35 protein-coding genes (1 of these 35 cut by a window edge) are annotated in these 47,403 nt (G+C 60.2%); 11 read left to right on the top strand and 24 right to left on the bottom strand.

Annotation, left to right across the window (positions count from 1 at the left end; genetic code table 11):
- Window positions 1–247: 247 nt before the first annotated feature.
- From rimI to DVJ77_RS05505, 3 genes are read right to left on the bottom strand one after another with little or no spacing between them, the layout of a single operon-like run.
- Entirely contained in the window at window positions 248–718 is a 471-nt protein-coding gene (gene rimI, locus DVJ77_RS05515) for a ribosomal protein S18-alanine N-acetyltransferase (RefSeq protein WP_114844469.1), read from the bottom strand.
- A gap of 4 nt (window positions 719–722) precedes the next feature.
- Complete coding sequence (locus DVJ77_RS05510) at window positions 723–1,196, bottom strand: hypothetical protein (protein ID WP_114844740.1); 474 nt, start codon at window positions 1,194–1,196, stop codon at window positions 723–725.
- A complete protein-coding gene (locus tag DVJ77_RS05505; protein WP_114844468.1) occupies window positions 1,196–1,972 on the bottom strand; it encodes a CDP-alcohol phosphatidyltransferase family protein in 777 nt (258 codons plus the stop codon). Before DVJ77_RS05505 ends, DVJ77_RS05510 begins: the two co-directional genes overlap by 1 nt.
- A 109-nt stretch (window positions 1,973–2,081) precedes the next feature.
- Here DVJ77_RS05505 and DVJ77_RS05500 point away from each other — a divergent pair, with 109 nt between their 5' ends.
- The 3 genes from DVJ77_RS05500 to DVJ77_RS05490 all read left to right on the top strand — a co-directional run bounded on the left by DVJ77_RS05500 (window position 2,082) and on the right by DVJ77_RS05490 (window position 4,958).
- Window positions 2,082–2,498, top strand: a complete 417-nt coding sequence (locus tag DVJ77_RS05500; protein WP_114844467.1) for a DUF4124 domain-containing protein — start codon at window positions 2,082–2,084, stop codon at window positions 2,496–2,498.
- A gap of 135 nt (window positions 2,499–2,633) precedes the next feature.
- Window positions 2,634–4,331, top strand: a complete 1,698-nt coding sequence (locus DVJ77_RS05495) for a proline--tRNA ligase (protein ID WP_114844466.1) — start codon at window positions 2,634–2,636, stop codon at window positions 4,329–4,331.
- A gap of 306 nt (window positions 4,332–4,637) precedes the next feature.
- Window positions 4,638–4,958, top strand: coding sequence for an H-NS histone family protein (locus DVJ77_RS05490; RefSeq protein WP_114844739.1), 321 nt, complete (start codon window positions 4,638–4,640; stop codon window positions 4,956–4,958).
- 171 nt (window positions 4,959–5,129) lie between these two features.
- Here DVJ77_RS05490 and DVJ77_RS05485 read toward each other — a convergent pair whose 3' ends face one another.
- The 5 genes from DVJ77_RS05485 to DVJ77_RS05465 all read right to left on the bottom strand — a co-directional run bounded on the left by DVJ77_RS05485 (window position 5,130) and on the right by DVJ77_RS05465 (window position 10,431).
- Window positions 5,130–6,389, bottom strand: a complete 1,260-nt coding sequence (locus DVJ77_RS05485; RefSeq protein WP_114844465.1) for a threonine/serine exporter family protein — start codon at window positions 6,387–6,389, stop codon at window positions 5,130–5,132.
- 130 nt (window positions 6,390–6,519) lie between these two features.
- Complete coding sequence (locus tag DVJ77_RS05480) at window positions 6,520–6,894, bottom strand: hypothetical protein (RefSeq protein WP_114844464.1); 375 nt, start codon at window positions 6,892–6,894, stop codon at window positions 6,520–6,522.
- Complete coding sequence (locus DVJ77_RS05475) at window positions 6,891–7,337, bottom strand: NfeD family protein (RefSeq protein WP_114844463.1); 447 nt, start codon at window positions 7,335–7,337, stop codon at window positions 6,891–6,893. Before DVJ77_RS05475 ends, DVJ77_RS05480 begins: the two co-directional genes overlap by 4 nt.
- Window positions 7,338–7,407: 70 nt before the next feature.
- Window positions 7,408–8,367 carry an SPFH domain-containing protein gene (locus tag DVJ77_RS05470; protein ID WP_114844738.1) on the bottom strand — a complete coding sequence of 320 codons (960 nt, stop codon included), beginning with the start codon at window positions 8,365–8,367 and terminating at the stop codon, window positions 7,408–7,410.
- Window positions 8,368–8,790: 423 nt separating this feature from the next.
- Window positions 8,791–10,431 (bottom strand): alpha-glucosidase family protein, encoded by a 1,641-nt coding sequence (locus tag DVJ77_RS05465; protein ID WP_114844462.1) that lies wholly within the window; start codon window positions 10,429–10,431, stop codon window positions 8,791–8,793.
- 437 nt (window positions 10,432–10,868) lie between these two features.
- Here DVJ77_RS05465 and DVJ77_RS05460 point away from each other — a divergent pair, with 437 nt between their 5' ends.
- From DVJ77_RS05460 to DVJ77_RS05430, 7 genes are all read left to right on the top strand, one after another.
- On the top strand, window positions 10,869–13,733 hold the full coding sequence (locus DVJ77_RS05460; protein WP_162791376.1) for a TonB-dependent receptor: 2,865 nt from the start codon (window positions 10,869–10,871) through the stop codon (window positions 13,731–13,733).
- 140 nt (window positions 13,734–13,873) lie between these two features.
- Window positions 13,874–15,487, top strand: a complete 1,614-nt coding sequence (locus DVJ77_RS05455; RefSeq protein ID WP_114844460.1) for an alpha-amylase family glycosyl hydrolase — start codon at window positions 13,874–13,876, stop codon at window positions 15,485–15,487.
- A gap of 56 nt (window positions 15,488–15,543) precedes the next feature.
- Window positions 15,544–17,880, top strand: coding sequence for a TIM-barrel domain-containing protein (locus tag DVJ77_RS05450; protein WP_318530901.1), 2,337 nt, complete (start codon window positions 15,544–15,546; stop codon window positions 17,878–17,880).
- Window positions 17,881–17,935: 55 nt separating this feature from the next.
- Window positions 17,936–19,948 carry a glycoside hydrolase family 13 protein gene (locus DVJ77_RS05445; RefSeq protein WP_114844459.1) on the top strand — a complete coding sequence of 671 codons (2,013 nt, stop codon included), beginning with the start codon at window positions 17,936–17,938 and terminating at the stop codon, window positions 19,946–19,948.
- A 156-nt stretch (window positions 19,949–20,104) separates the two neighbouring features.
- On the top strand, window positions 20,105–22,312 hold the full coding sequence (locus DVJ77_RS05440; protein WP_114844736.1) for a glucosidase family protein: 2,208 nt from the start codon (window positions 20,105–20,107) through the stop codon (window positions 22,310–22,312).
- Window positions 22,309–23,844, top strand: coding sequence for an MFS transporter (locus DVJ77_RS05435; RefSeq protein WP_114844458.1), 1,536 nt, complete (start codon window positions 22,309–22,311; stop codon window positions 23,842–23,844). The genes DVJ77_RS05440 and DVJ77_RS05435 overlap by 4 nt, the downstream gene beginning before the upstream one ends.
- Entirely contained in the window at window positions 23,841–25,526 is a 1,686-nt protein-coding gene (locus DVJ77_RS05430; protein ID WP_114844457.1) for an alpha-amylase family glycosyl hydrolase, read from the top strand. The genes DVJ77_RS05435 and DVJ77_RS05430 overlap by 4 nt, the downstream gene beginning before the upstream one ends.
- A gap of 9 nt (window positions 25,527–25,535) precedes the next feature.
- Here the strand turns inward: DVJ77_RS05430 and DVJ77_RS05425 are convergent, their stop codons facing one another.
- Window positions 25,536–26,144: a DNA-3-methyladenine glycosylase gene (locus DVJ77_RS05425; RefSeq protein WP_225427831.1), complete on the bottom strand. Its 609-nt coding sequence runs from the start codon at window positions 26,142–26,144 to the stop codon at window positions 25,536–25,538.
- A 327-nt stretch (window positions 26,145–26,471) separates the two neighbouring features.
- On the opposite strand from DVJ77_RS05425, the gene DVJ77_RS05420 reads away from it, so the two are divergent.
- Window positions 26,472–27,476: an MBL fold metallo-hydrolase gene (locus DVJ77_RS05420; RefSeq protein ID WP_114844456.1), complete on the top strand. Its 1,005-nt coding sequence runs from the start codon at window positions 26,472–26,474 to the stop codon at window positions 27,474–27,476.
- 41 nt (window positions 27,477–27,517) lie between these two features.
- Here the strand turns inward: DVJ77_RS05420 and DVJ77_RS21035 are convergent, their stop codons facing one another.
- The 15 genes from DVJ77_RS21035 to DVJ77_RS05350 form a co-directional block, all read right to left on the bottom strand.
- Window positions 27,518–27,805, bottom strand: a complete 288-nt coding sequence (locus tag DVJ77_RS21035; RefSeq protein WP_162791375.1) for a hypothetical protein — start codon at window positions 27,803–27,805, stop codon at window positions 27,518–27,520.
- Between the two features lie 269 nt (window positions 27,806–28,074).
- A complete protein-coding gene (locus DVJ77_RS05415) occupies window positions 28,075–30,486 on the bottom strand; it encodes a TonB-dependent siderophore receptor (RefSeq protein ID WP_225427830.1) in 2,412 nt (803 codons plus the stop codon).
- A gap of 143 nt (window positions 30,487–30,629) precedes the next feature.
- Window positions 30,630–31,646 carry a FecR family protein gene (locus DVJ77_RS05410; RefSeq protein ID WP_225427829.1) on the bottom strand — a complete coding sequence of 339 codons (1,017 nt, stop codon included), beginning with the start codon at window positions 31,644–31,646 and terminating at the stop codon, window positions 30,630–30,632.
- Window positions 31,643–32,158, bottom strand: coding sequence for an RNA polymerase sigma factor (locus tag DVJ77_RS05405; RefSeq protein ID WP_114844732.1), 516 nt, complete (start codon window positions 32,156–32,158; stop codon window positions 31,643–31,645). Before DVJ77_RS05405 ends, DVJ77_RS05410 begins: the two co-directional genes overlap by 4 nt.
- 29 nt (window positions 32,159–32,187) lie before the next feature.
- Window positions 32,188–33,324 carry a VirK/YbjX family protein gene (locus DVJ77_RS05400; protein ID WP_162791374.1) on the bottom strand — a complete coding sequence of 379 codons (1,137 nt, stop codon included), beginning with the start codon at window positions 33,322–33,324 and terminating at the stop codon, window positions 32,188–32,190.
- A 150-nt stretch (window positions 33,325–33,474) separates the two neighbouring features.
- Window positions 33,475–34,509, bottom strand: a complete 1,035-nt coding sequence (locus DVJ77_RS05395) for a LacI family DNA-binding transcriptional regulator (RefSeq protein ID WP_191983664.1) — start codon at window positions 34,507–34,509, stop codon at window positions 33,475–33,477.
- A gap of 773 nt (window positions 34,510–35,282) precedes the next feature.
- Window positions 35,283–36,671, bottom strand: a complete 1,389-nt coding sequence (locus DVJ77_RS05390; RefSeq protein ID WP_114844454.1) for a sensor histidine kinase — start codon at window positions 36,669–36,671, stop codon at window positions 35,283–35,285.
- Between the two features lie 184 nt (window positions 36,672–36,855).
- Window positions 36,856–38,196, bottom strand: a complete 1,341-nt coding sequence (locus tag DVJ77_RS05385; protein ID WP_114844453.1) for a sigma-54-dependent transcriptional regulator — start codon at window positions 38,194–38,196, stop codon at window positions 36,856–36,858.
- A gap of 249 nt (window positions 38,197–38,445) precedes the next feature.
- Window positions 38,446–40,263, bottom strand: a complete 1,818-nt coding sequence (locus DVJ77_RS05380) for a DUF885 domain-containing protein (RefSeq protein WP_114844730.1) — start codon at window positions 40,261–40,263, stop codon at window positions 38,446–38,448.
- 143 nt (window positions 40,264–40,406) lie between these two features.
- Window positions 40,407–41,621 (bottom strand): ABC transporter permease, encoded by a 1,215-nt coding sequence (locus DVJ77_RS05375; RefSeq protein ID WP_114844452.1) that lies wholly within the window; start codon window positions 41,619–41,621, stop codon window positions 40,407–40,409.
- Window positions 41,622–41,633: 12 nt separating this feature from the next.
- Window positions 41,634–42,956 (bottom strand): ABC transporter permease, encoded by a 1,323-nt coding sequence (locus DVJ77_RS05370; RefSeq protein ID WP_114844451.1) that lies wholly within the window; start codon window positions 42,954–42,956, stop codon window positions 41,634–41,636.
- Window positions 42,957–43,038: 82 nt separating this feature from the next.
- The gene (locus tag DVJ77_RS05365) at window positions 43,039–44,292 is read right to left on the bottom strand and encodes an ABC transporter permease (protein WP_114844450.1); all 1,254 of its coding nucleotides are present in this window, start codon (window positions 44,290–44,292) and stop codon (window positions 43,039–43,041) included.
- A gap of 14 nt (window positions 44,293–44,306) precedes the next feature.
- A complete protein-coding gene (locus DVJ77_RS05360) occupies window positions 44,307–45,623 on the bottom strand; it encodes an ABC transporter permease (RefSeq protein ID WP_114844449.1) in 1,317 nt (438 codons plus the stop codon).
- Between the two features lie 124 nt (window positions 45,624–45,747).
- Entirely contained in the window at window positions 45,748–46,971 is a 1,224-nt protein-coding gene (locus DVJ77_RS05355) for an ABC transporter permease (protein WP_114844448.1), read from the bottom strand.
- A gap of 8 nt (window positions 46,972–46,979) precedes the next feature.
- Window positions 46,980–47,403 carry the final stretch of an ABC transporter permease gene (locus tag DVJ77_RS05350; RefSeq protein WP_114844447.1) on the bottom strand. It continues 884 nt past the right edge of the window, so only the last 424 of its 1,308 coding nucleotides appear in the window; its start codon lies off the right edge, out of view; the stop codon is at window positions 46,980–46,982.

Here is a 47,403-nt window from a genome sequence, read left to right as displayed (position 1 = left end):
GCACTGTCGAAAAGCCCGGCCGACCCTCACGCACTCGCAGGGCAGGATGCCCGTAGAGCGCTGCATGGGGGTGCTCTTTCTTTTGGTTACTTTTCTTTACTCCGGGCATCCATGCCCTTCGCCCTTCGGGCCAGCTTCGCTGTTCGCACCCGCTCCTGCGGGTGCGTGAGCAAGCAAAGAAAAGTGACTCGACCACCGGCAGGTGGCCGAAAACGCCGCAGGCGAACCAGCTCGCCAAGCCTCCCAACTACGACGCCAACAACTCCAACGCCATCACAATAGCGTCCTCGCGCCCCTGCTTCGCCGGATAATAATTCGGCCGCCGCCCAATCTCATTAAACCCCACCGACTCATACAACACCTTCGCCACCGGATTAGACGGCCGCACTTCCAAAAACACCCGCTCGGCGCCATTCCAGCGTGCGATATCGAGCAAACGGCGCAGCAAATGCCGCCCCAACCCCTGCCCACGGTACGCCTGGCCGATGCATAGATTCAGTACATGAGCCTCATCGGCGGCGGCCGAGAGAATGCCGTAGCCGGCGATGACATCGTCCACACACAGCACCCAACACGGATGGCCCGCTTTCAGGCAATCGCTGAAAATGCCGGGCGTCCAAGGGAAATCGTATGAATCGGCTTCCATGGCGCAAACCGCGGGTAGATCCTCGCGGCGCATGGCGCGTACCTGGGTTTGCGGGCGGGCAACGGCGACCACGCGGTTAGCTTCCCGTCACCGCCAGCGCACGGCGCAAACTGCGCAGCGCGCTCCACAAACGTCGCTTGCCCGCCGCTGTGGTCAATACCTCGGCCGGCTCATCGGCAAGCACAATATGCGCACGATTAAGCACCTCGGCCGATAATTCGCGGCCCAACGCATGCGCTTGCGATTGACCGAATACGAGATAAGCCCGCGCCTCGGGCACCGTCGCCAGACGTCCCTCGGCAACCTCGATCCGCGCAGCCCTGGCCAGTGACGGTCCATAGGCGCATAGCGCGCGACCCAGCAAATCGAGCGATCGCGGCGACCCGCCGGCCGGCAGCAACACCACACAATCACCCGGTGACACCGTCATTGCCGAAACTACCGCAGCCGCAGGCTGCTCGGTGGCGACATGGCGACGGACCCAAGGCGTGACACCCAGGGCGCGAAGCAAGCGCGCTCTATGCGTCGTGCCGGCGACCGCCTGCTGCATCATCCATTACCTCGACGGCGGCGACGCGTGGCCAGACCCCATAAGGTCATCACCGGCCCGGACAGCATGTACAGCACCGATACCGCGAGCAACACCCACGGCGGGGCGACAAAGAACGGCACCAGCACCAATACCGCCACAATCATCCACAGAAACGGCACCCGATCGCGCTCGCCCATCGGCAGCGATTTGAAGCTGTAATAGCGAAAACGGCTGACCATCAGCAAACCGACGATCACCGCGACCACCGGCATGACGAAACAGAATTCCTCACCGGTGGCGCCGGCCTTGTCCCAACTCCAGACGAAGGACATGCACACTGCAGCGGCGGCGGGACTGGCCAAACCCTGGAAATAGCGCTTGTCGATCACCGCGACCTGGGTATTGAAGCGAGCCAGGCGCAATGCGGCACAGGCCGCGTAGATAAAAGCCGCCGCCCAGCCGATCTTGCCCCAGGTAGGGCCGTAGTCCTTCAGGCTGGATAGCGACCAGGTGTACATCACCAGCGAAGGCGCCAGGCCAAAGCTAATCAGGTCGGACAAAGAGTCGTATTGCACTCCGAATTCGGTCTGCGTCCCGGTAAGCCGGGCCACACGGCCATCCATGCCGTCGAGCACGGCAGCAATGAATACGGCAATCGCCGCCTCGCTATAGCTGCCGCCTATGCTGGCGACAATGGCGTAAAAGCCGGCAAACATGGCGCCGGTGGTAAACAGGTTGGGCAGCAGGTAAATCCCCCGGTGCCGCGGCGTGCGAACTGGCGTGCTATCGCTCATGAATCAATCCGTGACGGGATGCGCGAAGTGTAAACCATTAGGCGCTTGAGTCCGGTTACCCAGCAGGTGTTAACTACTCCACCGCCTTTTCGCTTATCGGAGAAACCCCATGCGTCGTCCGCTGATCGCCGTCGCGCTGCTTCTGCTGGCGCCCCTGGCCAACGCCCAGTTCTACAAATGGACCGATAGCAGCGGCACCGTGCATTACTCGCAAGAGGCCCCTCCGGCCGGCACCCGCCACCAGCAAGTGAAAATTACCGGCAGCACCACTGCATTAGCGACACCGGCCGAGCCCGCCGAGCAGCCCTCCGCAGCCAGTACGGCGCCTGCCACCCACCCGATGGCCGACACGCCCGAAAACCGCAATAAGCTTTGCGCCACGCTGCAAGCCAACCTGGACATGCTCAAGGGCAACGACCCATTGGTAACCCAGGACGGCAAGCAGCAGAAGCTGATGGACACTGCCGGGCGCAAACAACAAAAAGCCACCGCCGAAGCGCAATACCAGCAGTTTTGTGCGAGATAAGCACTGATTGACCACCCCCCTGATGCGGCCCGCTCAAGTGAATGGGCCGCAGCGGGCGGGAAAAGCGACGCACGCAAAAAAGCTCGCTCTGTCTATTGGCTATAATCGGCGTCTTTACACGCCGGATTCAGCCACATGCGCCTCAGCCAATTCCACTTGGCCACCGTCAAGGAAGTTCCTGCCGACGCCGAAATCACCAGCCACCGGCTGATGTTGCGTGCGGGTATGGTCCGCAAGCTCGCCTCCGGCCTCTATACCTGGAGCCCGCTTGGTTTGCGGGTGTTGCGCAAGGTCGAAGCCGTGGTGCGCGAAGAAATGAACCGCGCCGGCGCCATCGAAATGCTGATGCCATCGATCCAGCCCAAAGAACTGTGGGAAGAAACCGGACGCTGGGAGAAATTCGGCAACCAGTTGCTAAAGATCAAAGACCGTAAAGAGCAAGAGTTCTGCTACGGCCCTACCCATGAAGAAGTCATTACCGATTTCGCGCGCAACGAGCTGAAAAGCTATAAGCAGTTGCCGATCAATTTCTATCAGATCCAGACCAAATTCCGCGATGAAATACGCCCGCGCTTCGGCGTGATGCGCGCACGCGAGTTTCTGATGAAGGATGCCTACTCCTTCCACCTCACACCGGAATCGCTAAACGAAACCTACGAGGTCATGTACCAGGCGTACTCCCGCATCTTTACCCGGCTTGGCTTGAAATTTCGTGCCGTGCAAGCCGACACCGGCGCCATCGGCGGTAACGCCAGCCACGAATTTCAGGTATTGGCCGATTCGGGCGAAGACGCCATCGCCTTTTCGGACGGTTCCGATTACGCCGCGAATATCGAAAAGGCCGAAGCGCTCGCGCCCGCCACCGCACGGCCTGCCCCGGCAGCGGCTTTGCAGCGCATCGACACGCCACGGGTGCGCACCGTCGAGGACACGACCGCACACTTCGGCACCACCCCCGATCGCATACTCAAGACCGTAATGGTTCGCGGCGTAAACGGCCTGGTGGCGCTGTGCCTGCGTGGCGATCACGAGATCAACGAAATCAAAGCCGGCAAACTGGCCGAACTTCCAGGCGATTCAGTGCTTGCCAGCGAAGAGGAAATTCTCGCCGCTACCGGCACGCGTCCGGGCTTTATCGGCCCGGTCGGCCTGCCCGACTCCATTCCGGTCATCGTCGATCGCAGCGCGGCCGTACTGGCCGATTTCATCTGCGGCGGCAATGCCAACGACACCCATTACAGCGGCGCCAACTGGGAGCGCGACGCGCGCATCACCCGCGTCGAAGATCTGCGCAAAGTGGTTGCGGGCGACCTCTCACCGGACGGCCAGGGCGTTTTGCATATCGCGCGCGGTATCGAAGTGGGCCATGTATTCCAGCTCGGCCAGAAATACGCCGAGGCATTGAAAGCCACCGTGCCGGACGACCAGGGCAAACCTCAGGTGATGTACATGGGCTGCTACGGTATCGGCGTAAGCCGCATCGTCGCCGCTGCCATTGAGCAGCGTCACGACGAAGCCGGCATGATCTGGCCCGAACCGATGGCACCATGGCGTATCGCGGTTTGTATTATCAACCAGAGAAACATACCGGCCGTTACCGAAGCCGCCGAAGCCTTATATCAGCAACTATCCGAACGCGGTATCGAAACCGTACTCGACGATCGCGGCCTGCGTCCCGGCTCCATGTTCGCCGATATGGAATTGATCGGCATTCCGCATCGTGTCGTGGTGAGTGAACGCGGCCTGGCTGCAGGCACTTTGGAATATCGCGCGCGCGATCAGGCTGAAAATCGCACTATCACCATCGATGAGCTCTGGGCCTTACTCGGTTAACCAGAGCCGTTAAACCATCGATATTCAGCAAAAGAAAATGGCCGCGCAATGCGGCCATTGCCTCCCGTAATCGCCCGATGAATATGCCATCGCCGGCCCCGGATTCATCGAATAACGATACCCCTGCCGACCCGATCCGGGCACACGGGAACTATTACTATCGATCCGTTGTATATCAAGGACTTTGCATTCAAGGAAAAGATCGGTAAGAATAACTTCCGCAATACAGCGGTATTCACCCACAATAATTACATTGCAACGCAGCAGTGGAAGAACATTTTGTTGAACTCACCCGGGAGTCCACACATGGCAGTCGATATCAAAAACCTAAATCACAAGCAGCTCAATGAGCTCATCAGCAAGGCACAGCTCCGTCAAGAAGACATCCGCAAGGAGAGCGTCGGCAAGCTGCGCGAGAAGATCCACGCGCTGGTCAAAGCCGAAGGCTTTACCCTTGAAGACATTTTCGGTCGCGGCAAAGCCACCCGTAAGTCCGGTGGCACGGTTCCGCCGAAATACCGCAATCCAGCCGATCCGGCGCAGACCTGGTCCGGTCGCGGCAAGCGTCCGCACTGGTTCAACAATGCATTGAAGGCTGGTAAGAAAGAGAAAGATCTGCTGATCTGATCTTTTCAGGCCAGGTCTCGCGGGCTTACTCCTGCGGACAATGTGGCTGAGTAAAGCGCCGGCTATATGCCGGCGTTTTCATGTCCCGCCTCATATCCGAATGTCATGTTACAGACCACTGCGACCGCAGCGGCTCAAACAGGATCGGTCACGGAACATGTTACTTATCTGTTACAACGAGCGGCGTGGCGCAATCAGCAAATCACCAAACATTAGCCCGGCCACCAGCGAAACCAGCAAGGTAATCAATAGCAACCCGGTATCCATTCCCAGTGTGGTATCGCGATCCAATAAATAAGACACACTGCGAAAGCCGACACTGCCCGGCACCAGCAAAATGATGCCGGGTTCGCGTATTACCGCACCCGGACGATGCGCGAAACGCGCGTAGCCATTGGCCAATGCACTTAACAGCAAACCGCCGAGAAATACGCCAAATGGCGCTTTTGGCAATGAGCCGGAAATAGCGCCGCCCCAGCGCGTTGCCAGATAGCCGAGTACTACGGCCGCCATCACGATTAACCAGTCGCGGCGGGCTGCTCGAAATAAGATCGCGAAAGCAAAAGCGCCCAGCAATAATGCCACGTTATCCATCCACGCCGGCAATGGCGCCATGGCTAAATCACGCGCTTGAATACCGGCCGCCTCGCATAATTGAGTTGCAGCCACAGTACCAAACGTTAGTTTAAGTAACGTCGATACCGCTCCTCCCATACGCGCCATGCCGGCGACCAGATGCTGGCTGGTGATCTCACGCACCGCTGTCGTCAATGCCATGCCGGGCAGCAAGACGATCAGGCCGGCCAATATCACCGACTTAATCGCCAATGGCACTACAAAAGCACTGACCATAATCGCCACGGTGGTGGCGACCATGGCGCTGATAGCCTCGCTGGCCACTGCCAAGCGCGGGCGTGTCGCGGATAGCACGGTAAAACTGCCAATGATTAAGCCGATGACACTCGCCGTAATCAGATCGGCCCAGCCGCTATGCAGCAACAAAGCCACCACGCTGGCGGCGGCCAGACCGTAGCTGGCTATCGCGGCGGCCTGGGCTCGCCATGTGTCGGGCCGGCCTAAAGCACGCAGCAGGCGAAACCCTTCGCGTAGATCCAGCTCACCGCTAATGACCCGATCGGCGATGGTATCCGCCTCGCACAGCCGCGCCAGATTGATCTCGCCCGGTGGCAACCGCATCACCTGGGTTACCTGCGCGATGCCATCTTCGCCCTGGGCCTGATCGGTGAACGAAATGATGACCGCGGTGGGGCTGGACCAGACATCGGCCGAGAGTCCGATGCGTTGCGCCGCTCCAGCCACCGCCATTTCCAGGCGCGGTGCCGCCGTGCCGTATTGATGCAGGCGGCGCGTCAGTTCAAGCAGAAATGCCAGGCGGGTATTGAGCGCGGCGGTAGCGAACCGATTACTCATGCTGTTCCCGCATCAAGGCACACGGAGGCAACCGGCAGTGGTACAGGGCAGAAACACGGTCTGGAAGAGGATGCATTCATGCGGCCATTCTTACCCACAAAATACGCACAGCCCAGATGCCCGTTCACTCTCATATGAAACTCATATGGCAACTCCCGCGCTCGCCACTAAGCCACGACACGAGGGCGCACAGCAGCAAGACCAAGAGTACCGATGACACGCACCAACGCCACAAACGCGATCGGTGCCGCGCAAACCAGGCAGGCATCGAGGCCAACACGGCAGCAACCGCCAGGCCAAGCAGTGGCAACTGCCAGATATAGAGGCTGCCGATGACCAGCAGAAACAAACTCCAACTCAGAGGATCATCGCCGTAGGATCCTGGGCAAATCGGCACATACCAGCCGACCAGCGCCCCATACACCAGCACCAGCAGCCACACCGATACCAACAAGAATCGCCCAAACCAACGCAGTAAGCGCGCCCCTCCCGATGGCTGCGTCATGCGGCGCGCACTTTCAGCGTCGTGCCTTCGACCGCAATCACCTCGACCGTGCTGCCCAGCGGCAAGTCCGGCCCGCTGACCAGCCATTGACCATCGCCTACTCGCGCCCTGCCACGACCGTTGACGATCGCCTCGATCAGCACATAACGCTGACCGATCAATTGCTCTCCACGACGATTGAGCCGCGCGTCACCCGGCTCACTGCGTTGCAGCTTGGGCCGCAGCCAGTACCAATAAGCCACGCAAGACAGAAACGCCAGCACGACAAAAAGCATCGCCTGCGCCAACATCGACAGCCCAGGCGCAAGCAGCAGAAACAGCCCGGTCAAGGCCGCGCCAATGGCGATCCACAACATGAAATAACCCGGCAGGACCACCTCGGCGGCGATCAACAACAGCGCCACAATCCACCACAGGTAATGCGTTGCAACGGTTGAAAACATGGATGACTCCAGGAGCTAGCGAGTAGATAGAACGCCAGCCCCTGCGTGCAAGGGCTGGCAAAGCATCACCTCACCCCACCGATGGCGGTGTACGACGCACGGCGGTGGCCTTATCCAATTGCTGTTGGCTCAACGAGTCTTTTGCCAGCTCGGCAATACCTGCCAGCGAGCCGAGAATACCGGTGGTTTCCATCGGCAATAGCAGCATTTTCTGGTTCGGCGAATGCGCCATTTCTTTCAGTGCCTCGACATACTTATTGGCAACGAAATAATTGAGCGCATTGACGTTGCCGTTGGCAATCGCGTCGGAAACCAGTTGGGTGGCCTTTGCCTCGGCCTCGGCCAGACGAATACGCGCCTCGGCTTCGCGAAAAGCCGCTTCCTTCTTGCCCTCCGCGGCGAGAATCGCCGATTGTTTCTCACCCTCGGCCTTCAGCACCGCCGACTGACGGAAGCCCTCGGCTTCAAGAATGTTCGCGCGCTTTTCGCGCTCGGCCTTCATCTGCCGTGCCATCGAATCGATCAGATCGCGCGGCGGCGCAATGTCCTTGATCTCGATGCGATTGACCTTGACGCCCCACGGGTGCGTCGCCTCATCCACCACATTCAGCAGCTTGGCATTGATCGCATCGCGCTGACTGAGCGACTCATCGAGATCCATCGAGCCGAGCACCGTGCGGATATTGGTCATCACCAAGGCCAGCGAGGCCTGCTCCAGATTGGAGACCTCATACGCCGCCTTGGAGGCATCCAGAATCTGATAAAACACCACGCCATCCACGCGCACCACGGCGTTGTCTTTGGTGATGACATCCTGGCTGGGCACATCCAGCACCAGCTCCATCATGTTCATCTTGCGACCGATGTTGTAGATGATGGGGATCAGAAAATGCAGCCCCGGCGACAACGTGCGTGTGTATTTACCAAAACGCTCCACCGTCCATTCATAGCCCTGCGGCACGATACGTACCCATTTGGCGCAGACAATGACGGCAACAATAATGAAGACCAACGCGAGAACTTGACCCATACCCATAACACCCTTCCCTTTGTGTAGACCTCTGGGAGTATAGGTGCTGCTTGCGGCAAGGGTGCACCCCCTCCCAGCCTCCCCCTACAAGTAGGGGGAGGGGCAAAAGCGGCGCAGCGGCTGCTTTTGACGTTGCTGTTGCTGTTGCTGTTGCTCTTGACCTTGGGGCCCCTGTGCGTCGGTGAGGGTTGGACGATCAGGCCCGCAGGGGCATCGACATGGATGTCGATGCCTTTTCGCCAGTGCATGGATGCACTGTCGAAAAGCCCGGCCGACCCTCACGTACCCGAAGGGCGACTCACCGGGGTGCTCTTTCTTTTGGTTACTTTTCTTTGAGCAAGCAAAGAAAAGTGACTCGACCACCGGCAGGTGGCCGAAAGCCCGCCGCAGGCGAACAACCTCGCGGAAGAGCAAAAGCCCCCCTCACCCCACCCCAGTCACCCGCGCAAACAAAACCCCAAACCCAGGCAACTGCAAACGCCCCCCCACCAACGTGCCCTGGGCCAACCCATGCCCATTCAAATGCTCCGCCCGCCCCACCAGCGGCAAACTCAAATCAACCGCCTGCCCACTGAGATTGAACGCCGCCAACACCGTGTCGCCCGCCACGCTGCGAGTAAACGCCAGCACCGGCTCCGGCGTATCGATAAAATCGATATCGCCCCAACGCAAGGCCGGTTGATCCTTACGCCAGTGCATAAATGCGCGAAAAAGGCTTAAAGCAGAATGCGGATCGCGCTCTTGCTGCGCCACTGCCAATACACGGTGTTCGTCGGCAATAGGCAGCCATGGCGCCGCGTGACTGAAGCCCGCGTGATCGCTGTCGTCCCAAGGCATCGGCGTGCGACAACCATCGCGCCCTTTGAAGCTGGGCCAAAAAGCGATGCCGTAAGGATCTTGCAATGCCTCGTAAGGCAGGTCGGCTTCGGTCAGGGCCAATTCTTCGCCTTGATAAATACAGGCCGAGCCGCGCAATGAGCAAAGCATCGCGGTAAGCATGCCGGCCCATGCCGCCGACTGCGGCCCATCGTTCGCATGCCCATGATTCCAGCGCGTCACCACGCGTTTCACGTCGTGGTTTGAGATTGCCCAGCATGGCCAGCCTTCGGTCATCTGCGCCTCCAGATTTTGCACGGTGCTGCGGATATAGCCGGCGCTGAAATCGTCGGTCAGCAACTCAAAGCTATAGCCCATGTGCAGACGTTGCCCACGGGTGTATTCGGCCATGGTGGCGAGTGAATCCTCCGATGAGATCTCGCCCAGCGCGGCGACATCCGGGTAGCGATCCAGCAACGCGCGCAAGTCACCCAGAAAGGCCAGATTCTCTGGCTGAGTGTTGTTGTACCAGTGGTATTGGAACGCATACGGATTATCCGCACTGAAGCCGCGCCCCACCCGCGCCTCTTTCGGCTTGGCCGGGTTATCGCGCAATTGGCGATCATGAAAGCAGAAGTTGATCGCATCCAGGCGTAAGCCGTCCACGCCACGGTCCAGCCAGAACTTCACATTATCCAGCACAGCGCTGCGCACATCGGGGTTATGAAAATTCAGATCCGGCTGCGAGGATAAAAAGTTGTGCAAGTAGTACTGCCCGCGCCGCGGCTCCCAGCGCCAGGCCGTACCGCCGAACAGTGAAAGCCAGTTGTTGGGCGGTGTGCCGTCCTCGCGCGCGTCCACCCATACATACCAATCGGCCTTGGGGTTATCGCGGCTTTGGCGGCTTTCGCGAAACCAGGCGTGTTCGTTCGAGGTGTGGCTGAGCACCTGGTCGATCATTACTTTCAAACCCAGGCCATGCGCCTTGGCCAGCAGCCGATCGAAATCATCCAGGCTGCCGAACAGCGGATCGACGTCGCGGTAATCGGCAATGTCATAGCCAAAATCGGCCATCGGCGAGCGGAAAAACGGCGCCACCCAGATCGCGTCCACGCCCAGGCTGGCAACATAATCGAGCCGCTGAATGATGCCCGGCAGGTCGCCCACGCCATCGCCATTGGTATCGAGAAAACTACGGGGATAGATCTGATAGATGACGGCGCTACGCCACCAAGGGGCGTCACTCATAGGCTTTCGTCCAGGGCTCTTGTATCGCGGCCACGCATCCGCAAGATGCTCAGCCGCCGCGTGCCGGGCAGCTTAATCGGAGCATGCGGCCGTGCCGGCGCAACTGCATACGTATTCATTTCGGCAGTCATTGCAGTGCAGCACTTCGCAAGATCGATGCGGAGCGACAAAACAACCCGAATTCATGCGCTTGATAAGCATCGGCGCCGGCCTTTTAGCTGCATGACAGCAGCAATGAATACGTATGCATAAAACGATACGCACGCCACTGGCCGCACCTACCATGACCGCCACCTTGGTGGTTACCGTCAACCATCAACGCTGCGGTGCCTTAGCCGCCATAAGACAGTTCTGAAAAAAGATGGGCTGGCGACGGCTGCTTCAGCCACATAAAAAACTAGCCACATAAAAAGCTGTAACCCGGGGAGGGGAAAACGGTGACGCTTAAACTCAATATGTTCGCTCTGGCCATGGCTTCGGCCGGCTTGTGCTTCACTGCCGGCATTCAGGCAGCGCCTGTCACCGACGGCGCAGCTACCGCGCCTGCAGGGCAGACGTCTACACCGCAGGACGACACCAGCAAGACCCAGAAGCCCGAGGAAAAAAACACCCTGGCCAAGAGCCTCTCCGGGATTACCGTTACCGGCTATAGCAATAGCGTCGAGAAGTCGATCGACTACCAACGCTATGCCGACACCATCCAGAACGTGATTACCGCAGCCGACATCGGCGGCCTGCCCGACCAGTCGATCGCCGACTCGCTCACCCACCTGCCCGGCGTCTCTGCCGAGCGCATTGCCGGCCAGGCGTCGCAGATCAACATCCGCGGTCTCTCGGGCAACTTCATCCAGACCACCCTGGACGGCCGCGAGCAACCCTCGACCAGCGGCAGCAATTACATTCAGTTCGACCAGTACCCGTCCGAGCTAATCAATATGGCCACGGTGTACAAGTCATCGCAGGCCTCGCTGATTACCGGCGGCGTCGGCGGCACCATCGGCCTGCAGACGGCCAATCCGCTGGAGAACAGCAAGGATCAGTCGCTGAACGTCGACGCACGCGGCAGCTACAACGGCCAGGCGCATGACGTTACCGGCGCCCGCGCACTCGGCTACCGCCTCAGTGCCGCCTATCAGGGCAAGTTTCTCGACAACACGCTGGGCGTGGGCCTTGGTATGGCGCAGATGTACCAGCCGCATGTGTCCGAGCAGTTCGTCGGCGAGGCGTCCGACGGTCAGAAATACACCCTCGCCAACGGCCAGTCGGCCTATCTGCCGCAGGGCATCCAGCTACAGCAGAACGGCGGCGAAGAGCGCCGCACCGGCTATATGGGCACCGTGGTGTGGAAGCCCACCGACGAACTGCAACTGACCGGCGACGGCTTCTTCTCGAAGTTCAAGAACGAGTCGTTCGGCTATGGCCTGCGCTCGCAGAACTTCTATGGCAACAACGCGCAGATCACCAACCCGGTGTTCAGCTCGCTGGGCACGATGATCGGCGGCACCGTCAGCAGCAATCCGGCCGGCGTCGGCGGCAATCAGTTCTCTAACGAGACTACCGCCGACAACTACACCACGGTCTCCAATGTGTTTTCCGGTGGCCTGAACCTGAAGTGGAACCATGGCCCCTGGCATCTCGATAGCGACGTATCGCTGTCGCGCGCGGCCAGCCACCAGATCAACGTCGATACTACGGCCGACCCCTACACCGGCCTGGGCAGCGCCAATCCGCAACTGATGCCGCAGTCGTTGACCTACATGCTGCACGGGCGCGGCATCGGCACGGCCTCGTTCGCCAACCCTGGGGCTTATACCAATCTCAGCGATATGGCCTTGTCGCGCTATGGCGTGTATCCGTACGTCTACCACGACAAAATGAAAGCGTTCCGCACCAGCGTGAAGTACGACCTGCCGAATAACTCCTGGCTGTCGGCGCTCGAAGCGGGCGTCTATATGAATAACCACAACTATCGAGCCGACCGCTCCGTCTACGTTTACGGCTCGGAGTGGAACACCTCGCCAGTAGCCGGCCAGCCGCCACTGACCCTCAACGGTAGCGACGCCCAGACTACCTGCTGGAAAGGTACGTTCGGCTCCTTCCCCTGCTTCCTGAAGCTCAACGGCCCGGCCATCCTGGCGGCGCACGGCATCACCGCCACGCCGGTAAAGGACTGGAAAAATAGCTGGTCGGAGATCCAAAGCGGCAGCGTCAACGAGAAAACTCGCGACCTGTTTGTGATGGCCGATATCGATGCCCAGTTGTTCGGCCACCAACTGACCGGCAATGTCGGCATGCGCATGTCGCGCCAGTCCCAGTACAGCTATGGCCTGCAGCAAGTAGGCAATGGCGCCGGCGTGCCGATCGCCGACGGCTACGGCGTCATCAGCACTGACTATGCGCCGATCAAGGTCGGCAAGACCTATACCGACTACCTGCCCTCGTTGAACCTGATCTACCACCTGACCGACAACGACCAGGCCCGCTTCTCGGCCGCGAAGGTACTGTCTCGTCCGCCGATCGACTTGATGCTGGCCGGCGCCGGCTCCTGGATCTCCAATGGCCAGTACAACGTATGGGGCGGCACCAGCCCGCTGCTGAACCCGCTGCGCGCCCAGCAATACGACTTGGGCTATGAGCACTACTTCGACGATTCGTCGGGTGCGCTGACCGCCGGTGTGTTCTTCAAGCACATCGACTCGTTCATCCAGAACGTCACCTACAACAACTACAACTTTGCCGCAGCCGGCATCACGGTGCCGACCGATCCAACCACCGGCAAGCCGTATTTGAACGGTCAGTACCAAACCGCCTACAACGCCAAGGGCGGCAATCTGCGCGGCCTGGAATTGGGCTTCTCCAAGACCCACTTTCTACCCGGCATCTGGTCCGGCCTGGGCGTGCAGGCGAACTACTCGCTGACCTCCAGCTCGGTACGCAACCCGACCAACTTGGGCGGCCCGACGACCTACATCGGCCTGCCGGGCCTGTCGCGTCGCGTGGCCAGCGGCGCGGTGTTCTACGACAACGGTCCGTTCTCGGCCCGCGTGTCGGCGAACTACCGCTCCTCGTTTGTCTCCGACACGCAGATCGCCGTCAACAACCAACTGGTTACATTCGCATCCGAAACGGTCTATGACTTTCAGACCTCATATGCGATCACCGACCAGTTGAGCGTGGTCTACCAGATGCTCAACATCGGCAACCAGCCGACCCGCACCTACTTCGGCGGCAACACCTCGCAAACCGGCACGATCCAGTACTTCGGCCGTACCAGCTACCTCGGCCTCAATTTCAAGATGTAAACCGTCCGGGCGCCGGCTTTTCGCAAGGAAAGCCGGCGCGATGTATGTAGGCACAGGCCCGGCGTAACGGTCACCGGCCCCGGCCATCCACTGCCCGGTCAACCGCTCCGTCGAAGGTAGACCATCGTATGGAGCAAGGCATGTCGCGGTTTCGTTCGTTTCACTGGCTTGCCGTTCTGCTGGCGCTTGGCCTGGGTTGCGGCCCTCTGTGTGCCGCCCGCGCGACCGAGGCGCCTGGTGCAATCTCCAGCCAGGCATCGGGCGTCTGGTACGAAATCTTCGTGCGCTCCTGGTACGACAGCAACGGTGATGGCATCGGCGATCTCAACGGTGTGACGGCCAAGCTCGATTATCTGCAGCAGCTTGGCGTCAGCGGTATTTGGTTGATGCCGATCAATCCCTCGCCCAGCGTGCACGGTTACGACGTCACCGACTACAACGCGATCAACCCGCAGTACGGCAGCATGCAAGACTTCGACCGCCTGCTGAGCGAGGCGCATAAGCGCGGCATCCAGGTCATCATCGACTTGGTCATCAATCACACCAGCGATCGACATCCCTGGTTCCAGGCGGCGTTGCATCCCGACGACCCACATCACGACTGGTATACCTGGGCCGGAGCAAAGACCGACTTGCACGCCATCAGCGCCGCTGGCGGCCCCGCCTGGCATGCGGTCAAAGCGCAGTCCGCTTCAATAGAGCCCGCTCCGATAAGCCCCGCTTTAATAGAGCATTACCTGGGCGATTTCACCGGGGCGATGCCCGACCTCAATTACGACCATCCGGCCGTGCGCCAGGAAATGATCCAGGTGGGTCAGTTCTGGCTACGCCGAGGGGTCGATGGCTTCCGTCTTGATGCGGCCCGACATATCTATGACGACCTGCGCACCGACTCCGACAAACCTGAAACCGTGCGCAAAAACGTGGTGTGGTGGACTGAATTCCGCCAAGGGATGGCGGCGGTAAAACCGGATACCTACCTGGTCGGCGAAGTGGCCGGGCTTTCCACCGCTCAACTCGCGCCGTATCTGCAGCCACTCGGCTCAGTATTCGATTTCCCCCTGGCCGAACAGTTGATCCAGAGTGCGCGGCAAGAACGCGGCGATACGCTCGGCGCCATGCTGGAGCGTACCGATACGGCTTATCGCCAAACCGCCGAACACCATGTAATAGACGGCTATAGCGGAGATGCGCCCTTTCTCTCCAATCACGACCAAGAGCGGGTTATGAGCCAGCTCGGCGGCAACCCGCAGCACATGCGGATGGCCGCGGCGATGCTGCTCACCTTGCCCGGCCGGCCGTTTATCTACTACGGCGAAGAGCTGGGCATGCAGGGGCGCAAGCCCGACCCCAACCTGCGCGAACCCATGCGCTGGCAGCGCGCAGCGGATGCGACCGGTGAGACCCGCTGGAAGGCATCGACCGCACGACAAGGCGGCGACGTATCGGTCGAGGCCGAACAGGCCGACCCCGATTCTCTATGGAACTTCTACGCTCGCCTGATCCACTGGCGCATGCAGATAAGTGCGCTTCGTGATGGTGATCTACGCAGCTACCCCGTCGACAATCCATGCATCGCCGCTTACGAACGGGCGGATGCCGACAGTCGCGTACTGGTCGTACATAACTTGTCGAACAAACCACAAGCGATACCCGCCAAGGCTGCCAAGGTGCTAGTCACCAGCAAGCCCGGCGTCGCCTTGCAAGATGGGCAGTTGACCATGCCGCCCTACAGCTCCGCGGTGCTGCAATGACGAGGCTGCACCGAACCTGTTCAAAACGATTTCAATCGGGCCTGACTAGAGCAGGCTTGATCGGCCTGTTGCTGCTGGCCGGCTTATCCGCACCTCTCACGCTTGCAGCGACGGGCAGTGACATGAATATCACGGCGCAATCGACTCGGGACGGCATCGATCTGGTCACCGAACAAGGCAGGCTGACCGCACGCTTGCTTGCTCCTGACATCGTCCACCTTCGTTACACGCCATCGCATGCGGCGCCATCACCCAGCACCATGGTGATCGATCCGCAAGCCACCTACCCGGCCTTTGCCGCCCCGCAGATTCAACAACAGGCCGAGGCGCTGACGCTTGCTTCAACGCAGCTCCGCCTGCGCTGGAATCCGCAAAGCAGGCAACTCATGCTGGAAGACGCGCAACATAAGTCGCTGCTGCAAATCGATCCCTTGGCGCTTACCCACGGTCAACTGCAGCTACAGCACGACAAGAACGATGCGCTATACGGCATTCACGGTTACGACGCCATCGAACAGGCCGACGGCCTGCTCCGCGAGGGCTCGCATGTAGCCAGCGCTGGCAAACAAGGTTTCGCCGGCGCGCCTTTCGTATGGAGTACCACCGGCTACGGTGTACTGGCCGATGCCCAAGCAGCGCAGTTCGTACTCGCATCGGAACGTATTGACGTACACGGCAAGCAACAACCGATCACCGACGTCTATCTCTTCGTCGGCCGGCCGCGCGATATTTTCGCCGCCCTGGCCCAAGTCAGCGGCCATACGCCCATGTTTCCGAAATGGGCGATGGGTTTTACCAACAGTCAGTGGGGTATTGATGAAAGGGAATTGCTGGATAGCGTCGACACCTATCGGGCCAAGGCCATCCCCATCGACAATTTCACCCTCGACTTCGACTGGAAAGCCTGGGGCGAGGACCACTACGGCGAGTTCCGCTGGAACGCCAGCAAGTTTCCCGATGGCCCCAGCGGCAAGCTGAAAAGCGAGCTCGATCATCGCGGCATCCACCTGACCGGCATCATGAAGCCGCGCATCCATGTCGATACCGAGCAAGGCCGCTACGCCAGCGCGCATGGTTTCTGGCTGGCGAACAGCCAAACCTCGCCGGACTACTTTTCGCACCAGCCGATACGCGAACTGGATTTCGGCCGGCCGGCGGTACGCGCATGGTTTTTCAACGACGCCCTGAAGCAGTCGTTCACTACCGGCATCGTCGGCTGGTGGAATGACGAAGCCGACGAAAGCGGCGTGGACAGCCAGCATATGAACATGCAGCGCGCGCTCTACGACGGCCAGCGTGCCAGCTCCAATCAACGCGTCTGGTCGATCAACCGTAACTTCTATCTCGGCGCGCAGCGTTACGCCTATGGCTTATGGTCCGGCGATATTCCTACCAGCTTCGACAGCATGGCCGGGCAGCGCCAACGCATGTTGAGCGCGATCAATCTCGGCGCGATGCAATGGGGCATGGATGGCGGTGGCTTCAAGTCACACCCCAGCCCGGAAAACTACACGCGCTGGATTCAGTTCGGCGCCTTCACCCCGATCTTTCGCGTACATGGCACCTTCAACGAGAAGCGCCAGCCGTGGATGTATGGAGCCGTTGCCGAGCAAGCCGCCACGGCAGCCATTCGCCTTCGCTACGCCTTGATTCCCTACATTTATAGCTATGAATACCAGCGCCATGTCAGCGGCATCGGGCTGGTGCGTCCGCTGCTGTTCGATTGGCCGAACGACCCTAGCGTGCGCGACGACAGCGATGCCTGGATGTTCGGCGACTACTTGCTGGTCGCGCCCGTGGTGCAACAGGGGCAGACGCGCAAGCCGATCTACTTGCCGGCCGGAGACTGGATCGATTGGTTCAGCGGCAAGCACTACAGCGGCGGCCAGACCATCGAGTACAGCGTGGATGCCAAGCAATGGCGCGACATACCGCTGTTTATCCGCGCGGGCGCGATCATCCCCACGCAATCGGCGATGGACTATGTTGGCCAGCACCCATCTACCGAGGTCGAGGTCGAGGTTTTCCCCAGCGCTGAGCGCCGCGCCTTCGATTATTACGACGATGACGGCAACAGTTACGCCTACGAGCACGGCGCGTATTTTCGGCAAACGCTCGCCGCACAAAAGCACGACCAGGCCATCGTGTTCGAGACCACTTTGCCGTCGGGCGATTTCAAGCCGGCACTCGCGTTCTACCTGGTCAAGATCCATGGCCCCGTTGCAACAGCCGTGGCTAACGAAGGCGATCCGCTGACCGCATTCGCCAGCCTCGATGCGTTGCGGCAGAGCAGCGGTGAAGGCTGGGCGAACGGTAACGATCGGTTCGGCACGGTGACCTACCTGCGCATAGCGAGCGGTCATCAGCGCCGCATCGCGCTGGCCCTGAAGTAATCAAACGACGAAGCAGTCAGTGCAGACCCATCCATTCACCGCAGGAGAAGGCTCGATGCATATCCAAGCTTATCTACCGCGCCGTAAGGCGCCCGCGTTGCAAATCGCCTTGGCGGCGGTACTGGCGCTCGCCCTGGCGACTCAGGCGCAAGCGGCAAGTCATGACAACAATGTCGAATGGGATGGCCTGTTTCACGATCAAGGTCCGCTGTACAACAGTGCGCCGGAACCGACGGCGACGCAGACGATCACGCTGACGTTTCGGACCTACAAGAACGACCTCACCAGCGCCAACATCAAGTACTACGACAGTGCCGACAGCAGCTTCCATTGGGTGCCGATGTCCTGGGTTTCCAACGATGCCACCGGCAATTTCGACTACTGGCAAGGTACCGTTCCGGCCAGCGCATCGACAAAGTACTACCGCTTTCAGCTCAACGACGGCAGCGCTACCGCCTGGTACAACGCGGCAGGCATCACCTCGGCGGAGCCATCATCGGGCGACTTCTTCATCATCCCCGGCTTCAAGACGCCGGACTGGATGAAGAACGGCGTGATGTACCAGATCTTTCCCGACCGCTTTTATAACGGCGACACCAGCAACGACGTGCAAACCGGCCAATACAGCTACGCCGGCCAAAGTACGCAGAAACACGCCTGGGGCGGCAGTGTCTATGCCGACAACGGCGGCTCCAACAATCTGGTGTTCTTCGGTGGCGACCTCAGTGGCATCGATCAAAAGCTCGGCTATCTGAAGAACACAGTCGGCGCGAATATTCTCTACCTCACGCCGATCTTCCATGCGCCCAGCGTGCATAAGTACGACACCGAGGACTACAGCACGGTCGATCCCGCTTTCGGCAGCAACGCTCTGCTGCAGCAACTGATCGCCGACGTGCATAGCAGCAGCAACGGACCGCGTGGCTATGTGATTCTCGACGGCGTGTTCAATCACACTGGCGATACCCATCAGTGGTTCGACAAATATCATTGGTGGAGCACGGTGGGCGCGTATCAATCGACCTCCAGCCCCTGGTACGCCTATTACACGTTCCAGCAATGGCCCGGCACTTATTCCTCGTTCTACGGCTTCACCAGCCTGCCCAAGCTGGACTACGGCACCAGCGGCTCGGCGTTGCGCCAGCAGATCTACAGCAGCGGCACATCGGTGGTGCAGACCTATTTGAAGGCGCCCTATGGCATCGACGGCTGGCGCCTCGATGCGGCGCAATACATCGACGCCGGCGGCAACAACGGCAGCGATGCCGTCAATCATCAAATCATGACCGAGCTACGCCAGGCGGTGAAATCGATCAACGCCCAGGCGGAGATTCTCGGTGAGTTCTGGGGCAATGCCAACCCCTGGGCCAGCGACGGCAGCCAGTGGGACGGCGCCATGAACTACGACGGCTTCACCCAACCGGTCTCCGAATGGATCACCGGCCTGGACTACAGCGGCAATACGGCAACCATCCCGGTCAGCCAATTCGATAGCTGGTTGCATGGCACGCGGGCCAACTACCCGACTAACGTGCAGCAGACGATGAGTAACTTCCTCAGCAGTCATGACATCCAGCGCTTCGGCACCCGCGCTGGCGGCGATATCTGGAAGACTTATATCGCGCTGATCTTCCAGATGACCTACGTCGGCACGCCGACTATTTACTACGGCGACGAGTACGGCATGCAGGGCGGCAGCGATCCCGATAATCGCCGCACCTTCGATTGGAGCACCGGCAGCAGCACCAACAGCGCGGTAGCACTCACGCAAAAGCTCACCGGCATCCGCCAGCAATACGCCGCACTGCGCACCGGCTCATTCATGACCTTGCTCACCGACGACAATAACCGGATCTATAGCTACGGCCGCCTCGATCAGAATCACCGAATCGCTGTGGCCTTGAACAACGACAGCACCTCGCACACGGTTACCGTGCCGGTATGGAAAATGAGCATGAGCAACGGCAGCAGCGTGACCGATTTGCTCAGCGGCAACCAGTACACGGTAAGCAATGGCAACGTTACGTTGACGGTCAACGGCCACTACGGTGCGATCCTTGCCCAATAAGGGTTGCGCAATAACACCCAAACCCCGTGTTTACCCCTCCCCCTGCGCAGGGGGAGGCCCGGAGGGGGTAAGGACTTGCGATATGTCTCCAACCGATGATGCCCGCGCATGACAGATGTGAACAAGAAACGATCACGCGCAGGCGCAGAGCACGTCATGCTGCTTGGCACGCTTATGACTGCCTTACTCGCCGTAACCCCTTCCTACGTGGCAGCTAACGAGCCCAATGGCATCACCTGGCGTGAGCAGCACGCGCACATCACCGTCGACAGCAACCACAACTACACACTCGAAGGCCCGTTCGGTCGTCGCAACATCAGCGTGGCAGCGTGGCAAACACAAACCGCCAGCCCGCTGTTCGACGGCCTGTTCGCGCTAGCGCAGGACGATCTCCAACGCGACTCGGTTAACGCCATTGCCGACGACGCTTTCGATCGCGGCCAAGCCATCCCCTGTCACTGCTTTGAAACCGGTGAGAAGTGGCACTACGTATGGACACGGGATCTCTCTTACGCGGTGGATCTCGGCTTATGGCGATTCGACCCCGCGCGAGCTAAAGCGTCGCTGCGTTTCAAGCTATCGGACGTGCGCGAGCCAGGTGCGGCACAAGGCCTGTATGTGCTGCAAGACACCGGTTCGGGTGGTAGCTGGCCGATCAGTACGGATCGCATGGTGTGGTTTCTCGGCGCGCGCCATCTGCTGGGCGACCAGGCCTTTGCCGAGCAGGTTCGCCAGGCGCTTACCGACACCCTGGCACAAGACCGGCAATACGTATTCGATACCGACTACGGCCTCTATCGCGGCGAAACCTCGTTTCTCGACTGGCGCGAACAAAGCTATCCGGGCTGGACGGCCAAGGATGTGAGCTTTATCGCCCAGTCTTTCGCGCTATCGACCAATGTGCTGCATTACGAGGCGCTGCGCCTAGCCGCCACGCTGGCCGCGCAACATGGCGATAGCAAGGCCGCCGACTATCGCGCGCAGGCACAGGCGTTGAAGCTGGCCATCAATACGCATTTCTGGCGTAGCAATCGCGGCCTGTATATGAGTTACATCGGCAGTGACGGCGCCCCGTTCGAGGCCTATGACTTGCTCGGCACGGCGCTAGCCATCACCAGCGGTGTCGCCGAGGGTGATCGCGCGCGCGCCGCACTGGCAAACTATCCTAGCTGGCCGGCCGGCAGCCCGGTGATCTGGCCCGAACGCGCCGACCAGCCGATTTATCACAACCGCGCGATCTGGCCGTTCGTCAGCGCCTATGCCTTGCGCGCCGCGCGCACGGTGAACGACCCGGCGCGTATTGCACACGAGCTTCTATCGCTCATGCGCGGCAGCGCGCTGGCCGGTTCGAACATGGAAAACTTCGAGCTAACCACGCAAGCCATTCATGTCGATGACGGCCTGCTCAGCGGCCCGGTAGTCGATTCGCCGCGTCAGCTATGGTCGGTAGCCGGCTATCTCGATATGGTCATCCAAGGTGTTTTTGGTCTTACCGACGATGGCCGGATCGAACCGAAATTGCCGGTATCGCTGGTACCGATGTTGTTTGGCGATAAGCAACGCATCAGCCTGCAATTGCCCGAACAACAGATCACCCTGGTGCGCCCGCGCTCACTCGACGGCGACCTGCTGATTGCCGGCAACACACGCCACGATGGCACGCAGACCGTGGTGGAGCTGAAAGCCGTATCCGCACCGTCATTGCCCCTGCGCACCGATGCAGCGCTGTTCGCACCACCGACACCGGCGGCACCGACCGCGACACGCGATGGCACTTATTGGCGTATCGGCGTCAGCGGCAAGGCATCGCCTTTCAAAAACATGCTCTATATCGACGGCAAGCCTCACGGCATGATCGATGGCGCGACCCGCATCGCGCAGCAACCCACGCGACAGTGCCTGAGCGTGACCCGGCTGGCTGACGATGGGCTGGAATCGCTGCCCGGCCCCAGCCTGTGCCTAGGCGATATGACACGTATCGGCGGTGCATGGCCACGGCACTGGACTGCCCCGACCGACAGCCGATTCGAAGTCGCCTTGAACTACACCAACGACCACGGGCCGATCAATACCGGTATTACAGCGGCAGTGAAGTGGCTCGACGTACAGTGTGACGGCAGCGCTGCGCAGAGCCTGCCATTGGTTATGCCGCACAGCAGTGGCGAGCAACGCTCCACCACCGCCCGCTCCACCAGGGCCATATTCACTGCACATGCCGGCGCGCGATGTGTGTTTTCACTAAGCGAAGGTTTCAATATGAGCTTGCTGCGTCACAACGCGCATTACACCGGCGGCCAGGGCGGCATCGACGGAGCCCTGAATACCGCCGCGATGGGCGATCTGCTGATTGTGCCGACACCATGAGCACGAAACCTGCACTGTCGTTCTGGCAAATCTGGAATATGTGTTTCGGCTTTCTCGGCATTCAATTCGGTTTTGCCCTGCAGAACGCCAATGTCAGCCGGATCTTTCAAACGCTTGGCGCCGATGTCGCCGACATCCCGATACTGTGGATTGCCGCGCCGCTGACCGGCCTGATCGTGCAACCGATCGTCGGCCATTACTCCGACCGTACCTGGAACCGCCTGGGCCGGCGTCGCCCGTATTTTCTTGTCGGCGCCGTGCTGACCACCCTGGCGTTGCTATACATGCCCAACGCACCGGCGCTGTGGATCGCCGCCGGCTTGTTGTGGATCATGGATGCCTCGATCAATGTATCGATGGAGCCATTCCGCGCCTTTGTCGGCGACCAGTTGCCGCCCCGGCAACGGCCGCTTGGCTATGCCATGCAAAGCTTTTTTATCGGCATGGGCGCCGTGGTGGCCTCCTTGCTGCCCTGGCTGCTGACCCAACTCGGCTTCAGCAATACGCCCGGCCCGAGCGGCATCCCCGATACCGTGAAGTACGCGTTCTATGCAGGTGCCGCGGTGCTGCTCGGCGCGGTCCTATGGACCGTGCTTTCCACGCGCGAATACCCACCTGAGGCGCTACTGGCCTTCGATGAAAGCGCACCCTCAGCGACACCATCCATCGACGCCAAGGCAGCGCAACGCCACGGTCTGTGGTGGACGCTGGCAGGTGTTATCGGCGCGCTGCTGCTCGGCAGCCGGCATGGCGATCATGAGCTGTACCTGCTCGCCGGCGGGATGATTGTTTACGGCCTATCGCTGTTGTGGCTGAGTCGCTCGCAGCGCGGCGACTCGCCCGTGCACAGTCCGTCCAAAGCCAACATGCTCAGCCAGGTCATGAGCGACCTCTACACCATGCCCGACGCCATGCGCCGGCTGGCCTGGGTGCAATTCTTCTCGTGGTTCGCGCTGTTCGCGATGTGGATCTACACCACTGCGGCGGTAACCGCCGTGCACTACGGCAGCACCGACACGCATTCGGCGGCCTATAACGAAGGCGCCAACTGGGTCGGTGTGCTGTTTGCCGCCTACAACGGCTTTGCCGCCGTGGCCGCCGTGGTGATACCGCTGATGGTACGGCGCCTGGGTCTACGCATAAGCCATCTCATCAACGTCTGGCTGGGTGGCGCCGCACTGCTGTCGTTTCTGTTTATCCGCGATCCGCATTGGCTGTTGCTGTCGATGGTTGGGGTGGGCTTTGCATGGGCATCGATCTTGTCGCTGCCCTATGCGCTGCTGTCGGACAACCTTCCCGCGCAAAAAATGGGCGTCTATATGGGCATCTTCAATTTCTTCATTGTAATCCCGCAATTGCTCGCCGCCAGCGTGCTGGGCGTGCTGCTGAAAGTTTTTTTCCACGGCCAGCCGATCTATGCGCTGGTATTGGGCGGCGCCAGCCTGATCGTTGCCGGGCTTTGCGTGCTGCGCGTGCGCGAACCGGCGAATCCAACGATGCAGACCGCGATGACAACGGAAGCCTCATCATGACCAGCAAGACGACACTGCTCGGCATCGCCCTGGCGCTGGCGGCGGGGCAAACTCAGGCCGCCACGGCATCGCCGCAGTTCTACGGCACCGACCACCCCTTCGCGGCCCATGCGATCTACTTCGTCATGACCGACCGCTTCGTCAACGGCGACCCCGGCAACGATCATCGCGACCAGGGCGGCGCTCACCGCACGTTCGATATTCCAGTGCCCGGCCCGAATGGAGAGAGCGACAACATCGGCTACCTCGGCGGCGATTTCAAAGGCATTCTCGACAACGCCCGCTATATCCGCGACATGGGCTTTGGCGCGGTGTGGATTACCCCTATCGTCGACAACCCCGACGAAGCCTTCACTGGTGGTGACCCAGTGAGCTGGGGCGCATCGCTGGCCGATCGCGGCAAGACCGGGTACCACGGTTATTGGGGGGTGAACTTCTACAAGCTCGACGAGCATCTCCCGAGCAAAGACCTCGATTTCGCGCAATTCACGCAGAGAATGCGCGCGCAAGGCCTCAAGACCGTACTCGACATCGTGCTCAATCACGGCTCGCCGGCCTTCAGCATGCCCAAAGCACAGCCGCAGTTCGGGCAGATTTTCGACCGGGACGGCAAACTGATCGCCGATCACCAGAACCTGCCGCCGTCAGAGCTCGATCCGGTGCGCAACCCTTTGCACCGCTTCTATCACGCCTACGAAGACCTGGCTCAGCTCTCCAATAACGACGACGAAAACCCCGCCGTACTCGACTACTTCGTCGGTGCCTACCAGCAGTGGATCGATCAGGGCGCCGATGCGTTTCGCATCGACACCATCAGCCATATGCCCACGGCATTCTGGAAGCAGTTCTCTGCCCGCATCCGCGCCGGACATCCGGGCTTTTTCATGTTTGGCGAGGCATTCGATTACAACCCCGACAATATCGGCCAATACACCTGGGCCAAAAACGGCGGCATCAGCGTACTCGACTTCCCCTTGCGCGGACGCATGGCCGAAGTGTTCGAACACCCGCATAGCGACTTTCGCCAGCTCGGCGAACATCTCTATCTGCGCAATGGTCCCTACGCCAACCCCTACGAGCTGGTGACCTTTTACGACAACCACGATATGAAGCGGCTCAATGCCAGCGACAGCGGCTTTATCGATGCCAATAACTGGCTATTCACCGCGCGCGGCATACCGGCGATTTACTACGGTTCGGAGATCGGCTTCATGCGCGGTCGCGGCGAGCACGAAGGCAACCGCAACTACTTCGGCCAGCAACGCATCGATGCCGCGCCAAAAAACCCGATCTACCGACAGCTCAAGCGCATCGCACAACTGCGTCAACGCACTCCCGCGTTGCAAAAGGGCCTGATGCTGCTGGTACGGATGCAGGGCGATCAGGCGGCGTTCTATCGCGTGTATCAAAAAGACGGCGTGCATCAGATCGCGCTGGTGCTGCTCAACAAGGGCGATACCGCGGCCAGTTTCGAGGTCAGCGACTACCTGCAAGCCGGGCACTGGCTGGCAGCTTTCGGCGGCGGCCATACGGATGTAGCCCAAAGCGGCACACTGCGCGCCACCGTGGCCGCCCACGACGCACAGATCTATCTGCTTGACGCCACTGCCAGCCGGCCCGACCTCGTGGCTGAGCTGACCCGCTTGATGCAGGAGAAGGGACATCCCGCTTCGGAGAAATAGATCAGAGGCTTATCGCTTCGACACATTGACGTTGCCTGGGACATACCAGCGCCACAGGTGCTCCATGCCGCGACTGATACCGATGCGTGCCGTGCCGACGAGGTTTTCCGGTGGTGCGATGCCATCGTCAAGCACGCTGAAACCCTGCTGCGCCGAGACTAGATCAATACCGTTCTGAGCACCGGCAATCCCCATCGCCTGGGTGAGGCGCGCCGGGCCACTGCATAACTCTTGGTCGCGCTTGACGCGCGCGCGTGCGCTGCGCATTTGCTCAATGCCCGCGATGGGCTCCAATGCGCGCAGCAATACCCCCGAGCCCTGCCCCTCAGCTTCGCAAACGGTGTTGCAACACCAATGCATCCCATAAGTGAAATAGACATACATAAAGCCGGGTGGCCCGAACATCGTCGCGTTACGCGCCGTCTTGCCCCTATAGGTATGCGCGGCAGGGTCGATATCTCCACGATAGGCCTCGACCTCGACGATGCGGCCGGCACGTCCACTAGAAGATGCCAGCACTTTATTGAGCAGCTCTGGCGCTACGACGAGCGGATCGCGATCGTAAAAGGATCGTGGCAAAGGCACGCCAGGCCAGGCCGGCAGGGGAGATAAATGCACGTTAACGCTCACAGGATGGGTCGCCGATAGGTGCTCGCTCTGTGCGCTATTGTCCGGCAGTCCGTAGCACAAAGTCTCAGAAGTTCACCTCAGTCAGCCTCCTCCCTGCTCCCGAAGGGAGTCCCTTTTTCGGGACAAGCAGGGGATGGTTGAGGAGGAGTGCGGACTAGCCGCAAGATTTCACCCCCTCCCAGCCTCCCCCTTCAAGCAGGGGGAGGGGCCGGAGCAGCCGTGCAAATTCAATCTCACGCTTAAACGCTTTGTCTCGCTGTGACATCTCACTCGCCAATCGTCCAAATCTCCACTAACCCTGCCCAGGCCCTTGTGATGAAACCGATACTCCATGCATGGCTGCTTGCTGGACTGCTGTTGACCCCGAGCGCCCACGCGCAACTTGTACCCGGTTCGATGGAAGTGCAGTGGAACCCCGGTGCGGAAGACTGTGCCGCCCACCCGCAAGCGCCGTTGCAGGTGCATCGATATAACGCTCAGACATTTATTCTGCGCGAGAACCCGTGCAGTACCGAAGAAGCACCCTTTATGTATTTGCTGGTGGGGTCGAACAAGGCGCTATTGATCGACACCGGCGACATCGCCGATCCCAAGCAGATGCCGTTGGCCTCAACGGTGATGTCGCTATTGCCCGGAGAAGGTGCGGCGAAACTGCCGCTGGTCGTGGTGCATACCCATGGCCATCTCGATCACCGTTCGGCGGACCCTCAATTCCAGGCATTGCCGCATGTCGATGTGGCCGGTACCGACCTTGCTCACGTGCAACAGTATTTCGGCTTTAAGGATTGGCCGAACGGCGTTGCCCAGGTGGATTTGGGCGACCGCGTGGTCGACGTGCTGCCGACCCCCGGACACTACCCGTCCCATGTGACGTACTACGACCGCGCGACCGGGCTAGTGTTCTCCGGCGACTTCTTCATGCCCGGACGACTCATCATCGACGACAGCAAAGCAGACCTCGCCAGTGCGCAGCGCATCGTCGACTTCGTCAGTACCCGGCCAGTCAGCTATGTACTGGGCGGCCATATCGAACTCGATGCCAACGGCCAGAACCTGCCGATGGGCGGCACCTACCATCCGCACGAACACGCCCTGCCCATGACCAAGCAGGACTTACTCGGCCTGCCGGCAACCCTCGCCCACTTCAATGGCATCTACAGCACCGACGGCATCTTCGTGATGTACAACCAGACCCGCATGCTGTGGCTGTTCGGCTCAGCCGTTGTCGTGGTGATGGTGCTTATCGGATGGGGACTGCGCGGACTACTGCGTCGCCGCAAGAATCGGCGATTGCAGCGGGCCATGCAGACTGGTATTTAACATACCTATCCTTGGAAATAACAACCCATTCGACACCTTAGTCAATCAGTGACCACCACGTAAATCACAAATACAAGCATAAGTAAAGCCGCAACCGGATTTAGAACATTTATCCATCTGACATATAAATAATCCGATGGAAGCATTTCTTTTGAATATCCAATTCTTAATTTATTAACAAATCCAGTCGTATTAGTCATATAACCTGGACGACCAACGTTGTCGTATATACCTGGATATCTCAATCGTAATATGTAAATGACTTTAGCGCGCAAAAATGATATGGCGATAACTACAGCCGCAAATAAAGACCACAAGATCATAAACATCAGGTTGGACACCCGCACTGAATATATCCAGATGATGTCACAAATGATCTTCCAATAGCAGCCGTAGACCCTACCGCTATGCCACCCGCAGGGCTCCCATGATGGAGCACCCGAATACCCTCGCCCAGCCACGTACTTCCATAAGATGGGCCTGCATCCACTAGATACTGTGGCACCCTCACTGGAATAAATGCCGTTCCATCCGAACCATGTCTGTACTGTACGCGACATGAGGAATCACACTGCCACCCGAGACCTCTGTCCCGCATTCAAAAATCATAAGTACCGGTCAACATATAAGTTCGCCGGTTGTGCAGCGAGACGAATCGCTCGTCAAACAGATCGCTGTACAGGTTTCTGCCGAACAGATTCTTGATGCCTAGCGTCACCCCCCAATGCTTCGCGCGGTAGGACACATTGGCATCGACCCTGGCCTGTCCGGGGATATTGAAATAAGCGCTGTCGTCCGAGATTTGCCCCAGGCTGTGGCTGCGTGCAAGCACACCGGCGGCGACGCCCCAGCCATGCAGCGCCTCGCCCTGAAACCAATAGCTGGCCCACAGATTGAAGCGCTGGCGGGACGCGCCGGTCGGCAAGCTGCCGTCGTGATTGCGAATATGCGCGTTGGTGTAGCTTGCGCTGATATCCATGCCGGGGGCCACGCGGCCGGTGAACTCGACCTCCAGGCCCTCGTTGGTTTGACCCGGACCCGGCATGGCGAAAAACGGCGGCTGCACCGAGAGCACATCCACACTGCGGTCGAGCATGATGCGATAGGCCGAGGCGGTCAGCCGGGCCTGATGCTGGAATAGATCGAACTTCGCGCCGGCTTCGAGCTGTCGCGAAAATGCCGGCATCAAGGGCTGGCCGTTCTGCCCTAGCAGGGTGTCGGGCTGAAAGCCGCTGGCGGTGCTGGCAAAGAGCGAGATCTCGGGCGTGGCCTTATAGACCACACCGACGTTAGGCACCCATTGCGTCTTGTGCAAGGTCCAGGCGTTGCCGTTGATGTCGTCAGTCGAAAGCTCATAGGACCAGCGACGCAACGCCAGCAGCACATCCCAATACTCGCCGATCGCGATCTGGTCTTGCAGAAACAGACCGCTATTGGTCGACCAAGGGCTTCCCGGCGTATGAAAGTCGTTGCTCGGCTGAATCACCGACTTCGCGGACGGCAGCGGTTCGGAAGTAAAGACGTTATGCGCGAAGCCAGCGCTGGTATCGAGAAAATCGTCGCTGCTGCCGACATGCGAACGCGCATAGTCGAAGCCGAGTACCACACGGTGCGTCAGCATGCCGTGCTGGAAGATGCCGACGATGTCGTTCTGCAAGGTGTAATACGCATCGGAATAGCGGTAGACCTCCGCCATCGCATTGACATCGCCGCTGGGCATGGCATTGCTCAGCGTCCAGTTCTGCTGACTTATGGTCTGGCTGACGTATTGACCATGACTGCGGAACGTCCAGTCATTATTGAACCGGTGCTCGAACAGGTAATAAAAGCGGCTGGTCTGATACGTCGCGTGATCGCTCGGATTGCCCAGCAAAAGACCCGCAGGCGTAGCGGAATCGACACTGCTGTCGAGCAGTATCGTGTGATCGGGAATAGGCAACCGGTTGATGATGCGCGCGCCGCCGACAACGATCTTGGTCTTCTCGTCTTGCCAGCCGATAGACGGCGCGAAATAGCTGTTGCGCTGACCGTAATAGCCCTGTGTCGTGCGGTCCGCATATTCGCCCGATAGCACCAACCGATAGGTCAGGCTTTTGCTGCCGGTCAGTGGCCCGGCCAGATCGACACCGATCTGGGTGTCGCCGCGTTCGCCCACCGCGTAGCTAAGCTGGCGAACCGGCTCGCTCTGTGGCTGCTTCATCACCACGTTGATAAGGCCGCCGAAATTATTATTGACCGAGTAATCGCCCAGGACTGACTGCGGCCCTTTCAACACCTCCACCCGCTCCACGCCGATCAACGGGGGGAAGTCGCTCGAACCGGTAAAGCTGTTGGGCATGCCGTCGGTCATGCCGCTGCCGGTGTAAAAGCCGCGTATCTGGAATAACGGCACGCCGGCTGAGCCATCAATCGCCTGCACACCTGCGACATTGCGCACGGCGTCGGCCACGGTGAGGATCTGCTGCGAATCCATCAGGTCACGTGTGACGATGCTGATCGACTGCGGCACATCGATCAGCGCGGAGTCGGTGCGCGTGGCACTGCTGCTGACGTCGGCCATATAACCGATATCCCGCCCAACCAATCCTTGAGAGTGCACCGGCGCAAGCAGCTTGGCATCGGCGATGGCCGCGCCGGCTGGGGCCGCCAGCGCCGTATGGGACGAGCCGGCCGGTATCGGCGCCAACGGCCTGACCACTACGGTTCCCGCGTCGACAAATTCGTAACTCAGCCCGCTACCTTGCAGCAAGCTGACGAGTGCCGCGTCTGCGCTGAGCGAACCGTTCACACCGCCCGAGTGAAAGGCTTCGATGGTGCCACCGGCGGTGAGCACCTGCACATTGGCCTGTTTGCCGAAAGCGATCAACGCCGTGGAAAGCGCTTGCGGCGGGATCGCAAAATGGATCGGCAACGCCGCCGATGCGGTACGCACCGGCATCTCCGCCGCACCGAATGCGGCAAAGGGCACCGCCAGGCAGGCGCAGGCGAACAGCAGGACAACTCGGCTCATGACATCCGCTTTCCCCAAAGCGAAAGCGGGCAGTTTGACACGCGTCCGGCATGAATAGCAGTACGGCAACGCAGCTACTAAATCAGCGTTTAGGAACGGCCCATGCCGCCATCAGCATGCCGGCGAGCCGTCCATTGCCCACGCTAGTGGCGTCCCGCCCTGGAGAGCACCACTTGGTGAGTCCCCTTGCTCACATGCAAGGGGAAAACCTCCGGCAAGGCATTTAGCCAACTGTCGATGGCGTCTGTCTTGACGGTGCCGGTAAAGGTCAGCGGCCCCAGATCGGCATCGGCGATATGCAGCGGGCGCGCGCTGTAGCGGTTGATATTGGCAACCACCACATCAAGTGGCTCGTTGACGAATTCCAGCCGATCGTTGCGCCATGCCGTGGCCTGCTCGGAGGTGATACTGCTGACGCTCATGGTGGACTTCAGTGGATCGTAAGAGACCAGTTGACCGGCAACCGCCTCAAGCATCTTCTCGCCGCGCGCACTGCCTTTGTTGAAAATCTGCACGCGCCCTTCGGTGACCGCGATAGTTACGTGCTGGCCGGTGCGGCGCACGTCGAAAGCCGTGCCTACATCGCGAATGGATAGGTTACCGGCAGTGACGACAAAGGGTCGCTGCGCATTGTGTACCACCTCGAAAAACGCTTCGCCGGCACCTAACTCAACCTGGCGCTCGCTCTTGTTGAAGCGCGTGGTCAAGGTAGTGGCACCGCCCAGCGCCACCGTCGAGCCATCCGATAGCGTGATATCCCGGTTATTGGCTACCTCGCTGACATAGACCTGTGGCGCCGTACGGGCCTCGAACTGGCTCCAGGCCAGATAGCCGCCAAGCAACGCCATCAGTGCCGAAGCCGCTGCCGCCAGCGGAATCCAGCGACGCAGCGATACGGTCGGCCGCGCGAATTCAGCGATCAGTTGGCGACGAGCCATATCATCGAGTTCGCCAAACCGGTTCGCCAGTTCGGTCACCCGTTCGAAAGCCATTAAATGCTGCTCACTCGCATGGGTCCATTCCAGCCATTGCTCCACTGTCTCGATCGCGCTATTGGGATCGCGCAGCCGCGTCCACCAATCGGCGGCCGTGTGCAGCGTGCGCTCATCGAGCCGCATACCCGCAAGCAAAATCTTCTCTTCCTTGGTCTTTACCATCATGGCATCTCCGGTTCGTCGACCCGCGCGCGGCAGTGCGCCAGCGCGTTGGAGACGTGATAGCGCACCATGCGCTCGCTGATTTTCATGGCTTGCGCAACGACGCTGAAATCGCGTCCTTCGATCACATGCATCACGAAAGCCCGACTGGTCTTGGTCGGCAACTCGCGCAGCGCCTTGCGCAGATCGCGCATTTGTTCGATGGCCGATACGTGCCGCTCGGGAACCGGGGCAACGTGCAAGTCTTCGGCAGGTTGTTCAATAGACATATCGTTTCGCACCTTGCGCATGCGTAGTCGATCGACGGCCAGGTTCGCCGCGATCCGAAACAGGTAGGCACGTAAAGAGCCGACCTGTTCGGGATGCTCCAGCGTGAATATGCGCATATAGGCTTCCTGCGCCAGCTCCTGTGCATCGGACAGGGAGTTAAGCCGGCACTGCAGAAAGGCGATCAATGCGCGATTGTGTTCGCGGAACAGCTCCGACACCTGCGCCGCGTGTTCTGGCGGCGCCATGGCGTCAAGGCCTGCCTCGCTGGCTTTACCTAACTTATCCACGACGCTTTCCGGCGATCATCTTGATATGACTTAGCCGATTCTAACCCTTGCTTCAACGGAGTTCTGGCCGACCATGCGGGAGCCGCTTCAAGCGCATGGCCGAGCAGCCGCTCGATCTCGATACGCAATGCCTCGCGCCGGCGGAATGCCGAGCGATGGTTGCTGGGAACCTCCGATTCCGATTTCCGGCTGAGCTGCTCGGGAAGAATGAACCAGCCATTGCCGACTTGCCTGCCCCCCTGCTCCTGCCAGAACGCATCGTAGTCGGCCTGGAATGTACGGCGAACCTGACGCAGAGGGTGCGCCGCATTGCTCACCGTCCAAATACGCTTGATACCGTATTGCCGTGCAAACGCATAAGCCAACGAAAGCATTAGCTGCTTGGGCCGCATGCCATGCATGTTTCGGGTCAGATCGCGTACGACATCCCTGCTGCTCTCCCCGGCGGGCCCCTGAATGCAGCCGATCGCGATCGTTGGCCGATAGTCGATGACGCTAAGAACAATGCGGTAAAGCAGATGATCGTTCGCATCACGCAGCTCGATGCTCAACTCACCCTCGCAACCCATCAGGATCGGCGGTCGCAGGCAAAGTTTCAGCGGGCTGCCGTCTTTCAAAGTGACGGTTCCCAAGGTGGCGTTGCCATCGGTGTAAATCGCCTCGAACAATGCTTTGGGCAACCGGGTAAGCACAAACCGGTAGTGACTCTGAATACTCAGCAGGCGTGCCGACCGATTCCAATGCGCATTGATATAGCGATGAAAATGACGCTCCAGCACACGTGGATCCCGACGCCGGTACGTACACATCGCCTGATTGCGATAGACGAAATCCAGATACCGCCCATGCCGCAATGGCATGCAAAGCACCCGCGCAAGGTATTTGGCCGCCTTTATGTAGCGCTTTAACCGACTGCCGCTCCAATCGGTACGTTCACGCAATGAGCTTACGAAGTTCATCAAGGCGAGCGGGGGCGCCAGACCACGCGCACGCGCCAGCCGTTCAGTGACGAACAGGCGCAGCCTGTCGAACATGCCCGGACCGGCATCCGCGCATTCGCTGACCGCAAAAATGGCCCCGGCATCCATGGTGTCGGCCCCGGATTGGTTGTTCAGCTTGTTCAAAACGCGAGACCCGTGTGATGGCTATGTCTTGTCTAAGACGTTTACGGGTCCAGAAATTGAAATGGCCGGCGAATCTTTTTTGCTATTGGACGCAGGCGGGTGCGTCCATGAACGGACTCGACGTTAAGACACCCCAGAGCAGACCCGGCGCTACGGCTTGCGCAGACTCGACCGCCGCACCACCAGCTTCACCGGCAAGATCGCGCTTTGTGCCGGCTCATTGCGGATCAATCGCAGCAGATTGGTCACCAGCATCTCGCCGGCTTGCTTAGTGTCCTGCACCACCGTGGTCAAGGGCGGATTGACGAAGCTGGCCATGGGGATGTCGTCGAAACCGACCAACGCGACATCTTGCGGCACCCGTAAGCCATGCTCGTTCAACGCGTGCAGCGCACCGATCGCGATCAAGTCGCTGGCGGCGAACACCGCATCGAATTCGATATGCCGCCGCAGCAAGGTTTGCATCGCCTCATAGCCGGAACGCTCCGTGCTTTCGGCATTGACCTGCAACGAGCTTTCCAATGCCAGGCCCGCTTGTTCCAGCGCAGCGGCATAGCCGCGATAGCGTTCGAAAAATTCCGGGTAATGACTGGAGGCATCGCCGAGAAACGCGATCTGCCGGCAACCTTGGTCGAGCAAATGTTCGGCCACTACACGACCGCCATGGAAGTTATCGCAACCAATGGAAATATCGAGTTGATCGGGCAGCACCGCACCCCAGCGGACAAAGCGCGTCTCCTGCGCCAGCAACTTGCCCAGCTTGTCGCAATAGGCCAGATAGTCGCCATAGCCAAGCAAGATGATGCCATCGGCCTTTTTGCTGTCGGCGAAATCGGCGTGCCAGTCGCGTGAAAACTGCTGAAACGAAATCAGCAAATCGTAGCCATGCTTGGCACAGGCACGAGTAATCGAACCGAGCATCGAAAGAAAAAACGGATTGATATGCGATTCGTCAGCGGTCGGATCTTCGAAAAACAGCAAGGCCAACGTACCCGAATGCCGCTTGCGTAAGTTGGAAGCGTTCTTGTCGACCTTGTAATTAAGCTCATCCGCCGCCGCCTGTACCCGCCGCCGCGTTTCTTCACTGACTTGCAGGCTGCCACGCAAAGCACGCGACACCGTGGCTTGGGAGACCCCGGCCCGGTCGGCTATATCGAACGAGGTCGCTTTACTCTTGATCCGCATCTTGAACCGCACCTTGTTTCAAGCACCCCTGTTATGGCCGCGGCTTCGTAGCCATGACGGGGGGAATGCTAGCGCGTTGTGGGGGGTTGTGGTTTTGGCGTAGTTTCTTGTGTTTTCGCTGGGTTGTTCGCCTGCGGCGGGGTTTCGGCCACCTGCCGGTGGTCGAGTCACTTTTCTTTGCTTGCTCAAAGAAAAGTAACTAAAAGAAAGAGCACCCCGATGCAGCGCTCTCCGGGCATCCTGCCCTGCGAGTGCGTGAGGCTTGGCCGGGCTTTTCGACAGGGCTTCCTGCCCTGGCGAAAAGGCATCGACATCCATGTCGATGCCCCTGCGGGCCTTGTCGTCCAAGCCTCACCGCTGCATAGGGGCCCCAAAAGCAGCGCGCGTCCTGCGCGCACTCGGGTGCGACTGCAGTCGCCGATGAATGAGATGGTGAGGCAGCGTGACTCCCTCCCCTGCTAGCAGGGGGAGGGGCAAAAGCGGCGCAGCGGCTGCTTTTGACGTTGCTTTTGATCTTGCTCTTGACCTTGGGGCCCCTGTGCGTCGGTGAGGGTCGGACGACAAGGCCCGTAGGGGGCTCGACATGGATGTCGAGCCCTTTTCGCCAGGGCAGGAGCCCTGTCGAAAAGCCCGGCCGACCCTCACAAGCCCGAAGGGCGACGCGCGGGGTGGCCTTCTCTTTGGTTACTTTCTCTTGGCCATTCAAGAGAAAGTGACTCGACCACCGGCAGGTGGCCGAAAACCGCCGCAGGCGACAACCTAGCGAAGCCCCTTCACCCGCCCCCAGGCCCCAACGGCAACAACAAACTAACCCGCATCCCCCCATCCTCGCGATTAGCCAACGCAATACGCCCCCCATGCGCCTCCGCAATCTCCCGCGCCAACGCCAACCCCAACCCCGTCCCCGAACGTTTGGTCGAGTAAAACGGCAGCAGTGCCTGCGCCAGAACGATCTCGCTCATACCTGGGCCGCGATCGGCGACTTCGATGCGCAAGTCGTGGCCGATCACCGCCAATGCCAGGGTTACTCCGTCCTCCGGGCTGCCTGATTCGTGCGCGTTCTTAATCAGGTTTATCAGCACTTGCTCGACCTGCGCGGCATCGAACCAGCCGGGTTGTTCGGGCACTGTGCCTTGCACGCGGAAGTGGCAATGCAGGGCCAACCCCTGCAGGAAAGACGTCCATTGGATGGCTACCGGCTGCGGCGTCGGCAGCTTGGCGAAGCTGGCATATCCGGCGATAAAGCCATGCAGATGACGGGCGCGTTCGCCGATGGTGGCGAACACGCCGGGCAGGCGCTCGGTATCGCCGCGACGTGCCAGCTCGGCGCCGGAATGTGCCAGTGAAGAGATCGGTGCCAGCGAGTTGTTGAGTTCGTGGCTTATCACGCGGATAACCCGCTTCCAGGTGGCTACTTCCTGCCGTGACAACTCGCGCGTCATGCGTCGAAACAACTGCAGACGGTGTGGCCGGCCTTGTAAGCGAAAACTGCGCTGAGAGAGATGGAAGGTTTCTTCGCCGCCATCCATTTCCACGCTGAGCAGCGCATCTTCGCCACTGCTTGCGGCACGGCGCAAGGCCTCGGGCGCGTTCTTGAGCACACTCGAAAAATCCAGGCCATGCAGGCTGCGCCCCTCGTTGAAGAGGTGACGCGCGGCGATATTGGCGTAAGCCACCCGGTCGCCGGCATCTGTCAGCACCAAGGCCACCGGCGTATTTTGCACCACCGTATCCAACAATAATTCGCGTTGTGCCAGGTGCTGCCGCTGCTCGCGCAGGGTATGGCCCAAGGCATTGTGCATGCGGATCAGCTCGCCCAATTCGTCGCGACGATCCGCCGCGATGGAGAAGCTGAAGTCGCCATCGCGATAGCTCGCCACGGCACCTTCCAAGGCCCGCAGCAGACGGCTCAGCGGACTCATCACCTGGTACGCCAGCCAGAATGACAAGGGCAATAGCAGCAGCACGCTTGCCAGCAAGCCGCCGTAAACACCCCAAGGTGCCGAGGCCGGCACCGCCAGCGCCAGATCCTTGCGCAGCCATTGCAGCACCTGCGGCAACGGCCATTGGGTGATGGCGACAAAGATCAACGCCCCGGACAAGCCCGCAACGCCGAGCAAGGCGGTCAACCGCATTTGCAGGGTGTTCAAACCGCGCGCCATGAAATCTGGTCTTGTGAGGCCCGATCGCGGGAGTCGTGCACTTGGGCCAGCGACAGATGGTGCACGGAACGACTCCTCAAGGCTTTTGGTAGCCGGCATCTTCATACGCCGGCCGGCAGTACAGCAACTTCAGGGATGCTCTGATTCAGAGGATGTCCAGAAGGCCCAATGGATCAGAGTATCCCTAGCCCTGCACCACCAGCCCATACCGCTCCATCCGCCGGTACAGCGCCTGGCGCGACAAGCCCAGGGCCTGTGCCGCACGGCTGACAACGCCATCGGCCTTGCCCAACGCCGCCTCTACCGTTTCACGACTCGGTTCGTCGAGGTTGCGTATCGCCGGCATGGCCTGCTGCGGCAGATTGAGCAGGTCGGGCATGATGCGGCCGTCGCCGGCCAGCAAAGCCGCCCGCTCGATGGCGTTCTTCAGTTCGCGCACATTGCCCGGCCAGGAATAGCTCAGCAATGCTTCGCGGGCAGCGTCGCTCAATACCGCGCGGCCGTTGAGGAAGTGCTCGGCCAGCGGCAGGATGTCGTCGGTGCGATCGGCCAGCGAAGGCAGGTTCACCTCGATCACGTTGAGGCGGTAATACAGATCTTCGCGGAAGGTGCCGGCACGAATCATCGCCTTGAGATCGGCGTTGGTGGCGCTGAGCACACGTACCTTGGCATGACGGGTACGGCCTGAGCCCAATCGCTCGAACTGACCGGTTTCCAGCACGCGCAACAATTTCATCTGGCCGGACAACGGCAAGTTGCCGATTTCGTCGAGAAACAGCGTGCCGCCATCGGCCAGCTCAAACCGGCCTTCGCGCGCTTTGTTTGCGCCGGTATAAGCGCCAGCCTCGGCGCCGAACAGCTCCGCCTCGATCAGCTCGCCTGGCAGCGCACCGCAGTTCACCGCAATAAAGGCGCCGCGCTTGACCGGCGAATTGGCGTGGACGATGGCGGCGATGCGCTCTTTGCCTGCCCCGTTCGGCCCGGTAATAAGTACCGGCACTTCGGAACGGGCGACCTGGCAAGCCAGATCCAGCGTCCGCGCCATCGCCTCGGAGGCAAATACCAGGCCATCTAGCTCATAGCGGCGCTGCAAGTCTTCGCGGCGCTTGCGGCGCTCGTTGCGTGCCCGGCTTACTTCGCGCGTAGATTCCGATAGCTCCAGCAGGTTCTCTACCGTGGTCAATAATTTGCTGTCGTCCCAAGGCTTGGCCAGATAATCGGCCGCGCCCGCCTTGACCAACTCCACCGCCGTTTCCAGATGGGTCCAGGCGGTCAGCAAGATCATCGGCAAATCGGTATGGCGCTGGCGGATCGCACGAAACAGCGCGATACCCTCTTCACCGGAGGTGGTATCGGCGGTGAAGTTCATGTCCTGAATCACCACGTCGATACGTTCGCGCTCCAGCAGCTCCATACCCTGCTCCGGCGTCAACGCGACCAACGCGCGAATGTCGCGCAGCGACAGCGCCAGCGACAACGCCTCACCCACGGCCGGGTTGTCATCAATGATTAGAACGGTACGCATTTTTCTTCTACACATGTCGACATGGATGCAGCTCCACGCGAGAAGGTTGCCATGAACGGGATGATTCGTCGCCGGTAAGTTTTATGGGGTGCTAACAGCGCCCCCTCCCAGCCTCCCCCTGCGACCGAAGGAAGTCCCTTTTCGGGACAAGCAGGGGGAGGAGCAAGAGCGTGCCTCGTTTGACCCCCTCCCCTGCTTGCTGGGGAGGGCTGGGGAGGGGTGCAGACTTGCGCGCCCCTCCATCTCAAGTCAATGAGCGACAGCCATCGGCGACACCGCCGCACCCGCCTTCGCCGCGGCAATCCACTGATTCACGCGCGTTTCCAGCACGTCCAGCGGCAATGCACCGCCACCGAGAATCTCATCGTGGAAGGTGCGGATATCGAAGCGGTCGCCCAACTCTTTTTTCGCGCGTTCACGCAGTTCGAGGATCTTCAACTGACCCATTTTGTAAGCCAGTGCCTGACCGGGCCAGGAGACATAGCGATCGGTCTCGGCCTGAAGATCCGGCTCGTCCTGGCTGGAATGGGTGTGGAAGAAATCCACCATCTGCTGCCGTGTCCAATGCTTGTAGTGCACGCCCGTATCGAGCACGAGGCGATCAGCGCGCAGCAATTCATCGGACAAACGGCCGTAGTCGGACAGCGGATCTTTATAAAAACCGATGTCCTTGCCCAGACGTTCGGCATACAACGCCCAGCCTTCGATATAAGCGGTGTAACCGGCCTGCTGGCGGAACGGCGGCAGCGCCGGCAAGGTTTGCGCGATCGAGATCTGCATGTGGTGACCTGGAATCGCCTCGTGATACGCGGTCGATTCGATCGTCAAGGTGGTGCGGTTGGCGTAATCGCCGGTGTTGATGAATACCTGTCCCGCACGCGCACCGTCCGGCGTGCCTTGGTGATACTCCGCCGCCGAGGCTTCTTTTTCGCGGTACGCCTCGTCCTGTACTACCTCGACCTTGGTCTTGGGCAGCAAGCCGAACAATTTGGGCAACTCCGGCTGCATCTGCGCGATAAAGCCGCGATAGCGATTGAGCAGATCCTCGCGCGAACTCGGGCGCACTTTAGGATCGTTTTTCAACGCGGCGCGGAAGCTCGCCAGATCGGCATAACCCTGCGCCTTGGCAATCTCGGCCATCTCGGCCTCGATGCGCTTGACCTCGGCCAGGCCCAGTGCATGGATGTGCGCTGGGCTCTCGGTGGTCGTGGTCATCTGCTCGACGTCGTAGCGATAGATCGCATCGCCGTTCGGCAACTGCCATATGCCGGGCTGAGTGCGCCCGTGCGGTGCGTAGTCTTTTGCCACGAACTGACCGAGCTTGCGATAAGCCGGCCGCACCTCGTGGTCGATCGCCGCGATGATCGCCTCGCGCAAGCGTTGGCGATCGGCCTCCGGCACGCTATCGGGGAAATGCTTCAGCGGTTCGGCAAATGCATTGTCGGCACCGGCCGGCTTGGCGATGTTGTCGATCTGCACCACGACTTTTTCCAGCAGATACTTCGGCGGCATCAGGCCATCGCGCAGCCCCTGCCGCGCCATCGCGGTCGTCTGCTCCAACACCTTGGAAACATCGTGCAGACGCTGCAGATAATCCTCGTACTGCTTCGTGTTGTTGAATGGAAGCGAGCTGATAAAGCCCGGCAGTTGCAAGTGCGCGCCACTCATCTGATCCAGCGGCATCTCATAAAGCTTCAGATCGGTGCCGCGCAGATTGTCTTTGAGCTGGCGCACCATCAACTGCTGATTGAGTTTGTCCTCACTGGGAAAACCGCTGGTGTCGATAGCCTCGAAACGCTTGAGAAAATCAGCGGTAGCCTTGTACTCGCTCTGCACATGCGCCAGCGAAGCATCGCTCCAACGGTCGTTGTAGCGCAGGTCGCCAAGTACGCTGGCGAACTCCGGGGAGTTCTCCAGCGTGTGCTGCCATTGCTCGGCGAGCAATGCGTTGAGCGTTTTGACCCGCGTGGCTACATCGGCCGATGCAGCGGGTGCCGCCTGGGCACCAGCCGCCAAACTCACCGAGCCCAGCAGGCCTGCGCAAATCAGCATCGATAAAACTTTCATGTTGTCCCCTTCGGTTCGAGGCGTCGCGCCCATGCGAGCCATTGGCCAGCGCCAAATCATGCCAGTACACAACCGAACAAGGCTGCTGTCCTGTGCCAGACAGCATGCATCGCAAGATCTCGCTTCCCATACGGAAGGACGCGCTACACCGAACGCGTCGCCACCACCGGCGGCACCGCCGCCGCTCGCAAGGCCGGGCCCAGCACCGCCAATTGCCCCAGCGCCCATAGCACCAGGGCACCGATAGGCAGGTAATACAACGGCAGGCGTGGTAGCTCGTAGAACTTCATCAGCATGAGGTTCAGCGCGAAAGCCAACAACATGCCAAGCCCGATGCCGCCGCTGACGATAAGGAAATTCTCGGTCTGGAAATAGCTGAGGATGTCTCGACGCGTGGCGCCGATGGCACGGCGTATGCCGATCTGCTTGCGGCGCTGCTGTACCCAGAAGCTGGCCAGGCCGACGATGCCCAGTGCCGTCACCAGCAACAGCGCCAGCACCACCCCGACCAGCATGCCGGCCATGGCACGGTCCTGGCGGAAACGGCTCTCGCGTAGATCACTCACGCTGCGGCTGTCTTCTTGCTCCAACACCGCATCCGGGGCGATCTTGGCGATGGCCGTACGCGCATCGCGCACGACACGCGGCAACTCTGCGGGATCGGCCCGCAATAGATAGGTACCGGCAAACTTCGGCCCCGGTTGCGCCGCCACGAATACCGCCCACTCCGCCGTGTCCGCACCGCGCCCGCCTGGATCGGCCCGCACCAGATGCTCGATCAGGCCAACCACACGAAAATGCAATTTGTCGCACCAGAATTCTTTGCCCAACGGATCGACGCCAGGCCACAAGTGTTCGGCTAACGCGCGAGTCACCAGCACCGTTGAATTGCTCGGCACAAAACTGGTGATTGGCGCATATTCGTCCGGCAGTGGATGCCGCCCCGCGACCACGCGCAAACCAAGTGCGTCAAGCGCACCGGGGCCGCCGAGAAAGAAATCGACCACGCCACCGAAATGTTGTCCGGCGGGATCGAGCGAGATACCTGCAGTGCCCTTGCGCCGACCGAGCGGCACCGTGTTAATGACACTGACCGATTGCACGCCCGGCATGGCGCCCAATCCCGCCGACACACGTGCGTTGAGGTCGACGGCCTGGGCATCTTCAAAACCGGTCAAGCTGATGACTGCCAGGGAAGCCTCGTCCACACCGCTCTGGATATGCATCAATTGCAGGCGATTGGCGATAAGAAAACACGCATTGCACAGCACCGCACAGGCCAGCGCGATCTCCAAGGCGATCAGCAGGGTGGCGAGGCGGTGACGCCGCAGTGCGGAGAAAATGGGTTTGATCTGCATAAAACCTTCCCCTTAGAGTGTTTTCAATTGCAGGCCAGGCGCTACCCGGCTGGCGCGCAACGCCGGCAACACGCCGGCAAGCAAGCTCACCGCAATCGCCAGTACGAAGGTAATCAGGAACATCGCCATATCCAGATGGGCAAGATCGGCATAGACAGCAGGCTGCTGGCGCACCAGCCAGAGTCCCATCAGCGTCAGCAGCCATCCACCCAGGCCGCCAAGCAAACCGATCAGCCCCGCCTCGACCAGGCATTGTGCGAAGAGCGCGCCGCGGGTGGCGCCCAGCGCGCGGCGCACCCCCATTTCGCCCGCGCGGCGCAGAAACTTCGCCAGCAACAGGCCGATCGTGTTGAACAGGCAAATACCGAGGAAACCAAACGCCAGCCAGGTTTGCAGGCGCACGTCGCTGGGCACGACCCGGTTGTAATCCAGCCATTGCATCAGACTGCGCAAGCGGGTGTTCTCGGCATGCGTGTAGCGCCCCAGCGCCTTTTGCTGGGCGGCGTAGTCGGCCACGAAACGAGCGTAATCGCTGACTTTCGCCGAGCTGCCGAGCTGCACCCATAGCGAGATCCAGCTACATGGTGCGTTTTCCAGATGCGCGTAGTCGTCGGGCACACGCCAGCAGTTGAAGACGCCGAAGCTGCCGGCATTGATTTCGAGCCCGCTGAAGAACGGCAGATAGACGTCCTCCGGCTTGCTGTAATAGTCGGCCGTATTGCCGTGCGCGAACCGCCCGCCGGCCACGCTGTAGAACTGCGGCGACGGCCGCCACGGCTTGAGTACGCCGACGATGCGCACGTCAGTGTCCCTGAGTCGCAAGGTACGCCCTACGCTATTGGCCCCACCGAACAGTTTGTCGTTCAACTGCGCGGAAATCACCGCCACCCGTGCACGATGCTCGTCGTCCTGCGCCTGCCAGGCACTGCCATATTGGAACGGCACGTCGAACATCGGGAAAAAATCCGCCGTTGTCGCCAGCATCGGCATCATCAGCGGCGGCAGATTGACGTCAGGCGCACGCAGCTTGATCGTGCTGCTGGCAATCATGGCCTGGCGCTCGGCGCGTTGCGCGTGCCATAGATCCACCGCCGAGTGGTAGTCCATCACGTCGAGCGGCTCCGCATGGTTACCATCCACCGTGACCGGATCGATCTGTGGATAGAACAACGTGCCGCTGCGTGTCGGCACCGGGTCGCCCGACAGCAAGTGCATTACGGTCAGCGTAGTCATGCTCGCGCCGATGCCGACCGCGATCGCCAACACCATCAATGCAGTAAGCACCTTGTTGCGATTGAGGCTGCGCAAAGCAAGATTCAAGTAATAGCCGAACATGGAAATCTCCAAGGATTCTGTCATTCCCTTGCCTGCACAAGAGAGCTTGGAAGCGGGTGAAGCTGTGCACTGCGTCGAAGTACTAGACCGAACGCGTCGCCACCACCGGCGGCACCATTGAAGCGCGCCTGGCCGGCACAAATACCGCAAGCTGCCCCAACACCAGTACCGCAACCACACCGGTCAACACGTAGATCAGCGGCATACGGCTCATCTCGTAGTGACGGATCAACCAAAGATTCAGGATAAATGCGAGCACCAGACCAACCATCGCGCCACCACTGGCGATAAGAAGATTTTCGGTTTGGAAGTAACGCAGAATGTCGATGCGCCGCGCGCCCAACGCACGTCGGATGCCGATCTGATGTTGACGCTGGCCCACCCAGAAGCTGGTAAGGCCGACAATGCCCGCAGCGGTAACGCCAAGCAGGATTAAACACACCGCGCCCATCAAGATCGCCATGCCGATATCGTCGCGATAGGCGCGGGCGCGAATGGCGGCGAACGATTGCGCAGGCGTCTTGATGTCCGCAAACACCCGTAGCGGATTGACCTTATACAGTGCGGCGGGCGCTGCCTGCATCGCTGCCTGCAGGCGCCCCGGCTTGGCACGCACCGCATAAAACGCGAAGAATCCCTCGCGCTGAATCGGCAGCACCACTGAGTTATAGGCAAAGCTCGCCGTCCAGCGATTGAGTCCCGGCACCTGCAGACGCTCCACCACACCGATGATGGTGATGGGTTTGTGAGTCCCGGCCAGATAAACCACTTTGCCCACCGCATCGCCATGCGGAAACAACAAGTCGGCAATCGCCTTGGTCACGATCACGACCGGTGGTTGGCGGATATCGCGCAGCCCCTGATGCAGAATATCCGCGCTGGTAAACGTACGCCCCGCCACCAAGCGCAAGCCCAGCGTCGGCAGCAATTGTTCATCACCCAGATAAAAGCTCACTCGTGCCGTCTGTTGCTGTTGCTCGGGATCCAGGCGGATACCTTCGTTCCAGCTACTGTCGAGCAAGGGCATGCTGGTCGTCGGCGCCACCGATTCGACGTCGGCCAACTGGCGCAGCGCAAGCAGATCCTCCTGCTGCATGGCGCCCAGTTTTTGCGAACTGCCCTCTATCTCTTCGCTCGGTGCGTTGACCCAGGCCTGCTGGATCAGAAACAAATCGCGCTCGACAATGCCGGTGGGCCGGTTCATCCGCTCAATGCGTTCGCCGATGATGAATATCGCGTTGCAGACAATCGCCAGGGTCAACGCTATCTGTAGACCGATCAGCACCACGCCGGCTTTATGTCGGCGCAAGGCGCTGAGAATGGGAGATACGCTCATAATCAGGCCTCGGGTCAGTTTGACTTGAGCTGCCAGGCGGGTTGCACCCGCGCAGCTCGAAAGGTCGGATAAAGGCCCGCCAGCAGCGTTGCGCCTACCGCCAGCACCATGGTGATCCCCAGCAGCGACCAATCCAGCCGGGCCAGCGCGGCGATTTCAGGGCGAAACACCAGACCCACGCTCATCACTCCTGCTCCCGTGAGCAGAAGACCGAGCGCGCCACCAGCCGCGCCGATCAATCCCGCTTCGATCAGAAACTGTGCGTACAGGGCACGACGTGGCGCCCCCAGTGCGCGACGCACACCGATCTCACTGCTGCGACGCAGAAACTTGGCCAGCATCAAGCCCACGGTGTTGACCAGGCAAACCACCAGCAACCCCAGTGCGACCAGCAGCGAGATGCGTGTGTCGCTGGGCACGACACCTTGATGATCGAGCACCGCTGGCACGTCGCGCAGAAGATTGTTCGGCGCCCAGTGAAAGCGACCGGCCTGCTGCTGCTCGCGCGCATAACTATCGAGGTATTGCCGGTACTGGCTTGCCGCCGCAGAGCTATCCAATAACGCCATATAGGAAACCCAGGTACAGCTCGATTGCTGTAGCCCGATAAAGCCAGCACCCTTTGTCGGCTCGTAGCAATTGGTATTGCCGCTGTTATAGATCCCCGCCGCGATGCCGCGTTCGAACGGAATGAAAACACCCTCGCCGATGGCATTGAAGTTGGCACTGGAGGCCAGGTCATAGAAGCGCGGCTGCGGATTCCAGTCACCCATGACGCCGACCACGCGATAGTCTTTGCCGTCCATACTCAAGCTTCTGCCCACGCTGTTCGCACCACCGAAAAATTTTCGATTGAGTTCGCCGCTGATGACCACCACAGGCGCCTGATGCGCATCGTCGTCGGCGCTCCAGCCCGCGCCGTAGAGAAAGGGCACGTCCAACATAGGAAAGAACTCGCCATACACGGCGTGACCCGAAACATTGATCGGGTGCTGTCCCGTCTGTTCGGGCACCAGCGAGGGCGATATGCGGTACATCGCCGACTGCAGCTTGGCGCGATGCGCATGCATCAAGGCCATCGCATCGGTATAGGTCAACGCGTCGGGTGGCTCGCCATCGCTAGCGCGGCCCGATGGCCCCCACGGATCGATCTGCGGCACGAATAGCTTGGACGATTTCCATGGAATCGGATCACCCGATACCGCGCGAAATACCGAATAAGTCGTCATCGATGCAGCCACGCCGAAACCGATGGCAAGCACCATCAGCACGGTAAGCCCTGGGCTGCGTCGCAAGCTGCGCCAGGCGAGGTCGAGGTAGTAGTCGAACATTCGTTTCCCCAGGTTTGCTCCTCGCTCTGTTGGCAGAGCGAGAGGCTGGAAGGGGTGTATGCACACCGCGAGGTTTTACCCCTCCCCAACCCTCCCCTGCTTGCAGAGGAGGGAGCCATAGTCGTTACACCGATCGTGTAGCCACCACCGGTGGCACCGCTGCCGCGCGCATGGCAGGCCCGAGCACGGCGACCTGGCCGATCAGCCACAACACCACCGCGCCCAGCGGCAAATACATCACCGGCAGACGCGGCAGCTCGTAGTGCACCATCAGAAACAGATTGACCCCGTACGCCAGCGCCATACCGAGCACGATGCCGATGGTGGCCAGCAGAAAGTTCTCGGTCTGGAAGTAATGCAGAATGTTGCCGCGCGTCGCACCCAATGCACGACGCACGCCGATCTGACGACGACGCTGAGCTACCCAGAAGCTGCCAAGGCCGACGATGCCCAGCGCAGTAACCACCAGTAGCGCCACGCATACGCCAACCAGCAAGCCGGTCATGGCGCGGTCGTTCTGGAAAAACTTCTCGCGGATCTCATCCCAGGTTCGCTTTTGCAGCACCACCCGATGCGGATTGGCTTGTTTGAGCTTTTCCAGAGCGGCCTTGAGTACCCTATCTCGCTCCTGCGGTGCCGTACGAATCGCGTACACACCATCGCTGACCTGTATCGGCACCAACATGCTGTACTGCGCGGTAGCGTCATCCCAGATCGATGGGCGCACCAGATTCTTTATCACGCCAACCACCGTCAACGGCAGGTCGTTGCCCATGTAGATCTGCTTGCCCAACGCTTGCTGCCCCGGCCACAAGCGCTCGGCCATGGCAAGGGTAATCACGGTATTTTTAGGCAATCCCTTGGCATCGCCAGCAACGAAAGCCTTCTTCGCCGTGTCGATATCCACGTAATCGTCAGCCTTCAAGAAACGGCCCGCGACAAGCTGCAGGCCGAACGTATCGGCGATATTTTCGCCGTAATAGGTCGTGGCATTGAGCGACGACTTATTTTGTTTTCGATCGATTTTGATACCGCTGTTGTTCGACGAATTGGCGAAAGGAAGCTGGTTCACCGAAGCCACCGACGTTACGCCGGGGATCTGCCGAAGCGCGGCGAGATCCTCCGCGGTACGCGCACTGTCATCGGCTTTTGGACCGATATTGGCGAGTTCCACTTCCAGCAGCTCGTGCTCGGCGACACCGCTGACCATGTGGATGCGCTCCAGCCGCTGGCTGACCAGAAACACCGCGTTGCAGACAATGGCGCAGGTCAACGCAATCTCCAAGATCACCAGCAAGGCGGTGATCTTGTGCCGACGCAGCGTGGAAAGAATCGGAAGGATATCCATGGCGGCCCTCATTGGCTCTTCAACTGCAGCGCAGGAGTGATCTGGCATGCGCGCCAGGCGGGCAGCAGGCCCGACAGCAGACTGGCGGTAATGGCGAGAACAAAAGTAATCAGCAACATCGGCAGGTCCAGATGCGCCAGCGAGGCATAGTCCGCCGGCTGCAACCGCACCAGCCAAAGACCGAGATAGGCCAGCAGCACGCCGCCCACACCGCCGGCCAGGCCAATCACACCGGCCTCCACCAGCAACTGCATAAACACCTCGCGCCTGGAAGCACCCAGCGCGCGCCGAACGCCGAGTTCACCGGAACGGCGCAAGAATTTGGCCAGCATCAGCCCGACCGTGTTGACCAGGCAAACCATCAGGAAACCCAGCGCCAGCCAGCTTTGCAGGCGCACATCGCTAGGAACCACTTTATTGACGTCCAACCAC

The sequence above is a fragment of the Dyella tabacisoli genome (assembly GCF_003350925.1).
GTDB classification, from domain to species: domain Bacteria; phylum Pseudomonadota; class Gammaproteobacteria; order Xanthomonadales; family Rhodanobacteraceae; genus Dyella_C; species Dyella_C tabacisoli.
Note: the sequence above shows the minus strand (reverse complement) of the source record. Positions and strands in the feature narration are given on the sequence as shown.

Excerpts from the sequence above, each read along its gene's own strand:
- DVJ77_RS05510 (WP_114844740.1), bottom strand. The coding sequence starts at position 1,196 with ATGCAGCAGGCGGTCGCCGGCACGACGCATAGAGCGCGCTTGCTTCGC.
- DVJ77_RS05505 (WP_114844468.1), bottom strand. The coding sequence starts at position 1,972 with ATGAGCGATAGCACGCCAGTTCGCACGCCGCGGCACCGGGGGATTTAC.
- DVJ77_RS05500 (WP_114844467.1), top strand. The coding sequence starts at position 2,082 with ATGCGTCGTCCGCTGATCGCCGTCGCGCTGCTTCTGCTGGCGCCCCTG.
- DVJ77_RS05495 (WP_114844466.1), top strand. The coding sequence starts at position 2,634 with ATGCGCCTCAGCCAATTCCACTTGGCCACCGTCAAGGAAGTTCCTGCC.
- DVJ77_RS05490 (WP_114844739.1), top strand. The coding sequence starts at position 4,638 with ATGGCAGTCGATATCAAAAACCTAAATCACAAGCAGCTCAATGAGCTC.
- DVJ77_RS05485 (WP_114844465.1), bottom strand. The coding sequence starts at position 6,389 with ATGAGTAATCGGTTCGCTACCGCCGCGCTCAATACCCGCCTGGCATTT.
- DVJ77_RS05480 (WP_114844464.1), bottom strand. The coding sequence starts at position 6,894 with ATGACGCAGCCATCGGGAGGGGCGCGCTTACTGCGTTGGTTTGGGCGA.
- DVJ77_RS05475 (WP_114844463.1), bottom strand. The coding sequence starts at position 7,337 with ATGTTTTCAACCGTTGCAACGCATTACCTGTGGTGGATTGTGGCGCTG.
- DVJ77_RS05470 (WP_114844738.1), bottom strand. The coding sequence starts at position 8,367 with ATGGGTCAAGTTCTCGCGTTGGTCTTCATTATTGTTGCCGTCATTGTC.
- DVJ77_RS05465 (WP_114844462.1), bottom strand. The coding sequence starts at position 10,431 with ATGAGTGACGCCCCTTGGTGGCGTAGCGCCGTCATCTATCAGATCTAT.
- DVJ77_RS05455 (WP_114844460.1), top strand. The coding sequence starts at position 13,874 with ATGTCGCGGTTTCGTTCGTTTCACTGGCTTGCCGTTCTGCTGGCGCTT.
- DVJ77_RS05445 (WP_114844459.1), top strand. The coding sequence starts at position 17,936 with ATGCATATCCAAGCTTATCTACCGCGCCGTAAGGCGCCCGCGTTGCAA.
- DVJ77_RS05440 (WP_114844736.1), top strand. The coding sequence starts at position 20,105 with ATGCTGCTTGGCACGCTTATGACTGCCTTACTCGCCGTAACCCCTTCC.
- DVJ77_RS05435 (WP_114844458.1), top strand. The coding sequence starts at position 22,309 with ATGAGCACGAAACCTGCACTGTCGTTCTGGCAAATCTGGAATATGTGT.
- DVJ77_RS05430 (WP_114844457.1), top strand. The coding sequence starts at position 23,841 with ATGACCAGCAAGACGACACTGCTCGGCATCGCCCTGGCGCTGGCGGCG.
- DVJ77_RS05420 (WP_114844456.1), top strand. The coding sequence starts at position 26,472 with ATGAAACCGATACTCCATGCATGGCTGCTTGCTGGACTGCTGTTGACC.
- DVJ77_RS21035 (WP_162791375.1), bottom strand. The coding sequence starts at position 27,805 with ATGTTTATGATCTTGTGGTCTTTATTTGCGGCTGTAGTTATCGCCATA.
- DVJ77_RS05415 (WP_225427830.1), bottom strand. The coding sequence starts at position 30,486 with ATGAGCCGAGTTGTCCTGCTGTTCGCCTGCGCCTGCCTGGCGGTGCCC.
- DVJ77_RS05410 (WP_225427829.1), bottom strand. The coding sequence starts at position 31,646 with ATGATGGTAAAGACCAAGGAAGAGAAGATTTTGCTTGCGGGTATGCGG.
- DVJ77_RS05405 (WP_114844732.1), bottom strand. The coding sequence starts at position 32,158 with ATGGCGCCGCCAGAACACGCGGCGCAGGTGTCGGAGCTGTTCCGCGAA.
- DVJ77_RS05395 (WP_191983664.1), bottom strand. The coding sequence starts at position 34,509 with ATGCGGATCAAGAGTAAAGCGACCTCGTTCGATATAGCCGACCGGGCC.
- DVJ77_RS05390 (WP_114844454.1), bottom strand. The coding sequence starts at position 36,671 with ATGGCGCGCGGTTTGAACACCCTGCAAATGCGGTTGACCGCCTTGCTC.
- DVJ77_RS05385 (WP_114844453.1), bottom strand. The coding sequence starts at position 38,196 with ATGCGTACCGTTCTAATCATTGATGACAACCCGGCCGTGGGTGAGGCG.
- DVJ77_RS05380 (WP_114844730.1), bottom strand. The coding sequence starts at position 40,263 with ATGAAAGTTTTATCGATGCTGATTTGCGCAGGCCTGCTGGGCTCGGTG.
- DVJ77_RS05375 (WP_114844452.1), bottom strand. The coding sequence starts at position 41,621 with ATGCAGATCAAACCCATTTTCTCCGCACTGCGGCGTCACCGCCTCGCC.
- DVJ77_RS05370 (WP_114844451.1), bottom strand. The coding sequence starts at position 42,956 with ATGTTCGGCTATTACTTGAATCTTGCTTTGCGCAGCCTCAATCGCAAC.
- DVJ77_RS05365 (WP_114844450.1), bottom strand. The coding sequence starts at position 44,292 with ATGAGCGTATCTCCCATTCTCAGCGCCTTGCGCCGACATAAAGCCGGC.
- DVJ77_RS05360 (WP_114844449.1), bottom strand. The coding sequence starts at position 45,623 with ATGTTCGACTACTACCTCGACCTCGCCTGGCGCAGCTTGCGACGCAGC.
- DVJ77_RS05355 (WP_114844448.1), bottom strand. The coding sequence starts at position 46,971 with ATGGATATCCTTCCGATTCTTTCCACGCTGCGTCGGCACAAGATCACC.